The following is a 57,671-nucleotide window of genomic DNA, read 5'->3' on the forward strand; positions in this document are numbered from 1 at the left end:
TACCAATTCCCATTATGCGGGAAACAGATAGACAATAATGGAAGAAAAGCCATAATAAAATAAGCGAAATAGTTTAGGTAACAATGGCACTCAGATCAAAATTATTGGATGAAGAAGTAGTAAAATCAGCAAAAGAGATGCTGAAGAAAGTAAGGAATAATGCATATGTTTCAAAAAAACTAAATGCTGTAATTGCAGCAAGAAAGTACAGTATAACGGCTGTAGCAAAAATATATTGCATTTCAAGAAAGGCATTAACTTCGTGGATAAAACTCTTAAAATTTGGCAGAGAAGAAAAACTGTTCGCTCCTCCATCACGCCGTAGAAAAACTAAATTAAATCAGGCTCAACTACAGCAAATTGAAGCATGGATAGGAGAAAACCCTAAATATTACCATTAAAGAAATGAGAATAAGAATCCAGGAAAAGTTTGGACTAAATATCAGCAAATCTACAGTACACCGCAATATGCAAAAGATGAAATTTTCATATATTATACCAAGACCAGTACACAACGTACAAGATAAAAGTAAACAAGAGGAATTCAAAAAAAATCTCAATGAAGTTATTGGAAAGTATCCTGAAAAAGAGCTGTTTTTCTTTGATGAATCAAGGTTTGGCACACATTCGAAAGTCGGGCATGGATGGTTTAAAAAAGGTACTAGGACTCGGGTTAAAATAAAATTAGGTAGGCATAATTTTTATCTCTACAGTGCAGTTAATCCTAAAAATGGAGGGAGCTTTAGCTTATTTGCACCAAATGTTAACACTGATTGCATGAATATATTTCTTGAGCAAATGTTGCAATATCTAGGGACAAGAGAAGCTGTTCTTGTTATGGACTGTGCTAGTTGGCATAAGTCAAAAAATTTAAAGGTACCTAAAAACATTGAGATTATATACCTACCTCCATATTCACCTGAACTCAATCCTATTGAGAGGCTTTGGTTATACATAAAACAGAACATTTTGCGCAATAAAGTATACGATACTATTGCTTTGCTTGAGAGCGCTTTATGCAAATTTCTTACCTCTCTTGCTACCTCTACACTTAAACAACTCTGCTCTGTTCCCTATTTGACTCCACAACAATGAGAATTGGTATTAGGTGCTTAAAGGAAAGAATATCTGACCCAAATTTATTGTGGTTAGTAAAGAAATTCCTTAAAGCTGGAGTCATGGAAGCTGGATATTATAAAGCAACCACACAAGGAGCACCTCAAGGAGGAATAGTAAGTCCAGTATTAGCCAATATATATTTACACTATGTGCTAGATCTATGGTTTGAAAAGAAAGTAAAACCCAAATCTAAAGGATATATGGAGCTAGTCAGGTACGCAGATGATCTTGTGGTGAGCTGTGAAAATGAGGAAGATGCTAAGGAATTTCTAGAATCACTGAAACAGAGATTAGCCAAGTTTGGTTTGGAAATATCTGAAAACAAAACAAGGATAGTAAAGTTTGGCAAGAAAGGATGGTACCAAGCAAAGAGAGAAAAGAAGAAAATGGAAAGTTTCAACTTTCTAGGATTTACGCACTACTGTGCAAAAAGTCGTAATGGCAGGCTAATTATGGGACATAAAACCTCAAAAATAAACCTAGCTAGGAAACTTAAAGAAATCAAAGAATGGTTGAAAACGACACGTAACCGGATTTGTCTCAAAGATTGGTGGCAGATACTAAAAGCTAAACTAAGAGGGCACTATAACTACTTCGGGATTAGTGGAAATTACCGATGGCTCAGTAAGTTTGAGTGGGCGGTAAATAAGCTAACGTTTAAGTGGATAAACCGTCGTAGTCAGAAAAAGAGTATGACTTGGGAACAATTCATGAACTACAAACAAGTCAATCCACTACCAAAGCCAAAAATATGTTTTTCTTTATATATAGGAGGTATATCGTGAACGCTATTATTGTGGAGCCGTGTGCGGGAAAACTGCAAGCACGGTTCTTATGGGGGAGTCATAAAAATAAAACTCAAACAAGGGGGGTAGGACTATGACTTCTACCAACCTACGTTACAAAGGTAGATTTGTACCACTGATAGATGAGGCAGTAAGGAAAAGAAAGAAGCAGGTTGGTAGTAGTTGGAGAGACTTACATTGTTTTAAAAATTTTCATTCCACAAAGATTACTATTACAGGTATAGAAAATGTTCGCATGATTCAGAAAAAACAAATTATCGGAGCTAATGACAATGTTTCTACTTTTGAGAATTTTGCTATGTTAATGGCTTCATAACTCCTATATTTAATGATCTTCTTTCCTATGGTTTATAGATTCGACAGAACCCTTTAGGCTAGCTAATCTTCAAAGTATTTTCTGTGTTTTGTACTTTTATCTTATGCTGCTTAGCTCTATCGTTATAGTATAACTTGGTTATAAATTGTATATAATGATAAACTTACTTTAATTTTTCTTCTTTAAATAATACGTGTCTTCTGACCACTGGGTCATACTTCCTAAACTCGAGCTTCTTGGGAAGGTTCTTAGGATTACGTTTTTTTACACAAAAATAGCCTGTTAGTTTCTCTTCTCCAGTTTTTGTTGTTTTAGTTGCAGTGCTAACTAGCTTGACAAGCAAAGAAGCATTTTTTTTCGCCATAATTGTTAGTGATATAATAAACTCTATGCAAGTTTATTACGCAAAACACTGAAAGTCAACCCAATAATGCAGATCGCAAAATTCTTGACAATCAATAATATATTAAGTAGTATAAGGACATTTCAGAATGAAAAGCAGACGGTAAATAAGTGGCGAGTGATGGCAAAAGGTTATTGTTGATAGAAAGTACTACCTGTTCTAACGAGGTAAGGGTTGCCCTACTAGTTAATGGTAGGGTTGTAGAGTTTGAACAAGAATTCAAGGAAAAAAGACAATTAAGAGGTAATATATACGTTGCTTATATAAAGCGTATAGAGCCTGCTTTGCAGGCCGTGTTCATTGAGTATGGAAAAAATAAGCAAGGTTTTTTGTCTTTTTCTGAGATATCTCTAAATTACTTTAATATTCCAGAAAAAGAGAAGGAAATTTTCCCTGACGAAGGCTATTCGAGCGGTGTGGACTGTTCAAATGATAATTGCACAGAAGAAGGCCTAGATTCTACAGCTAGTAATGAATCCAGCAGTGGTTTTGTGAGGGAGGTACCTTTACATAGAAAATATAAGTTACAAGATGTGATTTCAGTAAATCAAAAGTTATTGGTTCAATTAACTAAAGAAGAACGAGGAAATAAAGGAGCTTCATTTACAACATACGTAACTTTGGTCGGTAGATATTGTGTTTTCATGCCAAATTCCATAAGTAAAGGTGGAGTATCTCGCAGAATTGAAGATAACGATATTAGAAAGCAGTTAAAGGATATATTAAATTCAATAAATTTGCCAAAAAGATCAGGTTTAATAGTAAGAACTGTTGGTGCAGGAAAAAGTAAGAAAGAAATTGAGCAAGATTACAAGAACTTGACTTTATTGTGGCAAAATATCCAGCAAAACTTCTCTTCTGTAAATGCTCCATCATTAATTTACAACGAAGCAGATGTAATTATGAGATCTGTACGTGACTTTTGTAGTAATGATACAGAAATTATAGTATCTGATAGAGAAGTTTGTGAAGCGGTAAGAAAATACACTAAAAATGTGTTACAAGGAAAATTGCGTCCTAGATTATATAGAGGCTCTGTTCCAATCTTTACTTACTATAGAGTCGAAGATCAAATTTCTGAATTATATAGCAATAGAGTAGAATTGCCATCTGGTGGGTCTTTGGTGATAACCTTAACCGAGGCATTTGTTTCAATAGACGTAAATTCAGGAAAAATGACAGGAGAAGATAACATAGAAGAAACTGCTTATAGAACTAATATGGAGGCAGTACCTGAAATATCAAGGCAAGCGAATCTCAGGGGCTTATCAGGGTTAATAGTTGTTGATTTTATTGACATGTTGAAACTTGAGTATTGTAAAAATGTTGAATTTGCTATCAAGCAGGCGTTTAAAGATGATAAAGCTAAAGTTCAATTTAGCTTTATAAATGACTTTGGTTTAATGGTCTTTTCAAGACAAAGAATTAAACCAAATATACAGGAAATTAATACTACAGAGTGCTTACGCTGTAAAGGTATTGGAAGAGTAAAATCAAACGAAGTGATTGTTGCATCGATACTAAGGGATTTGCAACATATTGCTAATAAAAATCAAAATAAGTCCTTTGATTTAATAGCACGCAGTGCAGTTATAGCGCACATTTTTAATAATAAGCGTGATATTGTTTCTACAATCGAAAAAGAGTTCAATATTACATTAAATGTTAGTATTGATAATAGTTTAGATGCAGATACATTTATTTTAAAGCAAGGAGACCATGTTAATTTTAATGATTATAAGCCATTGCAGAATTCTGGATGTCAAATTGTGAATAGCAGGGATAAAGAAGCTGGTAGTTCAGATAAACTACCGGGCAACTTTTGGTTAACTAAATGGCTTTCGCGCCTTTTGGGCTCTAACAACTAAACGGGACTTGTAATTAACGAATTTTATACTTATATATTTTACATCAGATAATATTTAAAAGGGAGTATTCATTATGGGAAGAGCGATAGGTATAGATCTTGGAACGACAAATTCTTGTGTTGCAATAATGCAAGGTAAGGATACAAAAGTAATTGAGAATAAAGAAGGAGCAAGAACTACTCCATCTATAGTTGCATTTACTTCATCTGGAGAAAGGTTGATTGGCGCTCCAGCAAAAAGGCAAGCAACTACCAATGCAAGTAATACTTTTTTTGCAACTAAGAGATTGATAGGTCGCCAATATAGTGATCCTGAAATGAAAAATCTACAAGCTCCATATAAAGTGTTTGCAGCAAAAAATGGGGATGCATGGGTTAAAACAACTGATAGTAAAGAATACTCTCCTAGTCAAATTGGTGCATTTATATTGCAAAACCTGAAAGAAGCAGCGGAAGCTTATCTTGGGGAGGAAGTAAAGGATGCTGTAATAACAGTGCCGGCGTACTTCAATGATTCTCAACGTCAAGCAACAAAAGATGCAGGAAAAATTGCTGGATTAAATGTCCTCAGAATAATTAACGAGCCAACTGCTGCAGCACTTGCTTATGGTCTTGATAAAAAGCACGGACACACAATAGTAGTTTATGATCTTGGTGGTGGTACATTTGATATTTCAGTTCTTGAAATAGGTGACGGAGTTTTTGAAGTAAAAGCTACAAATGGTGATACTCACCTTGGAGGTGAAGACTTCGATAATGCAGTAGTAAATTATTTACTGGGTGAATTCAAGAAAAGTAATGGTATTGATTTGAAAAACGATCCAATGGCTATGCAAAGAATCAAAGAAGCTGCAGAAAAAGCAAAGGTAGAATTGTCAAGTGCAATGGAAACAGAAGTAAATCTACCGTTTGTTACAGCTGATGCAAGTGGCCCAAAACACTTAAATATGAAGCTAACAAGAGCAAAGCTTGAAAGCTTAGTGAATGATTTAATTGAAAGGACTATAATTCCTTGCAAAAAAGCTCTTGAAGATGCTGGTTTGTCTGCTAGTCAAATTGGTGAAGTAGTTCTTGTTGGTGGCATGACTCGTATGCCAAAAGTCATAGAGAAAGTTAAAGAATTCTTTGGCAAAGATCCACACAGAGGGGTTAACCCTGATGAAGTTGTAGCAATTGGAGCTGCAATACAGGCGGGAATCATTCAAGGTGATGTAAGAGATGTGTTACTACTTGACGTAACTCCACTTTCTCTTGGTATTGAAACTCTAGGGGGAGTGTTCACTCCACTTATTGAACGTAATACTACTATTCCCACAAAAAAATCTCAGGTGTTTTCAACTGCAGAAGATAACCAAACAGCCGTTACAATTAAGGTACATCAAGGTGAAAGAAAATTGGCGATTGATAATAAACTGCTTGGTCAGTTTAGTTTAGAAGGAATACCACCTGCTCCTCGCGGGGTTCCTCAAATTGAGGTGACATTTGATATAGATGCAAATGGAATAGCGCATGTTTCTGCAAAGGATAAAGCTACTGGAAAAGAGCAAAAAATACGTATTCAGTCTTCAGGTGGTTTATCGGAGGATGAAATAAATCGGATGGTGAGAGAAGCTGAGGAAAAAGCACAAGAAGATGAAAAGCGTAAGAAATTTATTGAAGTGAAGAATCAAGCGGATAGTTTAGTTCATTCTACAGAAAAATCTCTGACAGAATATGGTGATAAAATTTCTCCAGAAGATAAATCTGCTATTGAAAATGCAGTTAATGAGTTAAAGGAAGTGAGTAAATCTGACAACATTGATGATGCTGATTCAATACAACAGAAAGTTACTAACCTCTCTCAGTTATCTATGAAACTTGGAGAAGCTATGTATAAGGAATCTCAACAACAACAAGGTGGAGAAAGCTCATCCACAACAAATAATGAGGAAGAAAAAGTAGTAGATTCTGATTATCAAGACATGGATAATAAAGAAGAGAATAAGTAATTCGATTGTCATCCCAGTGCCCAGATACTGTGGGATGACAAGAGGAGCGTATTGTTGCTTAAAGGAACTATTGTGGATATTATTAAGACAATAGAAGAAAAATTACGCGATTCAATAGGTGTAATTGATATTAATATTATCGATGAATCAGCAAAGCATGTAGATCATTATTTTGCTTCTTCTTCGACACTACCTTCACATATCAAATTAGTATTAATATCTAACGACTTTTCTGGAATGAGCTCTTTAAAGAGGCATAAATTGATCTATGAATTATTAAAGAGTGAAATAGAACGAGTACATGCGATTTCTCTTAACTTATATACGCACAGTGAATATAATTTAAAAAATAAATAGTAGAAACGTGAGAGAAGAGTCTTTATTAGTTAAAGCAGGAAGAAAATTTAATGATTATAAAGGATCGATGAACCCACCAGTTTATCATTCTTCTACCATATTATTTTCTACTTACAAGGATTACTTAAGTGCAGCGAATGGGGAGAGTATATATGATGTGATCAATGATGGTGTTGCAAGGGATTACAGCTATAGTAATGTTGGTACGCCTACTGTTCATTATTTTTCAAATGCACTGGCTGAAATTGAGGGTAGGGGACAAGCACTCATCTACCCTTCTGGATTATTTGCACTTACTTTTGCTATTTTGACTTTCACTAAAGCAGGTTCGCATGTTCTGATACAAGATAATAGTTATTATAGGCTAAAGAGATTTGCCGAAAATGAACTACCAAAAAGAGGAGTAGAAGTAACTTTTTATGATCCGACACGGGATATAACTGATTTAGTTCAGAGTAACACTTCACTCATCATGATTGAGACTCCTGGTTCTATAACGTTTGAGATTTCGAATGTAGAGCATATAGTAAAAGTTGCTAAAGAACGTGGAATTGTAACCGTTTGTGACAATTCATGGGCCACTCCTTTGTTGTTTAAGCCGCTTGATTATGGAATTGATATTGCACTATATGCGGTGACAAAGTATCTAGCCGGTCACTCAGATTTAGTGATGGGAGCTATGGTTGCTGAAGGTAAAATTTTTAAATTGCTTTATGAGAGCTATAAAAATTACGGAGTAACCATTCAATCGCACGACTGTTACCTTGCACATAGGGGACTTAGAACACTGCAAACACGCATGAGGAAACATCAAAGTACAGCAATGCAAGTGGCAAAGTGGCTGGAAAAACATTCAAAAATCAAAAAAGTCTTATACCCGGCACTTTTTTCCTATTCTCAGCATGATTTATGGAAAAGTTATTTCAAAGGGGCAAGTAGCGTATTTAGTATAGTACTCGATAGAGAATATTCATGTGAGGAACTAAGCTGCATGGTTGATCACATGAAAGTTTTCGGCATTGGTGCTTCTTGGGGAGGGTGCGACAGTTTGATATTACCAGTAGATCGTAGATCTATGTCAAGATCTGTAATGAATTCAGATTGTGGTGGAAGTTTCGTGCGAATATTTTGTGGACTGGAAGATCCTGAAGATTTAATCTTTGACCTTAATGACGCACTAAAAAGGTTACCATGTTTAGACTTTCAAAACGATGAAGTAGGACATGAAACTGAGAGAATTACTGCATGATATTGTTGATGTTAACTTTGACGTTGAAATCAAGGGCGTTACATGTAATCCCAAGAGAATCAGGGAAGGTTATCTTTTCGTTTGTGTGTCAGAAAGGAGTAAAGAATACGCAACATGCGATACTGGAATCCATATCCTTCCTACTGAATCACAGTGCTACGTACACAACTGTGTAGACGTTGTGATACAAGGGGCCAAGAAAGATGTCATCCCAGTGCCCAGACACTGGGATCCAGAAAATTTAATTGTAAACAAGCACACTAGGCAATTGTATAATAAAAACTGGATTTCAGTGTCCGCTACTCGAATGACAAGTACTCCAAGTTTTGCAGTGCTTTACCACTCGGACCCTCAAGGAATATACAGTGAAATAGTCAGCAGGTTTTATCAATTCAAACAACCTAAATATGTTGCTGCTGTAACTGGTACGAATGGTAAAACTTCAGTGGTGGAATTTTGTCGCCAGATTTGGCAAGATAATGCAGCGTCTATAGGAACACTGGGAACATGTGTCAATAATAATAGAAAAGATAATAGCCTTACAACGCCAAGTGCAGATGATCTTTATTCCACATTGCGTGACATAAATAATAAGAACGTAGAACACTTAGCATTAGAAGCTTCAAGCCATGGAATCGATCAATACAGAATCCATGGACTCAGGTTCAATGCTGCAGCTTTTACTAATTTCTCTCAAGATCATTTGGACTATCACAAAAGTATCGATGAGTATTTTGAGGCCAAGAAAAGGTTGTTTGATGAGGTATTGCCAAAAGAAAAAACAGCGATTTTAAATGCAGATATAGGCGAATATGGAGAGTTGCTCAACATAGCTGAAAAGCGTGGCAACAAAGTTATAACCTATGGAAAAAAAAACTCTGATATTACTTTATTAAAGCAGATACCCACTGCCAATGGTCAATACCTAACAATTCAAATCGGTGATGAAATTTATAACGCATTTTTTCCGATTTTTGGGCAATTTCAAGCATATAATTTGTTGTGTGCAATCGGTATAGTTATTTCATCTGGTATGGACTATCAAAGAATGTGTATAGATAAACTCGCTTCTCCACCTGGAAGAATGGAAAAAGTGAACACTTTTGCATTTGTCGATTACGCTCATACTCCAAGTGCACTCAAACAAGCTCTGTTGTCTTTAAAATGGCACTTCAATAAAAAGATAGTTCTAGTGTTCGGTTGTGGCGGGAATCGTGATCAAACAAAACGTGCAGAGATGGGTAAAATAGCACAAATGCTTGCAGGTAAAGTTATAGTCACAGATGACAATCCGCGTGATGAAGATCCAGGGAAAATTCGTTACGATATTTTGTTACATTGCCCTGATGCACTGGAGATAGGAGATAGAAAAAAAGCTATAGAGAAAGGTATAAATATAGCACATGATGAAAATATGATTCTGCTAGTTGCAGGAAAAGGACATGAAAGATTCCAAATAATAGAAGGCCAAGCCCTTGAATTCAGTGATGTTGAAGTTGTTAGAGAGGGCCAAAAATTTGCTACTGCTGTTTTGCTCTCTCCTTCATCCAACGCCTGAATGGCTTTTTTCCTTAAGTCATAACTGTACGCTGCTGGCATTTTTACCTTCTTGTTACACTAAATCACTATCTTATCTTGTTCCTACTATTATGAGAAGAGCTATACAAGGATATGAAAGTGGAGATTGTGGTTACAAGATTAGTGAGAGAATATAGAAAAATTGAGGATGAAATATTGCGTGATATAGTTCATTTAGTGATAAAGGCTCTTACAGGTATAGTAGCGCTTCATAAGTAAGAATATTTTTACAAAGAATTTAATAATCACAATTTAGGCAATGATGAAAGTTCTTTAAGAAAAAAGTTTAATACTATCAAGAAAAGTTTGCATAGGCATAGCAATATAATACATAATAATCAAAATACCTAAAATTCTGTCAATTTATTTGCACAGTCAATCACTTGAGAATTCGGAAATTGATTTTTAAACCAAGTGTACTGGCGTTTTGCATAATGCCTTGTGTTTGTTTGAGCAATCTGTATTGCTTCGTCTAAAGTAATCTCCCCTTTTAAGTATCTTATAATTTCTGGTACTCCATGTGCTTTCATAGCTGGCAAATGTGGAGATGGGTTCATGCTAAGTAGGTTTTTTACTTCATCAATTGCTCCATTTTCAACCATTTCAATAAAACGAGAATTTATTTTTCGGTATATATCCTCACGTTTAGGTAGAATTGTATATACCTTAAAATTATTGAACAAAGGAGGCTGTCTATTTTCTTGCCATACAAAGATTGTCTTGCCAGTTTCAGTGATAACTTCAAGTGCTCTTGAGAGGCGATGTGAGTCATTAATAAATATTTTACCTTGAATCCTTGGATCTTTGCTTAGCACTAATTTGTAGAATTCCTCTTTACTTAAATTTTTCCTAAGTTCATTTACGTTTTCTCTCACTTCCTGGCTTATTTGTGGAATCGATGATAATCCCTTGATTAAGCTGCTAATGTAAAGCCCACTTCCTCCAGTGATGATGGGTATTCGTGAATTTTTCAGCGCGTTATTAACTTCCCTCTTTAAATCCTCTAGCCATAAACCTACGGAATAATTTTCTCTTGCTGAAACATAACCGTATAGCCTATAAAATTCTTTCTGCTTTGGTGGTTGAGCAGTAATTACAGGAATCTCTTTGTATACCTGCTTTGAGTCACAGTTTATTATGCTAATGTTTTTATGCTTTTTTATCAAGTTATCGCATAATTCTGATTTACCTGAGGCTGTAATTCCTGTAATAATTACTATATTATCTTTCATTTATATTAATTTAACTGACCTATGATAGGGTGTAGTAAAAATTTGGATTCTACAATCTAAAATTTGGAGACTTTTATGGCAGAAAATGATAACGATAACTCGTTTACTAAGCGTTTTACAAATAGGACTTCTAATGAGACAAGAGGAGGTTTTTCCAGTAAGTATTCATCTCAAAATACCAAAGAACATGCACTAGGAGCAAAAGGAAAAATTTCTGAATTGGCAAACAAAAAAGCTGAAGCCAAGGAAGCTTTTTCTGAAAGTGGCGGCATAAAGAGTAAAAGCAGAACTATCAATGAAAGATCCTTTGCTGATGCAACAAGAAGAAGTAGATCAGATCTCATATACTTAGTCCGTGGTAAAGATCGAGGAAGATCAGCTTGGCACTATGTATTAGTTGATAAAGATAAAAGAGAAATGTTTCTGGCAAAAAGTAGAACTGGCTCTATAGATGTTGCAGATTATGGAGAGATTTTATATTCAGGATGGGGAGATGATCCACCACAGACGATAGTCGATAAAATCAATGAGGAGTTCGGATTGTAGTAAATCTGTTGTAAAAACGAGCAGTTGCTAATAAAATTTACTGTAAGTATACAACAGATGCGTGCTAGCCATTTCGGTATCTTAATTGCTACCATATAGCAAGATAACGGTAAACCCAGAGCTATTGTAGACATAAGTTTTATCTATATGGTATTTGAAGTAATAAATGCAATAAAAAATAATTTGTTAGCATGCTTTCCAACAGAGACAGTATATGCTCTTTCTTGTAATGCGCTAGGTAACGAATCTATAGAAAAAATATATCGAATAAAAAAGCGTTCTCAAAACAAGCCGCTCTCTGTATTTGTTAGTAATATTGATAGTTTGATAAATATAGCAAAGGTAAAGGAAGAGTATATCGATTTAATAAACTATTTTTCTCCTGGACCAATGACCTATATTTTACCACTTCAAGATAACAGTATATTACCAAATGAGTTCTTTAAAGATAGTATAGGCATAAGAATTCCTGATCATCCTATTGCGATTTCAATATTAAATGAACTGAAAACTCCAGTAGTTGCAACTAGTATTAACATTTCAGGAGAAAAAAGTATATGCAAAGCAAGAGATATACCTCAGTCTATTAAGCAACACTTATCTGCAGTAATTGAAGATGATGAATTAGTTTCTGGTATAGAATCTACTATTATTGACTTAACTGGAGACAAGATTAAGGTTTTAAGAAAAGGTAAAATTTCATTACAAACAATAAATAACGAATTTTCAAACTAAGATCTATAGGAGAAAGAATGAAAAAGGTGATAGGCCACAACCAAGCAAAAAAAAAGATAATGAACAACTTGTCTGTTCAATCTTGGCTGATCTGTGGTAAAAAAGGCATAGGAAAAGCAACACTTGCACAATCCTTTTCTAATTGGTTTCTTATCAAAAATTACGATGAAGTAGCATTAGACTTACACATTGTTGAAGGTGATACAATAGGAGTGGAAAAGGTGAGAGAAATGAAAAATTTTCTGTACCTAAGCCCCATTCAATCAGAATATAAGATAGCTATAATAGATAGCTTGGAGGCAATGACTAGCAATGCTAAAAATGCAATATTAAAGATATTAGAGGAGCCGCCACAAAATTCTAAAATATTTGTAATTAGCCATAAGCCATATGATGTACAAACCACCATCCGGTGTAGGTGTTTTCAGCTGAATTTACTTCCATTAACTTACGATGAAACAAAGCAGGTTGTTTCATCTCAGTGTAAATTCGACGATAAAATATTTAGTGAGATCATTACTTTGTTTCCTGGAACTCCGGGAGTAATAATAAATGCAATAAACAGTGGTGCTTATGAGTCACATAAGCATTTTTATACATTTTTCCGTAATCTAAATAATTCTGATATAGTTAATAAAATAATTAATAGTGAAATTGAGCTAGAACTAGCATCACATATCATTCAAACCTCCATTTTAGAAAGTATAAAGAAAGAAGTAAATAATGTTGAAATTTTGCTAAGTCAATGGAAAGAAATAGATGAACTTTTCGTTGCTGCAAAGCAATTTCGCTTAGATAAAAAGCATGTTTTAGCTAATGTAGTTAATATCATGACACAAAAATATAATACTTTTAACATAAATTCATGATAAAATTCTGCTAATTTAATACTTAAAGTATATAATTTGACTGATAATAAATTAACTGTATGGGAATCAATAGAAGTTTTGACAAAAACTATACTGAACATGCAGAGAGAATTGAGTTTAATCAAGAATACAGCTTCAGATCAAGACGTCACTTTAGAAAAAGGAAAGGAGCTGTCAAGTGGCATCTATGAGGCAAATTTTAAGCTAAACAAGGCAATCAATATAGCTACTTTGCCAAAAATTGGCTATCGCATGCTCAGTGGCGAGCTAGTCGTACTTAATCATATTACGAAAGAAGAAATAAAGATTCCTAGAGATTTTCATTATCTTAAAGTCATTAAATCCAATCATGATGACTATAAACTAACGTTTTGTAATTTTTTAGGTAATGAATTTTTTGAATACAAAAAGTATGATCCACAATATTCTGGTATCTCAGATGAATATAAATTCGTGGACTTTGGTAGTGTAAAAAAGACTCATAATCTAAAACCTAAGGGATATGTTGGTCATGCACCCAAATTTTTTGCTGCAGAAGGATCTATTGAGCCTGAATCTGAAAACCATGCAATTGATCTATTTGAGCTAGTCAGAGAGGGTAAAAGCAAAAAAGCGGGAACCCTTGCTGATGAATTTGGTTATTTTGATGATCAAAACACATTACACTATTATAATTATCACAAAAGTGCAGAAAGTAATACTTACGATCCTGAAAGCTTTAGTGTAAAAATGATAAATTTAGATGTGAAGAAAATTGATAAATTTCATCTTATTGCAGAACAAGGTGATATAATAATTCATCCTATTTTGGAAAATTTAGACATATTTTGAAGTTTTTTTAGAGTTATTGTTATGATAATTAGGTTATGGAAGTTGAATCAGTAAAAAACAAAAGTTATTTCAGGAAGGCAGTAGAATGGTATTGCCACAGATACCTATTCTGCGTTGTAGAAAGATCTTGGATGGCGTTAATAGCGTTACTTCTCTTAGTATGTTTATTTTCATCGCTACTAAACATATACCTATTACTTCCTATTAAAAAAGATTTAAATTTTGTGAAGTATATGAACCACACAGAAGATGAGTTCTCTGCAATACATAAACTTAGTTTTAGTAAAAAAGAAGATGAATACACTTCCATAGCAAGGTATTTAATAAGTAAATACATTGAAACATATGAATCCTTTCAGATCATTGAACAAAATTATCAAGAAAATTTTATAAGAAACAATTCTGTATACAAAACCTACCAAAATTTTCAGGAAAAAGTAAACAATGAAGCTGTTAACTTACCTTCATCTACAAAAAAAATTACCAACATAAACGTAATAACACTATCTATTGACCAATTGACCAAGAACTTAGTTACATTTGCTGGAAACGCTACTGTAACTTTTACAGCTGAGCAAAATAAGAAGATGAAAGACTATGCTGTGGAAATTAGCTTTACCTTGTCAAATATAAAAGCAACTCTAGCTGGTATAATACCATTTAAATTTATTGTTAATAGTTATAGATATAGATGATTACTGGTAGATAAAGAAAATAATTAAAGTACATGCAGCAGTAACAACTGGAGGTAAAACTAGAAACATTGGTGTTTTTTTAATAAAATAATTTTTAGAAGGTTTTAAGAAAAAGGAGTTGTAAATTATTGGTAAGAAGTATAGAGCATTGAGTATAGTACTAACAATTAACACAAAAGCTACAAACACAGAAAGTGTTACATTACTAGAGTTAAAAACAGCTTGAAAGATAAGAAGCTTGCTCCAAAAAGTCGAAGCAGGAGGCACTCCTATCATCGACAACACACCTATAGTAAATGCTACCATGCTAATTGGCATACTGCGTCCTATACCGTGAATTCTATCTATATATTTTTCACCCGTTTTCGTTATTATGCTACCTGCAACAAAAAATAAAGTAATTTTTGCAAATGCGTGGCAAATTAACTGAAAAACTGCAATCCTCATGCTGAGTTCACTAAAAATCGAAGCGAACAATATAATATATGACAACTGAGAAATAGTAGAGTAAGCAAGCAATTTCTTTAATTCCTTCTGCTTTAATGCAATCAATGATGCAGTAATAATAGTAAATCCAGCAGTGTACGGAAGCCACCCTCCAGCAAGCCAATTTTGCTGCGTAAAACGTTGCATATTATCGATGCCGAAAGTATATAATATAACTTTTATGATGATGAACACTCCTGATTTCACAACAGCAACAGCATGCAATAACGCACTTACAGGAGTTGGTGCAACCATTGCTTTTGACAACCAAAAATGCATCGGCATTAATGCAGCTTTTCCTATTCCGTAAATCAGCATAGCAAAACATACTGCAATAAAAGTGGTGAGTGAAGTATCAAATTTGAATATTCCACCATCCACAAAGTCTAAAGTATGAAATTCATTATATAAGAGGCCTATTGCAGGAAAAAATAACACTAAAGAAGAGAAAAATAGTACGCCAAAGTAATAGCGTCCTGCAATCACTGATTCATTTGTTGAGTTGTAAGTAACTAAAGGGTATGTACTAATAGTTAGAAGCTCATAAAAGACAAATGTAGTGAGCAAATCTCCAGAAAAAGCAATAAACATTGCACAGCTAATCGATATTGAAAAAAAGCATAGAAAACTTGAGTGATTGCTATCAGCATAGTTATCCTGCATATAACATATTGCATATATACTGGTTAGTACCCATAAAAACGATATTAATAAACTGAATATTACTCCAGTAGACTCTAGCTTTAAACTAATATGCAAATTATTACCAAAATCCATGAGAATAAATTGAGAATGATCACCATATACCCAATATAAAGTGCATAGAGATGTATATACAAACAGAAGCATAGAAGAAGCAACAGTAACGCTACTGTTCACTCTGGGCCATTTACTAGTAAAAAAAATAGCTAACGCACTTAAAAGTGGGATCAACACAGTAATTAATAAATAATTCTCAGTAATAAAAAGCGGTAAGGAAAGAGATGTAAAAACACAATCCATTAAGTAGTTCATCTTTCTGTTTAGGTAAAGCTTCAATTATATTCAAATGATAGAAAATTTGCTATTTTTTAGTTGTATACGGAAGTGTTAAATAAACCATACGCATCAAGTTAAGAAAAAGTGGCGTAAGGAAGAAAGGAAATAAGAAAAAACTATTTTATATATTAAGTGATAAAGTTAGTAATTTATAGATTTTTCTAAAAAAATATCTTATCCTGGATAAGAATTTCCTAAAAAAATAAATGTAACAAATAAAATGCCAATCTTAAATATTGCTATATTTCACGATAGCTACTTAATTTGGCACGTATGGTTTGTTAAACACTTCCAGAATTACTCAAAACCGCTACAGACTATATCTTTCTGTATAATCTTTAAATGCACCTCTATTGGAGTCAAAATGTAGTTTCACACTACCAATTGGCCCGTTTCTTTGTTTTGCAATGATCAGCTCTGCAATATTTCTAATTTTCTCCATTTTCTCTTGCCACTCTCGATGTTTATTACTTCCTTCATTTGGTTGCTTTCTTAATTCATAATATTCTTCTCTATAAAGGAACATTACTATATCCGCATCCTGCTCTATGCTTCCTGAATCACGTAAATCAGAAAGTTGTGGTTTTTTATCATCCCTTTGCTCAACAGAACGAGAGAGCTGTGATAGTGCAACAATGGGAATATTTAGTTCCTTTGCAATTGCTTTTAAACCCTGCGTCACTTCTGAGATTTCTTGCACTCTATTTTCACTACTCCTTTTTGTTGTTCCTCGAATTAACTGCAGATAATCGATAAAGACCACCTCTACATTATATAGTTGATAGAGAAGACGTATTCTGGTACGAAGAGCACTAATTGATAACGCAGGAGTGTCATCTATGATGAAAGGTAATTCGGATAGATCTGTACTAGCATTAATGAATTCGTGTAATTCAAAATCACTAATTCTCCCAGTCAGTGCCTTATAATAACCAATGCCTGAATCTATAGTAATCAATCTTGCAGTCAATTGCTCTGCTGACATTTCAAGTGAGAAAAACGCTACGTAGTGTTGTTTATCTGTTCTTTTTTGCAAAATCTTACAAGCATTAAGTGCGATGTTCAGCGCCAATGCTGTCTTTCCCATTGAGGGCCTTGCAGCTATAATTAACAGATCAGATTTCTGCAAACCACCAAGAAGCTGGTTTAGGTCTTGAAGTCCGGTTGTAATACCTAGAGCCTCTGGGTTATTCTTCAGCTTGCTGATCTTCTCAACCACATCTTTAATTGAACTTGCAAGCTTTATATATGTCTTATCACCTTGCTTTTTTACTGCTAAGTTGAACAACTTTGTCATTGCCTGCTCAATTTGTACCTGTGCAGGATTTTCAATGTCGTAGTTGTAACTATCGTCAACTATCTCCTGCGCGAGCTTGATTAAGCATCTCCTTAAATAAGTATCACGGATTATTCTGGTCAAGCTATAGATGTCAAGCGCAATGCTTGCCTTTGCTGCAAGTTTTGCTAGGTACTCAACTCCACCACATTCGGCAAATGCTTTATCATTTTCAAAAAACATCTTTAGGCTCAGTTCATTAGCAACTATACCGTGTTTTCTGGTTTTAGATATTTGGGTAAAAATGTTTTGATGTAGTGGATCATAGAAATTATCTGCTGCAATTATATCTTCGACTGCATCACAAATTCTATTATCACGAACCATTGCACCAATGAGCATTTGCTCGGCTTCTAAATTATGTGGTAATTTACATATTTCTTCTCTTGAATCAATAAGATTAGCTAATTCATTCATTTTAAGTTTTCAGAGTAATGATTGATTATTGTAGAATATTCAGTCCTTACTTGAAAGAGAAAAAATTTGACTAATCTTGTGTTGCTTATAGTATTAAAATAGGCCCCTGTGGTGGAATGGTAGACACGGCAGACTCAAAATCTGTTGCTTGCAAAAGCATGCTGGTTCAAGTCCGGCCAGGGGCACTCAAATATTGGAAAATGCTTTATGTTACACAAGTTTTCTGATCGCTTGTTTTCTATTTTTTCTTCTATAAATGCTATTCAAAAGATAAAGAAAGATGAAAATGGAATATGCTACGTAACAGGACTTAGGCGCTATTTGTCAGTGCTGCTTGATTTAATTATCATCGTTTTGTTCTTGCAGCTTTGCGGCCAAGCCTTAAGCCAACTCTTCATGAGCTCAGAGAGCAGTAAAATATTAGGCCAAATTGCCGCAAAATATCAAATGCAGGTGCCACTATCTGCAGAGGAAACAGCAATGCAGAGTAAACTAATCAAGTTACTAGTTCTAAATCAGATAGTTCAATTTATTATGCTTTTTAGTTATGTAGCATATATGTGGATAAGATTTGGCGCTACACCTGGAAAGTTATTACTTGGACTCAGAGTTGTAAATGCACAAACTTTTGAAAAATTGACTCTAAAACAAGCAATAAAGAGGTTTTTTTCCTTTATATTGTCAACTGCACCACTATTCTTAGGTTTCATATGGGCAAGCTTCGACAAACGTTGCCAAACTTGGCACGATAAGATTGCAGACACAGTGGTTGTCACAAATAAAAGCCTTAAGCGTGATAAAGTAAATTAAGAAAATTTTATTAAGTAAACGAATAATTTGACTAATTAACTAACTAATGATATACTAAGTTAATTAAGCTTGTAGTGGTAAGGAATATGCCAAGTATCATTTATGATCAAAATACGGACTCTCTTAGCGATAGCATGGTAAATATTGGTTATGGTGAAATAAAAGCAGGACTAATAGAAGCACTCGAGAGTAGAAAAAATCAGCATCAAGAAGATCTTGAAAAATTAAACTCAGCTCTAAATCAAAGAGATTATAGTGATCTAATTGAAATATGGAACAAGTTAGATTCAGATGATGAGTTAAGTGATGCTTCTACCCTTGCTGACTTGATAGCAGGAAAAATTGCAGGATTTGATAGAGAACAATTGTTAGAAATGCTTGATTTTAGTAAGATTTCCTATGGTGATAGAGATAGGAAGCTAAACAAAGATGGATACAAAACTAAAAGGCAGCTTGCAGAGGAAGGCTATCGAATTATACAATTTTTTGAAGATGAACGTACTGAAAATCAGTATTGCCCCAGACGAAGATTATAAGCTAGAACAACGCAACTACGGTTATGATTTGATATGTAGCAATTCATGGAATCGAGATGCTGGTTATGTTTTTATTAAAGATAGGGAAGTAACTATAGCTTATCATGGCACTCGTGATGGGAGTGATTTTAAGACAGATCTTTATGCATATTTAACTAAGTTGCCATTTTCACCTGAAGGTGATAGTGTTCATTCTGGTTTCTACTCCTTATTCAAACGCTCTTGGCCCAGTGTACATAAGATATTAAAAGGATATGCTAATGATCAAGGGGTAAAAATCAAAGGTTTGAAAATCAATGTTACAGGTCATAGCATGGGAGGTGCTCTTGCTAGTATAGCTGCTTTATGTCTTAATAAAACAGAAAATGCTGAAAATGTTCATGTTGCAACTTTTGGCTCCCCAAGAGTTTTCTACAAAGATGCTGCTAAAGTTTATAATGATGGGTGTCTTGGAAATAAAACTATTAGGGTAGCTTGTAGATCAGATAACATACCTTGTTTACCTCCTGGCGGTGGTCATGAGTATTATAAACATGTAGGTCAAGCATTAAAACTAGGAGTGAATGAAACTACATTTATTCCGGATGTAACGCTGCACTATCATAGATTGAACACCTACCGCAGTCTCATTAAGGATATCAAACAAGAAAACTTTAAATCAGACAATGTTTCATCTTGGTGGCGTTATCTTGCTTATCCTTTTGGTAAACTGTCATCTAATATTCCTGTAAAAATTTCTGAAGATAGTGACAAAGAATTCTTCAAAAAAGTCGAAGAAGAAAATGAAGACATAAAGCTTTCTGAAATATCAAAAGAATGTTCTCCAAGTTTAGAAGAGGAACTTAAACAAAAAGATCAAGAAGTATCTCATCTTAAAGAAAAGTTAAGTAGTATACAACAAAGCTTAAATGAAAAAACTGAGGAACTTAAGAATACACAAGCTCAATTAGAACAGGAGCGTAAAGGTGCAAGTGAAAAGTTAACACAAGAACAACAGAAGATTAGTCAACTTAATGATCAAGTAGAGAAACTTGCTGCAGAATTTAAAGGGACAAAAAATCAGCTTGCAGAAAAGAAAGCAGAGTTGGATGGACAGACTAAAAAAGTAACTAAGCTTAATGATACTATAAAGGAACTTAAGGAAACAAATGCTGAATTAGAAAGAAAGAATAGTAATCTGGCTAATCGACTGGAGAAACTTGAGGAAGCAAAAACTAAGCTAGAAGAGAAGGCAGAATTTGCAGAAGAAGAGCTGGTGGATGCTCAAACTCAACTTAAAGAGAGTGAGAGAGGGCTAGATGTTGCAAAGGAAAATATTTTACAATTGGAAAGAAACCTAAAACAAGTACAGCAAAACCTAGCTAAAGAAACTAGCAAAACTACACAACTTAGTAAGGAGTCTAGTAAAATAAAAGCTCAGCTTGAAGAGAAGAAAAAAGAGATTGGAAAGCTAAAAGGTGAGGTAGCTCAACTGACTACACAAAAGACTCAACTGGAAGGGCAGCTGAATTATGCAAGGCAAGGTCTAACTGATAAAACTGATGAAGTAACTCAATTAACACAGGTTGTTGATACGCTAAATAATCAGATAGCTCAACTAACTGTACAAAATACTCAATTAGAAGGACAATTGATTAATGCAAGGCAAGACTTCACTAACCAAATTGACGAAGTAACTCAAAAAGGTTGCTGATACACTAAATAATAATGAAGGGCTAAATGATAAAAATTTGGGAATAAATACTTATAGCAAAAAGCAAGGTAATTACGCCTCTGTTTCTTTTGTATTATCTGGAGCATCTGCTGTTGGTGCAAGTCTAACAATGCTTCATTTAGCGATATGTGTTTCACTTATTATAGCTGCATCAACTTTTCTTGCAGTAGGATGTTACTGTTCTTATAAGGCAAATACCGCGCTTAATAATATTGAAGTTAGTCAAATCGGGAATGATTCTCTGTCATTCTGTAGTTTAGTTGTAGAGTAGCTGCTTGAGTATTAATTTAAATATTCTTCATTGCTAGCTATTGTACCATCACTTTAATTTGGTTGTGTTTTACTAAAAAAACTTTAGATTTATTTTGTAATTGATACTTAAATATAATGACACAATCTTGGAATTCATTGCAGAAAGGCCAAAAGGAAGGCTATAAAATAGCGTATACCAATGCTCGTATTATTGATCCGGAAACTAAACTTGATATAAAAGGTTCATTATTGACTGAAGGGGATAAAATTGTTGATTTTGGTGAATCGTTATTTTCGACAAGTGGAGTTGATGAAACAATAGACTGTGAAGGACTTGTTCTAATGCCAGGCCTTATTGACATTCACGTGCATTTTCGTGAACCAGGTCAAGAGCATAAAGAAACTATACATACAGGCAGCAAATCTGCAGCTGCAGGAGGCGTTACAACTGTAGTTTGCCAGCCAAACACTGTTCCAGCGATTGATAATGTTGTCTTAGCTAAGTATTTGAAATATAGAGCATTTGAAACTTCGCATGTGAATGTGGAATTTTACGCTAAAATCACCACTTCGGAAGAAAAATTAACTGAAATGGTGCTTTTAAAGGAAGCAGGTGCAGTTGGGTTCACTGATGATGGTATGCCAGTTATGAATCCAATGATTATGAGACAGGCACTGCTTTATTCAAGTATGTTTGGTGTTCCTATTGCTCAACATGCAGAAGATTTAAATCTATCTGCTGGTGGCGCAATTAATGAGGGTAAGATTTCTGAAGAATTGGGAGTAAAGGGAATCTTGAGTGCATCGGAATCTGTTATAGTAACTCGTGATATACTACTAATGAAGGACATAGAAAATGTACACTACCATATTTTACATGTATCTTCAAAAGATTCACTTGATGCTATTAAACGTGCAAAAGATTTGGGATTAAATGTTACATGTGAAGTAACTCCTCATCACTTTACTTTAACTGAAGATATAGTAAAGCAACATGGAGCAATCGCAAAAATGAATCCGCCGCTTCGCACTGAAGAGGATCGTTTAGCTATGATTGAAGGTTTAAAGACAGGTGTGATTGATTGTATTGCAACCGATCATGCTCCGCATGATCTTAGTTCTAAAGATTTGCCACTTGAAAATGCTGCATTTGGTATTGTTGGCCTTGAAACAATGCTGCCCATTTCACTTGAACTATATCACAGTGGACAAATGAGTCTACTTGATGTGCTTGCAAAATTGACATATAAGCCTGCAGATATCATACATGTGCCACGTGGCCGCATACAGAAAAACCTTGCCGCGGACTTAATTTTAGTTGATTTGAATCATGAATGGGAAATTAAAGTTGATAACTTTGCTAGTAAATCAAAGAATTCTCCTTTCGATGGACGCAAAGTGAAAGGGCGCGTAATACGTACCGTTGTGTCTGGCAAAACTGTATATTTACAGAAGAATTAGTTATCATACAGTTGCGTTCTCAATTTCAATCAATTGTAAATATTCAATATAAGTGGTAAAATATAGCCACTGAATAAAAAATATATGCTAATTAGTACGACATCGGAGCTGGAGAATGCATGTGAAGAATTGATGGCAAAAGATCCAAAATTTATAGCAGTGGACACAGAGTTCATTAGAAACAATTTAACCTACTATCCTAGATTATCACTAATTCAAATTTCTTACGGAGAGAAGAGTTTTATTGTAGATGTGTTAGTACCGGAAATTGACTTATCGCTTATTAAGAAAATAATGCTGAATCGAGAAATAACCAAAGTTTTTCATAGTTGTCGGCAAGACATAGAATCCTTACTCACCGTGCTTAAATGTATTCCTACTCCCATTTTTGATACCCAAGTTGCTGCTATGTTTTGTCATTATTATCACGACTTTATTGGTTATTCAAAAGTAGTAGAGCAATATCAGGGAGTAGCGCTGGATAAAATTAAAGCTAAAAATTCAGACTGGTTAAAACGGCCATTATCTGAGGATCAATTAGATTATGCAGTAAATGACGTGATACACCTATATGACCTACACCAAATATTGTGCAATAAACTTGAAGAAAATAATAGGATGGGTTGGTTTCAAGAAGAGATGGAATCAGTGGCCGATATAAATAAGTATTTGCATAGTCCAAAAGATGCATGGAAAAGGATTAAATTTAACTATGAAGCAAATCCAAGGTTGATGTTAACTGTTAAAGCAGTTAGTGAGTGGCAAGAGACCTTAGCACAGCGTTACAATATAAATCGTAATAAGGTAGTCAATAATGCCGTAATAACTGGTTTAATTGAAAAAAACGTGGAACATATTGATGACATTTTAGATAACCTCAAGAGAAACACAAAAAATATAAAAGAGGAAGATTTATTAGAATTTATAGATATTTTTAATGAGAATGAGAAGGAATTTGTGCAGCAAAATTATACTCTGTCAGATAATTATGATAAATCTGTATTTGATATACTCTCGATTATTTTGGAGAGCAAATGTAAGGAAAATAACATATCAAGAAAGTTAATTTCATCAAAAGATGAGTTAGCTGGCTCAATATCTGGGCAGATAGATAAACTATTCAAGGGATGGAGATATGATTTTTTCGGCAGATCAGTAGAATCGTTTTTGAATGCAGGCTCAAGGTTTGAAATTTTAATGGTAAAATCTGCTGATAGTATAGCTAAAATTCGGAGTAATCTTGTGGAGAATAACCGTATCACGTGTTGAGGTCTAACGAGTTTATTATATCTTTCACTTGAGAAAGAACATTTGCGCTGGTATCGATGATAAAGTCGCTCATTTGCTTTTTTTCTTCAATAGGTAGCTGAATACTAGACATTAGATCCAGCTTTTTTTTACCCATATTACGCTCACTGATCCTTTGAGCTTGTACAGCGCTATCTGCATGGATAAAGACAATAAAATCGCAATATAAACGGAATCTAGTTTCCAGCAGGAGTGGAATGTCTAGAACTAGAAACTTTCCGTTGTTTTCTTTCTCCTGAGCAATAAAAATTTCCAATTCATTTCGCACAGCGGAATGCACTAAAGACTGAAATTGCTTCCAATTTTCATCATAAGCTAAAAAACATTTAGATAATACTGTTCTATCTATTTTTCCATTTACTATCACCCCAGGAAATTTTTCTTCTGCGTAACTTATTATGTTTTTGTTTACTTTATAGAGCTGGTGCACGACAGAGTCGGCATCAAACACAACGGCACCAAATTCTTTAAAGCAATTGGCTACAGAGCTCTTTCCAACTGCAATCCCACCTGTTAAACCTATGATCATATAGCAAATTTCTTATAAAACTATATTTATAGCATCTCCTATGCCTATTTAAAACTGAATGCATAGGTATAAAAAAGAAAAGCTATTATTTTTTTAGTAATTAAGTAAAATAGAGTGAAAGATTAAGAGGAAATTTTGAAAAATAAGATAAAAAAGATAGTGATTTCAGGAAAAGAAGTGTGGCCGATTATCGAAGGTGGCAAAGGCATTGCAATTAGTGACGGAAGATCAAGTGGAGCATTCGCTGCAGCAGATGCTGTTGGTACGTTTTCTGGTGCAAATGCTAAACTTATCGATGACAATGGCGAGCTGGTACCACTAATTTATAAAGGTAAAACAAGGAATGAAAAGCACGAAGAGCTAATTAAGTATAGTATTGAGGCTGGAGTTAGTCAAGCAAAAATAGCGAATGAAATATCAAAGGGTCGTGGAAGAATACATATGAACGTGCTTTGGGAAATGGGAGCAGCAGAACAAGTCCTTCATGGCATATTAGAAAAAGCAAAAGGCTTAGTTCATGGCATCACTTGCGGTGCTGGTATGCCTTACAGGCTTGGAGAAATTGCAGCTAAATATCAAGTTTATTACTACCCTATTATCTCATCGGCGCGCGCTTTTAAAGCGTTGTGGAAACGTGCTTACCAAAAAATATCTTCTTTTTTACTTGGTGGAGTAGTATATGAGGATCCGTGGCTTGCTGGTGGTCACAATGGGCTCAGTAATAGTGAAGACCCAGAATTACCGCAGGCTCCATTTGAAAGAGTTGCAGAGCTTAAATCTTTCATGAATGAAGTCGGTCTTGCTGAAACGCCAATTGTTATGGCGGGGGGAGTGTGGAATTTGAAGGATTGGGCACATTGGTTTGACAATTTACAAATCGGACCAATAGCTTTTCAGTTTGGCACTCGTCCACTTTTAACAAAAGAAAGTCCGATTTCTACGGAGTGGAAAAAGAGATTACTCACTTTAGAAGAAGGTGACGTATTTTTAAACAAATTTAGTCCAACAGGATTCTACTCATCTGCAGTAAGAAATAGCTTCATACATGAGCTACAGGAACGAAATTCACGTCAAATAAAATTTTCAGAAAGTGCGAGTGGAGAGTTTAATAATGAATTTGCAATAGGTAGCAGAGGTAGAAAGATTTACCTCACTGCAAAAGACAAAGAGCTAGCAAATGCATGGATTAAAGCAGGGTATATAGAGGTAATGAAAACTCCAGATGCAACTGTTATTTTTGTGACACCAGGCAAATTTGCGGAGATAAGACGAGATCAAATTAATTGCATGGGATGTTTGAGTCACTGCTTATTTAGCAATTGGAAAGATCATGGTAACCATTCAACAGGGCGAAAACCAGATCCACGAAGCTTCTGTATACAAAAGACACTGCAAAACATTATACATGACGGTGATATTGAAAATGAACTTATGTTTTCTGGACACAATGTTTACAGATTTAAGCAAGACCCATTTTATGAGAATGGCTACGTACCGACAGTAAAAGAACTGGTGGAAAGGATATTAACTGGGTATTAGGTTATGGTTGAATTGACAAGTAAACTTTACTTTGTTATAATAAATGTTTATTAATTTAATCTTAATTTAGGGGGAACTTTTATGCGTGATAGTGTTTTAGAAAGGTATGCACTTGCCTATATAAAAGAAAATGGCAATGACAAGAATGTTCAAAGATTTTTACAATCTCTTAGTTTGCAAGATGTCATTAAATGGAGTGATGGAAATTTTGAAAATAAGTATGAGAAATTTACACGTAGCATTCCAACTCGTAGGCACAGTATAGGAGGTGATAGTAGGCAACAACCTACAAGCCCTCAGGTTACACACATACATGTACACAATAATAGAGGTTTAGATTTTTGGGATTATTTTCTACTTCGTAGCCTGTTTAGTGGTAATACTGGTCATACTACAGTTATAAATAACCTTGGTTCCGGTAGCAGTAACCAGCCAAGCAGAGAAGATAAGAAAAAAGACGCAGAAGACAACAGGAAATTATTAGCTTTAGGGATAGTAGCTGTAGTTGCGTGTGTTGCTTTCCATGCTTTAATGTGTGTTTGGTACAATAGCAGCGAAAAAACGGCTAGAAAATCAGAAAAGGTAGATTACCTGGATAATAAACTTAAAATGTTCAGAAATATAGAATTTGCAGTTGGTGCAATTTCTTTAGCAGCTTTGATAGGTTGCGCTATTAACCCAGTCTTACCAGTTTGGGGTTTAGTCATTCTTGGCATTAATTCTCTTGTGTGTCTTGCTGGTGGTGTGGCTTTTCATATGAAGCATGAGAAAGAGTCAGAAAATATTGAGAAAGCTAAAGAGGCGGTAGTTAACTATCATAAATCAGGACCTGGATATGGTTTGGGAGATTCTTTTCATCGTGAGGCACCACCTCCTTACGATTTTAATACTGCTCCAACTGCTCCTCCTAAAAGTGAGTTTAGCAATCCTTATCAAGAACAGCATGTTGGAGGTTATGGACAACAATATAGTAGCTAGAGCATAAGTTACTAATGTAGGATACCGCTGCAAAACGCAGCGGTATAATGGCTTTTCAGATTGCTTGTACGATAGGATATGTATTGATTTTTATTACTAGTGCGGATACGATAAAGCTTTAAGCACTACAAAATGGAGCAATTTGAGAGCTTTTACATTACTACGCCAATATATTATGTAAACGACAAGCCACATATCGGCCACGCATATACTTCCCTTATCTGTGATGTTACAGCTAGATTTATGAAATTAGCTGGAAAGAACGTCAAATTTACTACTGGTACGGATGAACATGGACAGAAAATTGAAAAAGCGGCTAAGGTAAAGGGAATAGAGCCAAAAGAATTTACAGATGAAATAAGTGTTACATTCAAAAAATTAGCTGAGCTAATGAACTTTGATTATGATGATTTTATTCGCACCACAGAAGAGCGTCATGAAAAAGCAGTTATAGCTCTATGGAATAGACTTGAAGAGAGAGGACAAATATATCTTGATTCTTACTCAGGTTGGTATTCAGTTCGTGATGAAGCATTTTATCAGGAATCGGAGTTGATAGATGGCAGAGCACCAACGGGCGCTGAAGTTCAGTGGATAAAAGAAGAGAGCTACTTTTTTCGTTTATCAAATTGGCAAAATAAATTACTAGAGTTATACGAAAATCAGCCGAATTTCATCTTTCCTGAGAGCAGAAAAAACGAGGTGGTATCGTTTGTAAAATCAGGACTTACTGACCTTTCGATTTCTCGTACTAGTTTTAATTGGGGAATAAAAGTACCAGGGAATGACAAGCACGTAATTTATGTTTGGATAGATGCGCTCACTAACTATCTCACATCAATAGGCTTTCCTAATATAGAAGATGAGGAATATAAGAAATTTTGGACAAACTCTTTTAACGTTCATGTAATCGGTAAAGACATATTGCGTTTTCACGCTGTATACTGGCCAGCTATTCTTCTTGCAGCCGATTTATCACTGCCAAAGCAAGTTGCAGTTCACGGCTGGTGGCTAAATGAAGGAGAAAAAATATCCAAGTCTCTTGGTAATACCATAGATCCAATTGATCTTGCAGAAGAGTTTAGTGTTGATCAACTACGCTACTTTCTCCTTCGGGAGGCAAGTTTCGGTCAAGATGGTAATTTCAGTAAGAAGAACATGATCAGCCGAATAAATTCAGAATTGGCAAATAACATAGGCAATTTAGTGCAAAGAACAATTTCATTTTTGCACAAACAATGCTCTGGAGTTGTACCAACAATTGATCGAAATTTGCTTCAAGATGATAAGAGTCTACCAGATTGCAAAGCCATACTTGATCAAGTAATGGATCATCTATCAAAGTATGAATTTGACCAGATTATACTTCTGATTATCAATATCTCTTCCAAGGCCAATGCTTATATAGATAAAAGTGCACCCTGGACATTGAGCAAAACCGATAGAGAACGCATGAATTTAGTGATTTATAAATTACTCGAATATATCAGAATAATTGGCACTTTATTGCAGCCAATTGTTCCCAGATCAGCAGAAGCGATACTAGATCAATTGCAAATTCCAAAAGAACAACGTGATTTACAATCTCTGTGCAATGCGTGCGTAAGCTTAGGTGTTACATTACCTAAACCTACGCCGATTTTTTTGAGGATTGATGCCTAGAGAACTCTTGGTAAACCATTAGAGTAGGCTGAAGGAGGGGCTTCTCTGGTTAGCCTTTCTAATTCAACAGAATCAAAAAAAGTCCCTGGGCGTTTTGATGTGTTTATAACATTATCTACTTTAGGGTAAAATAAATTATCAAGGATACCACCATCTATAATTTTCTCCAGGTCTTCTGATTTATGCGAATCCTTATGCCATTTAGACTCAGAATTGTTATCGTTCTTCTTTGCACCATTAAAAAGACTGTTCCATGGATTACGAAGAACAGAGAATATTCTACTCATCACGCTCTGAGAAGCATCTTTATGATTTGTGCTATCTTCTGCAGGTATAACATACTTATCTTCATACCACTTGTTAGCATCAGTTAATTTCTTGGTTGCCTCATCAACCTTATTTTGCACAATCTGTTGATAAGTCGGGTTAGGATAAGTAAGTGGTAAGTTTGAGCTTAAGGTATGATTCCCTACACTATTAGCAGGCTGCATGAGACTGTTATTAGTAACACCAAATCCTCCATTGGCAGCAACATATGCTGCTGCTAATCCTGCTAATTTTACTGTTTTTACGCTGGGAATCAGATTACTTACTGAGCTAGTTGATGGTAGAACATCATTAACACTTTTCAAATCATTTCCAACACTGCTAAGCACCTCTTTTGTATACTTAACTGATGTACCATAAGCATTATTGAATGTTTCTGTTACTGAATCAGCTGATGGCAAATTTTTATAAGTATATTTGCTACAATGTAAAGCACCATTAACTACCCCTTTTGCAAGCAAAGCAGCGCCATTAACTGTTCCTCTTGCAATTTGAATAGTGCCATTGGCAATTACTACTTTTAATGCATCTTCTGCAATCTTTTTATCTTTTATTGCGATAAGTTCTGTTTTCTTAGCAAGCTCAGTATTTTTACCTTCTATCTCTCTTTTTTACTCAGCAATCACTTGCCCTAAATTTGTTACTTCATCTTTTAACGTGGAATTTTCTCGTTCTTTTTCAGCTAATTGATCCCTCAAGTTAGCAATCTCAGTGCCTTCACCCTCTATTTTTCTTTCTTGATTAGCCAGTTGAATATCTTTTTCAGAAATGGTTTTGTTTTTACTAATTACTGCAGCTGAAAGTGCAATAATTAGAGCAGAAAATACAGCAATAATAAATGGAAGGCCAACACTTAATGCTGCAACTGGAGCTAAGAAACTGACATAAGGAGCTGCAGCAAACACTCCTGATGCTAACAAAGTTGCTATAGCTAAAGTACCACTAACAAGATAAGGCGCATTGGCCTTATTAAACATATTTTTCATTATATACCTCACTAAAATTATTATCTAGTGTAGCATAAAATAAAAAACTATGTTAGTCCTATTTGAAAGTAAAGGTAACAACAGACCACTAAAAGCTACAAATCTATGTAGTCTTTAAATTCGCTCCTACTGGGACCTGAACCTAATCCACTACAACATATCGGAAAACATTATCTCTATTTTTTCTGGTTACACACTGAATTTTTTCTCAGCATAATGATTATGCTATTGCTTTTTATCTTGGTTTTACTCAACTAAAGCTAAGTTATTAGAAATTACCTGATTTATTTGAGCGTTAGCAATATGAGTATCTTGTTGTCTACATTGAGTATAATACATAATAGCTGCAGTTCCAACAGCAGCTCCAACACAAGCAGCTCCAGCAATTAAGGCAATTTGATTAAAGCTCTCGTTATAACCTGTGTTAAAGCCTTCACTGTAGCCTTTTTTATAGCCCTCCATATAACCATCTTGATAACTTTTTTGTTGTGCAAAAAAACCATAAGCGTATGTAAACAATACTCCTCCTGCAGCGTAAAATATACCCTGTATTCCAGGTTTGATTATGTCTGGAACAAGCCTAACGCCATTCTTTATTTCTTGTACTATAGAAATTGTTGTTAAGTTCTTTATGTTAAAATCATTGATATTCATTGCTCTTTTATAAAAAAAATTAAGCTATATGCTTTATATCTTAACATTAATTTAGTTTTAAAACAAATTAATATTTTAATATAAATTTTCTCTTTTGTAGAGAATCTGCTTTTTCTTGTTTTGTATGAACTTAGAAAATTTTTATTGATGAATGACTTTAAGTTTAAAATTGAGAAAGTAGTTGTTATATATACCAGCAAGTATGAGTTAAATTTGTATTATGGACTTGAATAAATTTACCGAAAAAGCAAAAAGCTTAATTCAGAGCGCTCAAATGAAAGCATTGGGAGCTGGGCATCAGATTTTTATGCCTGAACATTTACTCAAAGTAATGCTTGAAGATGAGTCAGGTTTAGTTCAGGATTTGATAGGCGCTTGTGGTGGAAATGTTCAGAATATTTCTGATGCTGTAGATAGTGCAATTAAAAAGTTTCCAGTGGTTGGAGGACCAGGTAGTGGTGGACTTCAGCTTTCAAGAGAGGTAGCAAAAGTTTTTGATGATTCAATTGGTATTGCGAGGAGAAATAAAGACACATTTGTTACTGTTGAGCGGTTACTGCAGGGCCTTGCTGCACAAAAAGATGAAATTGTAGGTAAAATTTTAGCAGAAGGTGGTGTAACACCGCAAAAATTAAATTCAGTTATTGCAGAAATGAGAAAAGGTGGCAGTGCAGACTCTCCAAATAGCGAGGAAAAATTAAATGCGGCAAAGAGGTATACAAAAGATATTACAGAGCTTGCTATGCAAGGTAAGCTTGATCCTGTAATTGGTCGTGATGAGGAAATCAGAAGAACTATGCAGGTATCGTTGAGGCGAACAAAAAATAATCCAGTACTGATAGGTGAACCTGGTGTTGGAAAAACTGCAATAGTTGAAGGTTTAGCAAACAGAATTGTTGCAAATGATGTACCACTTGGTTTGCGTGATGCAAAAGTTTTAGCTTTGGATCTTGGTGCGTTAATTGCTGGAACAAAATTCAGAGGAGAATTTGAAGAAAGGCTAAAAGCAGTGATCAATGATATTTCAAAAGCAGAGGGGAAAGTTATCTTATTTATAGATGAGCTTCATACTTTAGTTGGAGCAGGGGCAACAAGTGGTGCAATGGATGCTTCAAATCTACTGAAACCTGCTCTTGCACGCGGAGAAATTCGCTGTATAGGAGCTACAACTTTAGATGAGTATCGTCAGCATATAGAGAAAGACCCTGCGCTTGCGAGGCGTTTCCAGCCTGTGTTTATTTCTCAACCCACTGAAACTGATACTATTTCAATACTGAGGGGCTTGAAGGAAAGGTATGAGGTACATCATGGTATTAGGATTACAGATAGTGCAATAATCGCTGCTGCAACGCTTTCTAATAGATATATAACAGATAGATTTTTACCTGATAAAGCGATCGATTTAATTGATGAAGCAGCAAGTAGGGTTAGAATTGAAATGGACAGCAAGCCTGAGGTTGTTGATGAGCTTGAAAGAAAGATTATACAGCTGAAAATTGAGTCAGAGGCTTTGAAAAAAGAAAGTGATGAAAACTCTAGGCAACGTTTAAAAAAGATAAATGAGGAAATTGAGAGTCTAAACAGTAAATTTGCTGACTTAAGCAGTAAATGGCAGATGGAAAAGAATAAAATAGCTAAAATACAAGAAACTGCTGAAAAATTGGATAACGCGAGGAAAGAGCTAGAGTTGGCTCAGCGCAATGGAAATTTAGGAAGGGCAGGGGAGTTGATGTATGGTGTGATTCCTCAACTTGAAAATGAGTTAAAAAATCAGGAAAAAGTTACTGATAGTTTCCTAAAGAAAGAAGTTACTGAGAGTGATATTGCAAATATTGTTTCGAAATGGACAGGCATTCCTGTTGATAGCATGATGCACAGTGAAAAAGAAAAACTTCTTAACATGGAGAATGAAATAGGGAAAAGAGTAATAGGACAGAAAGATGCAATTGAAGCGATAAGTAATGCAGTAAGGCGCTCCCGTTCTGGTGTTCAGGATACTAATCGACCTTTTGGTTCATTCTTATTTTTAGGTCCAACTGGAGTTGGGAAAACGGAGTTGGCAAAATCCCTTGCCGAATTTTTATTTGATGACCAAGGAGCACTTCTGCGCTTTGATATGTCAGAGTATATGGAAAAACACTCCGTTTCAAAACTGATTGGTGCACCTCCAGGGTATGTTGGCTATGAACAAGGTGGAAGATTAACTGAGGCAGTGAGGAGAAGACCATATCAGGTAATTTTGTTTGATGAGATAGAAAAGGCAAATCCAGATATATTTAATATATTACTGCAGATTTTGGATGAAGGTAGACTCACCGATAGCCATGGCAAATTAATTGATTTTCGCAATACCATACTGATTTTAACTTCTAACCTTGGCGCTGAGATGATGCTCAGAGGAACTGCTGAATCTGTAAAAGATGAGGTGATGAAAATAGTTAAGTTAGCGTTTCGTCCAGAATTTTTAAATAGACTGGATGAAATTATTATATTCCACGGTTTAACCAAAGATGACATTTATAAAATTATAGATGTTCAATTCTCTTATTTACAAAAGATGCTTGCTAAGCGTAAACTGAGTATTAGTTTATCGCAAGAAGCTAAGGAGCTAATAGCACAAACTGGCTATGACCCTGAATATGGAGCGAGGCCTCTGAAAAGGGTAATACAAGAATGCATTCAAAATAATCTAGCTAAGTTAGTTTTATCGGGGGAAGTAGTAGAAGGAGATGAGCTAATAGTGTATACTTCTGGTAACGAAATCTTAGTTAAAAAGATCTAGATTCGCTGTGTATTTTTGTTTTGAAAAATGTGTATAAATCATAATGTTAATGTTGAGTCTTTATTTAAGCTGGTTGATCAAGGGAATAAAAAAGAGAAAGAAAAAATTAAAGAGTTTATAAAATACTTTTATAATTTTGTTTATAATAGCGACCTAAAAGTCAACGATAAATTTCTTTTATACATTGCAGAAGATGCATACAACTTCATTCTTAAAAAAGAAAAAGAAGAAAGTAAATTGGCAGTAAGTAATGTAAATGATATTTCAGGAATAGAAGGTAATTTCACTATAATTAAAATCACAAATGATGACATGCCCTTTTTAGTGGATTCTGTCATTTCCACTATTAAGTCACACGGTTTAACTATATGCTATTATAGTAACAGCATAATTAATATTCAAAGAAAAAATAGCCTAATAGATAAAATTCGTCTTTTGGAAGAAAGTAATGGAATCAAAGAGTCAGTAATATATGTAATTATTAAAGGTATAAGTGATAATTTTGTTAATACATTAGAAGAATCTCTACGAAAGACGCTAAAAGCAGTTAACTGCGTTGTACAAGACTGGCAATTGATGCTCAAAAAGCTTCTTGAGCATCCGGCATTGGATGCTGGAGGCAGAGATTTTTTAGCTTGGTTGAAAAATAACAATTTTGTATTTTTAGGTTATCAAGAATACATTACTAATAAAGAAGGAAAGCTTGCTCTAAGTGGTAAGGAGAGCCTCGGGTTAATGAGAGCAAGTGAAGAGTACCAAAATTCATCAATTTTTTCTGAAAGCTTGAATTCTTTATACATACTAAGATCAGACCTAATCTCAATAGTTCATCGGCGTACCTATATGAATTGTATAGGAGTGAAAGAATTTAATGATCAGGGTGATGTAATAAGGGAACAGCATTTTTTTGGGCTATTTACTTCTATAGCAGAAGTGCAAGATATTCGAACTATTCCGGTAATAAAGGATAAGGTTACAACAATAGAAAAAAAGGCAGGATTTGTTCCTGGTGGCCATAACAATAAAGCTTTAATTTCCATTTTACAGGCATTTTCTTGTGACGAATTATTCCAATCAAATGAAGACGAGTTATTTGAAATTTGCACCTCGATCATGTCTCTTGCGATTAGACCAAGAGTCAAATTATTTTTGAGAAAGGTAGGGAACTTTATTAGTTGCATAGTATTGATACCGATGCGTTATGCTAGTGCAAGACTAATGTTTAAGATACGCGATATATTGAAAGATGAAACGAATGCAGAAAGTTCAGATATTTATAACAATCACATTATCAATGAATATGATTTGATGAAATTACACGTGGTGCTAAGAACCAAAAGCGCTAGCGTTTTTAATGATGAAGTTTTGCGTATCGAAAACAAGTTAAGAAACATTACAGAAAAGTGGGAAGATCGTTTTATAGACAATTTATATAATACTTTTAGCACTGTTGAGGATATATTTATCCGCTATTGCAAGGCATTTCCGATAAGTTATCAAGAGAATTTTGAACCTCATGATGCGTATTATGATATGAAAAAATTGGAGATAGTGAGAAAGAAAAAAGTCAGTGAAGTTGATTTGAGGCTTACTCGTGACAATCTCAACTATCAATTGAAGGTTTACACTCCAAATAGCGGTGGTCTTGAATTGTCAAAGATATTAAAGGTTACTAAGAATTTAGGGGCTAAGATTCTATCTCATAATGGTTATTATATAGAAATCAACGGTGGAATATGGATACATCATTTTGTGTTGTCAAGAGTTGATGAATTAATAGACAACATTACTTTAAAAGAGCAGTTTGAGGTAACACTTGTAAAAGTGTTCAGCAAGGAAATAAAAAATGACTATTTTAACAGCTTGATCATTATTGCTGGGCTCGAGTGGAAGGAAGTGCTTCTGATTAGAGCGCTAAGCGCCTACCTAAAGCAGACATCATTTAGCTATAACCCAGAATATATCCAGAAAGTAGTATCAGAGTATCCAAAAATAATGAAACATCTAATACAGCTGTTTCATTCAAGATTTAATCCAAGTATAGATGTTGATAGAGCGGAAACTACTGATATTTTTAGAGAAAAAATTGAAGAACTACTAAAAGAGATCAGTAATGTTTCACATGATTACGTTTTACGTTCGATATTTAACTTGATAATGGCAATTTTAAGGACCAGTTATTATCAAGATGACAAGCCATACTTATCTATAAAATTTGATTCAAGTAAAATAAATGGGTTACCTGATCCTCGCTCGTATCGTGAATTATATGTCTATTCGAACCTTTTTGAGGGAATACATCTAAGAGGAGGGAAGTTGGCTCGTGGTGGTTTGAGATGGTCGGATAGAACGGAAGATTTTCGCACTGAAGTTTTGGGACTCATGAAAGCCCAGATGACAAAAAATGCGGTCATTGTACCTGTTGGCGCAAAGGGTGGGTTTGTAATAAAGCAAGTTTATAAAGACAAAAACATTTTAAGGGAGAAAGGTGTTGAATGCTATAAGAATTTCATCAGAGGAATGCTTGATATTACTGATAATGTAGTTGATGGCAAAATAACTCCACCAGAAAATGTGATTAGGTATGACGAAGATGATCCATATTTGGTAGTTGCAGCAGATAAAGGCACTGCTTCATTTTCTGATTATGCAAACGAAATATCCTCTGAATGTAACTTTTGGCTCGAAGATGCATTTGCATCTGGTGGATCAGCAGGTTATGACCACAAAAAGATGGGTATTACAGCAAGAGGTGCATGGATTGCAGCACAACGCCATTTTTGGAGAATGAATAAGGATATTTACCAGGATACAACTGTTATTGGAATTGGAGATATGGCTGGCGATCTATTTGGGAACGGCATGCTGCTTTCAAGAAATATGAGTTTAATTGGAGCATTTAATCATATGCATATTTTTGTTGATCCAAATCCTGATGCGGAAAAGAGTTTCGTGGAGCGTAAACGGCTCTTTGAATTACCGTTTTCCACTTGGATGGATTACAATAGAGATTTGATTTCTCATGGTGGCGGGGTATTTGAACGTAGTAGCAAACAAGTAGAAATTTCTCAAGAAATGAAAAAGTGCTTTGATATAACGGAAGATACATTATCTCCAAATGATTTGATTCGATATTTGCTCAAGGCAAAAGTGGATTTCATATGGAATGGAGGAATTGGCACCTTTGTTAAGGCAAAAAGTGAAAGCCATGGCATGGTTGGCGATAAAGCAAATGATGAATTAAGAGTAAACGGTCATGATATTAGAGCTTCTATGTTTATAGAGGGTGGCAACCTTGGTTGCACGCAGCTTGGAAGGGTAGAATACGCTAAAATAGGTGGGTATATCAATGCAGATTTTATTGATAATTCAGCAGGAGTAATATGTTCTGATCTTGAAGTTAACATCAAGATTGCTTTTGTTGCAATTATGAAAGAAGGGGGAATTTCCTTGGAAAAAAGGAATGAAATACTGGCTAGCATGATAGATGAAGTTGCATCTAAGGTACTTGAAAACCATAACAGGATTGAAACAAAAGCATTGCTTCTTGAGTGCTTGCAAGCTAAAGAAAAGTTGGAGCAGCACCATAAATTATTACTCAGTTTAGAGAAATTTGGGCTGCTAAACCGAGATGTAGAATTTCTTCCAGCTGAAGAAGAGGTAGCAAGAATGTTAACTGATGGAGAAGGTTTCTGTTCTCCTCAGCTTTCTGTTCTGATGTCTTATGCAAGAACAGCAATAAAAAATGAAGTTATACACTCTGAGCTACCTGAAAAAGATTTTTTGTGCCGTGATTACTTACTAAATTACTTTCCACAAAGGATGGTAACAGAGTTCAAGGATTCCATATTGAAACACCAACTTTGTAGGGAAATTATTTCTACTTGCATTACAAACGATGTAGTAAATAGGATGGGCTGTATATTTATTAATAATTTGGTTGAGAGTACTGGAATTAAAGTACATGAAGCAGTTAACATATATATCGTTGTTAATCACCTATATAATTTAAGTAGCCTTTGGCAGAAAATTGATGAATTGGATGGAAAAATTGATGTTGATTCATATTTGCAAGTAGTGAGAAGTGTGCAAAAATTTATTGGTAGGGTATCATTTTGGTTAGTAAAAAATCTTGGTAAGCTTAATCTTGTAGAACTAGATGGTGTTACAAAATTTAGGGGTGCAATTGAAACTTTAGGCCATGATATTTTAGATGAGCACCTATTAGAGATCTATAATCATGGATTAGCTTCTTTGTTAGAGCTTAACATAAATAAAGATCTAGCAAAAAGGGTTGCTGATCTACGTATTCTTATTTATGCGCTGGACGTTATATCTATTGCTGAACAGACATCTTTATCAATCTTTGAAGCTGGTAGAATATACTTTAAATTAAAGTCGCTGCTAAGGTTTGATATGATTAGAACAATTGCTGTCAAGATTAAAAGCCATTCTTCTTATTGGGATCGCAGCTTAGTTAATGATTTATTGGACGATTTAAGCAATTACCATCACAAGCTAGCTGTTAAAGTCATAAAAGCTACTGATAATCATGTAGATAAGGTTCAAACTTGGGTTCTTAATGATAAGGATGATATAGAACGTTACAATAGCTTTTTGAATGAGATGGTTGCTTCTAAACTTGATTTAAGTAAATTAATACTCATAATCAGGAGAGTTAAAGTACTTGCTTCATAGGAAATGTTTAATATAGGTCTTTCAGAAATTTTAGTTGTAGCTTTAGTGAGTATAATTGTTCTTGATAAAAGTAAAGTACCTGTATTTCTTAATCTTATTAAAAATATATATAGGTATTTCTGGGTTGTAAAATCAAGAGTTAGGAAATTGTTGAAGGATACCGGAATTAAAGAATTATATGAAGAGCATAACGTTGAAAAAGTCAATTACATAATTGGTGAAGATGGCAAGCTTTATCCTACTTACAATGTAGATAGTACAAAAAATGACAGCAAAAATCCTAGTAGTAGATGATATACCATCTAATGTTAAGCTTTTGGAGGCTCAGCTAAAAGCAGAGTACTATACAGTTATTGTAGCTTATGATGGTAAGGAGGCGATAGATTTAGTAGCGGAACAGCAGCCAGATATTATCTTACTTGATGTCATGATGCCAAAAATGAATGGTTTTGAGGTTTGTAAGAAGCTAAAGAATGATCCCTTAACGACTTATATTCCAATAATTATGGTAACTGCGCTGCATGATACTCATGATAGAGTGGAAGGAATTAATGCTGGTGCGGATGACTTTCTAACTAAGCCGATAGATGAAACTGCTTTATCTGCAAGAATTAAGTCTCTTGTGCGCTTAAAGATGATAATAGATGAGTTGTGCTTGAGAGGAGAAACTAATGCTGAGATTGGTGGAGTAGCAAAAAGCAGTATTATGGATTATTCTAATCAGATTTTTGATGCTAACATACTTGTTGTAGATGAGGACACCTTTCAAGCAGAGCAGATACACAATGTTCTAAAGCAACGCTTCAGATCAATTAAAATACTGCACGATCCAAAAGAAGCATTAAAGGTTGGTATTAAGGATAATTACGACCTGATTATTTCTGACATGCAGTTTTCAAAAACTGACGGCCTACGGTTGTGTTCTAAGTTTCGTAGTAAAGTAGAAACACGTTATACACCAATTCTGATCCTTTCTGAAGATTATGATAAAAGCAATTTAGTAAAGGCACTTGATGTAGGTGCTAATGATTATTTAACAGTACCTTTAGATGAGAGTGAATTAATAGCTAGGGTTAATTTGCAAGTGAAACGCAAAAGGTATCAAGATGCCTTGAGAATGAATTTATTTAATAATGTGGAAATGTCTATAAAGGATCCATTAACTAACTGTTATAATAGAAGGTATTTTGATGCACACTTAAGAAATATTGTTAAGGATTCTGTGGAAAAAGATAGAAGTTTATCTCTTATGATACTTGATATAGATTATTTTAAGATGGTGAATGATAACTTTGGGCATAATGCTGGAGATGAACTTTTAAAGGAAATACAGAAAAGAATTTCTGAAAATATCAGAGTGACAGATTTATTAGCTAGGTTTGGTGGTGAGGAATTTGTTGTTGTAATGCCAGATACCAATGTATCAGATGCGTATACTATTGCAGAGAGAATAAGGAAAATTATTGCCAAAGAACCTTTTATACTTGTGGGTAAAAATACAACCCATAATGTAACTGTGAGCATTGGAATTTCAGCAATGCAAAGATCTGACCTTGATGATGTTAAAAAATTTATAGTACGTGCTGACAAATATTTATATAAAGCAAAAAACAGTGGTAGAAATAGAGTGTTTACTGGTTGAAGTTCTTTCAAATAAGTAGTAACTAAGATTCAAATGATAGCATAAAATTTCTCAACTCCGGAAATTTCGCATTTAACTGCAGAAATAGATATTTATTTAAAAAATGCCCTGTAATTTTTAACCCTAGTCTGAATTCTTGATATGAGTAGCTATTTTGTAGGTTGTTATTGTATACATCATGCAACATCTGTGGAAAAGGTAGTAATTTATCTGCATAACAGTCACCTACTTTTTTTGACACTGCTCTACCAGTTTTTGGAGAAATAAATTGTAGATTTTCTTTCACACCTGTTACAGCACATTTTGATAGGTCTAACTTAAATCCAAGTTGCGTAAGAAGCAGAAGCTCTAAGTTAAGGTAATGACTTTGCCAAAACTGGCTATTATGTTTTATTACATCGATGAAGTGTCTAAAATTATCATACAACTTGATGCAGGATTCACTTTCTGGAAGCACTTTTTCTAATATAGACGAGAAAGAAACAATGGCAATGCTTTTTAACCTATCTTGAAAGAAATGATGAAATGGAGATTCAATCAATTCGCACTTTAAAAAACCTAGATTTTCAGGTAGCTTAGCACTCCATTCTGCATGTAATAGATTACTTATTTGAAACTTATAATTGCTATTGTTTGTTAACCTAGTTAATCCTCTGCACTTTCCATGATTTTTTGTAAATAGAGAAAGAATTAAATTTTTATCACCGTATTTTTTAACAGCTATAATAACACCTTCATCTTTCCATCTCATTTAGAGTATATTGACCATATGATATTATAGAGATAATAAAATTAGTGTAGCAAATTTGAGTTTAAGTCAACTGAAATATATTGACTTTATGTGCAATATTAGCTTTAAACCAGTAAAACAAGCTGCTTAACATATGCGCCCTCTCTATTTTAATTATATTCTTCTTTTGTCTTTATGTTGTTTTTTGCTTTTTTCAATGAAAGCCCAAACGGATGGTTCGTCAGTTATTCCTATACCACAAAGAAAAAAAGAATTAGTTGAGTTAGTACAACCGAGGCAAATTATTGAAATACAGGAAATTGATGAGGGTATTCCAATTCCCAAAAGAAAAAAGGGTGTAGAAAGAAAACTAAGAGAAGACATCAAAGAGGTGAAAAATGAAATAAGAGATAGGAAAAATATTGAGAACAAAGATGATGAATTGGCTGTAACAGAAATTATTAATTCTATAAGGGATAAACTGACAGAATGTTGGAGCATTCCTGAGGGCATAGTTTATAAAGAAAATTTTAGTATAAAAATTAACTTATTATTATCCAGTAAAGGTGAGATCGTTGTAGCCAACGTAGCAGATAGTAGTTCTTATCAAAATAATCCTCTTTTTAGATCAGCAGCAGATAATGCAATGCGTGCAGTGTATAAATGTAGCCCGTTAATTGGCTTACCTGCTGAGCATCATCACATTTGGCGCGAAGTCACATTAGATTTTATTCTAAATAGGTGAATTTACGTTACCTAAATTAGTTACTTGTGATGAAAAATAGATCAGCAAATTTTCAATCAACAACAGCTAAAGACCTTTCTGCAACATTGATTTCTCTTATATCTGTAACTTCGTCATTCTGATTAAACGAAATTTGCAGAGACTTACTACTGTACTTCCTTTTTCCCAAGAAGTTAGCTTGTTTAATTTTATATGAGACATAGTACCAAACATTTTCGTCGAACTTTGATACTAATGTTGGCAATCCTAAAGTATGAACCACTTTTTCTCTATCATCACCTACTTTTATTTTGCTCCACAGTTCAACATTAATGCCAGGAACTCCGTGATTATAGATAGTGTGCATGCAGCCTACTGAAAACAGTAAAACAGAAAATATTAATACTCGCATTTTGTCAATTAATTATTTGAAATCATAATACACTGATAAACTATCTGTCGTCAAATTTCAAAAAAGTTAAATTGACTGATTCTCAATATCATTTAATATAATATTTACTTCAAAATAATTAGGTACCTTATGTCATTGCTACAAGCAGATCCAATATACAAGCCTTTTAATTATCCTTGGGCATATGATGCATGGTTGCAGCAACAAAGGATACACTGGATACCTGAAGAAGTTCCGCTTGCTGATGATGTGAAAGATTGGAAAACTAAACTTTCGAATGTAGAGAAAAATTTATTGACCCAGATTTTTAGGTTTTTTACTCAAGCAGATATTGAAGTAAATAACTGCTATATGAGGCATTATTCAAATATATTTAAGCCAACAGAAATATGTATGATGCTTGCAAGCTTTTCTAATATGGAGACTATACACATTGCAGCCTATTCATACCTTCTAGATACGATTGGCATGCCAGAAAGTGAATATCAAGCATTCTTAAAATATGATGCTATGAGAAAGAAATATGAATACATGTTAGAATTTGAGGAAAGTAAAAAGCACGATAAAAAACATGTTGCTAAAACTTTAGCAGTATTTGGTGCCTTCACTGAAGGATTGCAGTTATTTGCATCATTTGCAATTTTGCTCAATTTTCAACGGTTTGGAAAAATGAAAGGTATGGGGCAAATAATTGCTTGGTCAGCACGTGACGAAACCTTGCACACCAATTCAATTATCAATTTGTTCAATACGTTTATTAAAGAGAATAATGAAATTTGGAATGACGAGTTCAAAGAAGAATTATATTCTGCGTGTCGCACTATTGTTGAACTTGAAGATGAATTTATAAGTCTTGCTTTTGATTTAGGAGATGTTGAAGGGCTATCTGCAGAGGAAGTGCGTAATTATATACGTTACATAGCAAACAGAAGGTTAACGCAATTAGGTCTTAAATCTATATATAATGTTAAAGATAACCCTATTCCGTGGCTTGATGAAATACTAAATGGCGTGGAACATACAAATTTCTTTGAAAATAGAGTAACAGAGTATAGCCGTGCAGCAACTCAAGGCACTTGGGAGGAAGCTTTTGCTAAAAACGATACAAAAAGTGAATAGCAGTAACTTCACCCTTTTTTATCGTTTCAACGGAAGCTTGCGATACATATCAAAGGTGGAAGGAGGAAGAATTTGATATAAATCATCTATTTAGCTTAGAGAAAAGAGAGTATAGATATAAAGTTACATTATTGCATGTAATAGTTGGAGATTTTTATTGCTTAGAGGAGGAGAAGAAGAAGTTAATACGATATCTTACTCAATTGATAAATATCTTAACGCTTTTTAAGAAAAGACAAATAGAGGGTCGTATTGGAGCTAAAGGTTGAAATTTTAAGTGCTTCTTAATACTTAAAGAGGTACTTTAATAGTTCCTTTTAAGTACTAGTCCAGAGGTTCGATAGGTTGTTGTTTAAAAGCCTGAACAGACGAAATCTGTAAAACCAAAAAGAAACTCTTTCTCTTTACTTTATGTTTTTTGGATATAGTCTTACGAAGAAGCGCTTCTGCAGCTATAACCGAAACAATTAATGGTGCTATAAATGCCCGTTTGAAAGCATGGTTTTTGGGGAAACGGTAAAGCCATTGATGGAGTTCTTTCTGGACTACCTCGTTTAGCATCGAACAAAATGAATCTGTCAAACCAGGAAGAAACTCATCAATTTAAGTTTCTAGTAGTTTTAAGTATAGTTGTGAAGGAAGCGCCTCATGCAGTTATAACCGGAATCTTCACTGGTGCCATAAGTGCCCGTCGTTTAGCATGGTTTTGGAGGAACGGTCAAATCATTGATGGAGTCCTTAGACTACCTCGGTTAGGAGATTGTATTATATCAACCGTCCCAAGCTGAAGCGTTTCCCTGCTATAAATTATATGAAGGAGTTACCATGAAAAAAACAAAAAGTAAATTAGAAATAATGAACCCTAACGCAGCAGGAATAGATGTTGGTTCAGCTATACATTATGTGTGTGTGCCAGAAGGAAGTGATGAACAGCATATACAAAAATTTAGCTGTTTTACAGAGGATCTTCATAACATAGCAAAATGGCTAAAAAAGTGTGAAGTTACTACAGTAGCCATGGAGTCAACCGGAGTGTACTGGATTCCTTTGTTTCAAGTACTTGAATCATATGGACTTGAAGTAAAACTTGCAAATGCAAGACATGTAAAAAATGTACCTGGAAGAAAGTCAGATGTCCAGGACTGCCAATGGCTTCAACAACTACACAGTTATGGGTTAATCGAAGGATCATTTAGGCCAGATAATCAAATGTGTGTATTGCGTAGTTATGTGCGGCAACGTAAAAACTTAATTGAAAATGCTGCTACACATATTAATCGTATGCAAAAGGTGTTGGTACAAATGAATATTCATTTACATAAAGTAATAAGCGATATCACTGGCGTCACAGGAATGCAAATTATTAAAGCAATAGTAGAAGGTGAAAAGAATCCCGAGAAGCTAGCTGAATTCAGAAGTGTGAATATGAAGAACGATAAAGCTACTATAGCAAAAGCATTAACAGGCGATTATAGAGAAGAACATTTATTTGTACTGAAACAAGAATATACAGCATATACTTTTTTTCAAGAGCAAATAACTGAATGTGATAAAAGCATAGAAAATTACTATAAAACATTTGAAACAAAGTCCGATGAGAGTAAAGAGTTAGGTAAGGAAAAAAACAAGTCTAGAAGAGGCAGACCAAACTTCACCTTGCGTGAGAAATTGTATAGGATAACCGGAATAGATTTTACTAAAATTCCTGGATTTGATATACTAACTGTACAAACTATTATTTCAGAAGTTGGCATTAACCATAATAAGTGGCAATCAGAAAAGCACTTTACTTCATGGTTAGGACTTAGCCCTGCTAACAAGATCACAGGAGAAAAAGTATTTGGGACAAAAACTCGTAAAGTCATTAATCGCGCTACAAATGCCCTGCGAATGGCTGCTTATGCTGTGGGAAATAGCAAAAGTGCATTAGGTGCATATTGTAGGAGATTAAAAAGACGGCTAGGAGCAATAAAAGCAATTACTGCCACAGCAAGAAAATTAGCATGTATTTTTTACCAAATGTTGAAATATGGACAAGAGTATGTGGAAAAAGGAATGAGTTATTATGAAACACGCTACAAAGAGAAAATTGTGAAAAATTTGATCAAAAAAGCGCAGGAGTTTGGCTACACATTAGTTCAACAAGAAGAGTTAATTAATGGAGTTTCTTAGGAGAAGATTGTATAACCTAACCGTCCCAAGCTGAAGTGCTTCTTATCATAATAATATAGGAGGAATTTTATATGGCAGAAGCAAAAAGTAAATTAAAAATAATAAACCCTGACGCATCAGGGATTGATATTGGCTCGACTGTACATTATGTATGTGTACCTGAAGGAAGAGATGAACAACATATCCAAAAATTTGGGTGCTTTACAGTAGATCTACACAACTTAGCAAAGTGGTTAAAAAAGTGTCAGGTTAGAACTGTGGCCATGGAGTCAACTGGAGTATATTGGATTCCCTTATTTCAAATATTAGAATCATATAAATTTGAGGTAAAATTAGTAAATGCGTGACATGTCAAAAATGTGCCTGTAGAAAGTCTGATGTTCAAGATTGTCAATGGCTGCAACAATTGCACAGCTATGGACTGCTTCAAGGATCATTTAGACCGGATAATCAAATGTGTGTATTGCGTAGTTACGTTAGACAACGTGCTAATCTAATTGAAAATGCAGCTAAACATACTCAACGTATGCAAAAAGCGCTAATTCAAATGAATATTCAATTATACAAGGTTATTAGTGATATCAACGGTGTAACAGGTATGAAAATTATTAAAGCAATAATTGAAGGAGAAAGAGACCCCCAAAAACTAGCTGAATTTAGAAATTCAAACATGAAGAATGATAAGCCTACTATAGCAAAAGCATTAACAGGAGACTATAGAGAAGAACACTTATTTGCACTAAAACAAGAATATGCAGCATATACTTTTTCTCAAGAGCAAATAACGGAATGTGATAAAAGTATAGAGAATTACTATAAAACATTTGAGGCAAAGTCAAATGAGAACAGGATGTTGAATAAAATACGAAAGCGGAAGCAGAAGAATGGTCCAGATTTTGCTGTGGATGAAGATTTAAATCGAATAACCGGGATAGATTTTACTAAAGTCCCAGGATTTGATGTATTAAGTGTACAAACTATCATTTCGGAAACAGGTATAAACCACAATAAATGGCCAACAGAAAAACATTTTTCTTCCTGGCTTGGATTAAGCCCTGCTAATAAAATTACAGGAGAAAAAATTGTTGGAACAGGAACTCGTAAAGTTATTAACCGCGCTGCGAATGCATTTCGAATGGCTGCCCATTGTGTGTTGAGAAGCAAAAGTGCAATAGGTGCATATAGTAGAAGGCTGAAAAAAAGGCTAGGAGCACCAAAAGCAATAACTGCGACAGCAAGGAAATTAGCATGTATCTTTTATCAAATGTTGAAATATGGACAAGAGTATGTAGAAAAAGGAATGAACTATTATGAAACACTTTACAAAGAGAGAGTAGTCAAAAATTTGCTTAAAAAAGCAAAGGAATTTGGTTATATACTAATGAAAGAGGAGCCGATAGATGAAGGAGGTTCTTAGGAGTTTATTAGAAGATTGGTAAATAGTTTTATTAGTATTGAAAATTACATAATGTGTATTATGGAAAATATAAGAAACACAAGGGAGTGTTAAATAAACTGTGTCAAACCACATTTTTAGCTCAACTGAATTTTCAATCTGTTGGGAAAGAAAATATCGAGCTGAGATATAGTTAATGCCCAATTAGGCAAAGCCATTACCCATTTTTGCTCTACTTTTTTTATAGCACAATATACCTGTTTGTACAAGGCGTTTGTGTTGGTAAATGAGCCCTTGGTTTTGGTGAATTTCCTAATTTGCCTATGTAGCCCCTCTATGGGATTAGTAGTATAGATTATCCTCCTAACTGGATCGGAATACTTAAAATAACCAGATAGGTTTTCCCAATTATTCTGCCAAGATTTTATAACCATAGGGTACTTTGTGCCCCATTTTTCATCTAATTCCAACAGATAATTCTCGGCAATTTCCTTACTTGAAGCTTGATATACCTTCTTTAAATCACTCAAAAAACTCTTTGCATCTTTACTAGCTACATACTTCAGTGAGTTACGTATCTGATGCACTATACACATCTGCACTTCTGCATTAGGGAACACACCGTTTATTGCTGCAGGAAAGCTTTTTAGCCCATCTACACATGCAATTAGAATATCTTCCACTCCTCTCTCTTTGAGATCATTTAGTACTCCCAACCAGAAGTTAGCTCCTTCACTTTCAGCTAAATAAAAACCTAATACTTCTTTTCTGCCATTTTGATCTATACCTAATATATTATACATACATTTACTTACACAATGCCCGTCCTCCTTGACTTTAAAAAATATTCCGTCCATGAAAACTATCGGATATACAGACTGCAGCGGACGACTACGCCATTCGTTGATTACTGGTAGCAGTTTGTCAGTAATACTTGATATCTCTGCCGCCGATATTTTGTGATCGTAAATTTCCTCAATATGTGACGCTATATCTCTGTATCCCATGCCACTGGCAAATGTGCTTAAGACCTTTGCTTCAAGTTCTGGATGTAGGCTTGTTTGTCTTTTTCTAACTATTTGGGGTTCAAAGCTTCCTTCCCTGTCTCTAGGTGTTAACAACTCAAATGAGCCTCCACTCGTGCGTAAAGTTTTTGCGTTTCTCCCATTTCTTCGGTTATTTTCTTCACTTTTAGCTGACATGTGGCTTTCTATTTCACCTTCCAGACTTGCCTCTAGCAACCTTTTTATAAACGGTGTTAATGCTCCATCTCTTCCCGTCAGCGGCCTTCCTTCTCTTATCGATGATAGAATATTTGCTTCCAGTTCTTTATAGTCTACCAAACCGGTAGTTCTGTTTACTTGACTCATGTCAAACCTCCATTTTTTTATATCAATTATATTTTTATTTCTTGGTTTGACACAGTTTATTTAACACTCCCTCATTTAGTACTCCCAACCAGAAGTTAGCTCCTTCACTTTCAGCTAAATAAAAACCTAATACTTCTTTTCTGCCATTTTGATCTATACCTAATATATTATACATACATTTACTTACACAATGCCCGTCCTCCTTGACTTTAAAAAATATTCCGTCCATGAAAACTATCGGATATACAGACTGCAGCGGACGACTACGCCATTCGTTGATTACTGGTAGCAGTTTGTCAGTAATACTTGATATCTCTGCCGCCGATATTTTGTGATCGTAAATTTCCTCAATATGTGACGCTATATCTCTGTATCCCATGCCACTGGCAAATGTGCTTAAGACCTTTGCTTCAAGTTCTGGATGTAGGCTTGTTTGTCTTTTTCTAACTATTTGGGGTTCAAAGCTTCCTTCCCTGTCTCTAGGTGTTAACAACTCAAATGAGCCTCCACTCGTGCGTAAAGTTTTTGCGTTTCTCCCATTTCTTCGGTTATTTTCTTCACTTTTAGCTGACATGTGGCTTTCTATTTCACCTTCCAGACTTGCCTCTAGCAACCTTTTTATAAACGGTGTTAATGCTCCATCTCTTCCCGTCAGCGGCCTTCCTTCTCTTATCGATGATAGAATATTTGCTTCCAGTTCTTTATAGTCTACCAAACCGGTAGTTCTGTTTACTTGACTCATGTCAAACCTCCATTTTTTTATATCAATTATATTTTTATTTCTTGGTTTGACACAGTTTATTTAACACTCCCGTATGAGGCGCAAAGTCTCACGTACGGTTTTGCAGTCGAGTGAGGAGGGGCAACCTTCTTCACTTAGACAACTACTATCTACTAGAGTTTTAAGCTTCTCATCTAGGTTTTCTCCGTAAGCTTCTACTGTCACCTGGTCTATACCGCAAGCCTTGTTGCGCTTTAGTTCCTTATAACACTCCGCCAGATTTTCTGCATTAATTAGATGCACCAGCGATGTAAATTTTAACCGCTTGTCTCGCTTTGTTCTTATCGCTATCTGGTTTAGTTTCTTTTGCATATTCCTCCAATCTCTGTTGTATTAGTCTTGCAATCCCTATCCCAGTTGCTATATTGCTGATCGCTTCCCCTTGTATGTGGCTTTCCCACACTCTGAGTATTATCAATCAGTCCGACTTCCTTTGTATCTTTCGCCAGTCCTCGCCTTTGTTGGCTTGTTCTAACGTACCTAAATAGGAATACAAAGGATCTCCCAAGTTCATTTAGAACCCATCTCAATACATGATACGGCCTTAGATCCCGATAGAGTGAGTGATAACTTGCCTTATCGTTATCCTTCATGCTGTCTTCCACTAAAATGCACAATGTCGACCTCTATGATGTCGGAAATTTCGGGACTCAATACCTTCACTTTCGTTGCACCCTGTATTGTCCGTTCCATTAGCTTTACTACGTTCGTTACCTTACGCAGCATAATGGTTCGTTTTAGGCTGTTGGCTAGACTTTGCCTAAGTTGGATTTTCACCAACTGTTCTCTAAACGCTTCTCTTGGCGCACGCATTTTGCTCCCCTTATACTCATCCAAATCTCGATAGCTCAAAGAGAATCATGTATACAGATAACATCCGCTGAAAAGCTAAATCCTTTGAAATATGGCAACAATTTTTGATTGATACGAAACATCTTTGCTTTTTTTTAGACAATTATATCTTTCTTCTTTCTACTTCCCTACAAATGCGACAGAACCGTTTTCTATAGCTTCATCGATAAAATGAAAGACATTTCCTCTTTTTTCTAAAAATTGATTACACTCTTTATGATTACTGACTTTCATCTTCTATGGCATATACTCTACAAAATGTTCATTTCTTAATAGAGTAACCACTTTCTTTAGATTTTCTCTCCCATCTCTACTCGCTATGCAACAAAGCCCCCCGGGTGTTGTAAAACTGGGGTAACACCTTCCGCTACGCAAATCACCTACAAAACACAATCTTTTTATTTCCCCAAATAATTAGTTGTGAATTTAGGCAATCATATTAATATAGTAAATATCTACTTAATATACTAGTATTTACCTTGACTAAACAATTATAGTGCTGTATCATTAGCACTTAAGCTTTAATAGTGAGGTAGTGATGGACGCACAAGAATTAGAAAACTTACAGAAAAGTTCATCGACAAAATCCCAAGATGCTGGGAAAAAAACATCAGAAGAATTGGAAAGAAATTTAAACCTGAATGAAGCCAATAATGAAGGTCTAAGAGAAGTTGAGTTGAGAAGACAGAGAGTAGTTGAAACAAGTAAATTGGTTGGATTAATGATTGGAGCATTCTTAGGCACAATGATATATTCTAAAATCCATCAAGAATACGAGGGAGAAACATGGACAGAGCCATTAATGAATGGTTTTATAGCCGCTGTTTCTTTGGGATTTGGCTTCCTTCTAGGAAAAATAATTACTCCTACAAACGAAGTTGTTTCTACAAATCTAGAAAACGCTGCCGTTGAACAAACCAACGTGCAACAAACCCTACCCTTCTGTACACAAAACGACAAATTTTGTAACTAAAAAAGTACTTCCCCATTTTCAAAGCACTGCATACAATAGAATTATATTGTAGTGCCTTATACTCATCCTGAGATATAGGAAAACAATCTGTACGACATTTTAAGCTGGCTCAGAGCGCTGGCAAACCCAATACCATAATTTACAAGTAGGACTTATGAATAAGAAATTTCTCTATTCACCATTATCAATAAAAAGCATAGAAGAAAGCGGAGTATTTTCTGGCTATGCGAGCGTTTTTAATATAGTTGATAAGCAAAATGATCTGATATTACCAGGAGCATTTAAGAACAACTTAAATAAAAACCAGATAAAACTTCTTTGGCAGCACAACCCAAGTGAGCCTATAGGTAATATTACAGATATTTGCCAAAATGATATTGGCCTATATATAACTGCACATTTGCTTTTGGGTATTCAAAAAGCAGAGGAAGCATATTTAATGCTCAAAACTGGAACTATTAACGGGCTTTCGATTGGCTATATACCAATAGAGTATGATGTTGATCATGAAAGCGGAGCTCGAGTGTTAAAACAAGTGGAGCTATGGGAAGTTAGTTTGGTCACTTTCCCTGCAAATTTGGCAGCTCAGGTAATCAACGTGAAAAATCAGCACAATGAACAAGAAATGTTAGCAAGAGCAATAGAAAAAGCAAATTCTGTGCTTACGAACATGTGTATTTCTACTTAAAATCTATAAAAATTTTCACACAATTTAACATTTATATTATTATTTATTTAATAATTATATTAATATATATAACTTCAATACTTTGAAAATTAGATAATTTTATGCTAAATGCTAACAATAAGGTTAATTACGAATCTAGTATTAAACAAAAGGAAAAAAAATACAGCTTATCCACTGTGTTTGCTTGGCTATATCTAAAAACAATCGGACAAATGTTGCCAGGGAGATGGAATAAATGGGCAGAGAATATCCTACACCACAATCAAGTTATTGTGGTTAATGGAGTGCAGACTGATAATCTTTTCAACTCTGACAGAGAAAAGGAATTGAAGGATGAAAATGAGAAATTACAAGAAAAATTGAAAGAAATGAACGAACTTACAGAACAAGTGAAATCATTAGGAGAGGAAAAAGAAATATTTGCTAAATTTTTTGCAGCACAAGCACAGCAGATTGAAGACTTAGAATTAGAAAATGAAGAGTTAAAGTCTAAACTTGAAGAAATTAAAAAGAGTTATAAAGAATTAGAAGCAATTACACAAAAACGAGGAGAAGAATTTTTAGCACAGTTCAAGGAGAAGTCTAAGGAGATATTAGATTCGCAGAAAGAATTAATTGAGCGCAGTAAAGAATTTGCAAATAAAATAGAAATGCTCACAGTAGAGATAGAAAAAAAAGATGGGAAAATACGTAGTTTAACGCAATTAAATGAAGTATTAGAACAAGAAAAAAAGGAAATGGAGGATAAAAATAACGCACAACAGCAAATCATACTTGATCAAGAGGAAAAAATAGAAAAACAAAGCGCTTTAATTACTTCACTTACTGATAAAAATAAAGACATAAATGAAACTGTGAAGAAAGATAATGAAAGCCTAAGAGCGCAAAACACAGATTTAGAAAGTAAAGTTAGTCAGTTAAAAAACGAATCTGATACTAAAATAAAGGAATTAAAAAATCAACTTGAGGAGAAACAAGCAGAATTAGAACAAGCTAAGAAAAAAAATACTGAAGTAGAGGACCTTACAAGAGGATTGAAAGGTGCTCAGAAACAATTAGAGCAAGAAAAGACTAATCTAAAAGATGAATTAAAGGATTCAAGTAGTAAACTAAATGCTACTAAAGAGGAGAAAAAAGAATTAGAAAGTAAGATTACTAGTCTACAAGAACAAGTACAGACATTAGAAAAAGTTACAACAGAACTTGTAAAGAAAGATAAGCAGATTGAGCAGTTACAAGAGGAACGTAAGCAAGCAGAAGATCAAGCAAAAGCTGATATTACAAAACTACAGGAAAAAAAAGAAGCTCTACTCGATGAAATAGATAACTTAAAGAGAGATTTGTCAATTGTGAAAGAGCAGTCACAAAAACAACTACTGTTAAATAATCAAGAACAACAAAAGTCAAAAAATGAGCTAAAAGATGTTGATAAAAAATTAGAAGGGATTGATGAAAAAACTAAAGTGCTAGATACAATGAGTACAATACCTACTGTACAATCAACTACTGGCTCTAGTAAATCAACCTTTTTAAAATTTCAGAACTTGACCAATAAGCTTCTTGGAAATGAGGATCTCAAGAACCTTTTATCTAAGAAAAATGAGGAGTTAAAAAAAGGTTTTCCTGAATTTAAAGGAGAACACTTTTGCCATAAAGTTCTTGAGAAAACTATACAATCTCTACTATATCAAAATGATTATAAATTTAAAAGTGATCAGTTACTTGAGTTGTTGGAAAGTAATTTGATGAAATCTGCAAGGACGATCATAGAAACTAAGGTTAACAAAGTTGTTGAAGAACTTGCTAAAGATTTTGTTAAAAAACATGATCTCAAACAGGTAATTCTTGTTGAAAGGTGCGCAGAAAAGTTGTACTTAAATGAAGAAGATAGTAAAGCAATACTAAATTCTTTCACAGGTTTTTTGGCTAACAGAAATGATAGCAATAATGATTCAGTCAAAAAATTTGTTGTGCAGAAGTTAACGGAAGCTGAAATGAAATGTTTTTCAGATAAGATTCAGGGATTACAACTGGCATCAAGTATAAGAGATAAATTTTTATCCCCAGATCAGGGAATGTGTAATCAGACTCAAGGAGGAGTAAACGAGTATCAATTAACAGAAAAAGCCAAAAAAGAATACAAATTAACACCTAATCCTTCCATGAGTCACACTAATAGCACTCCGGTAAGTGTGAAGCAAGAAGCAACGTCTAGATAAAACTTTTAGCATAAAGTATCAGCTCCTCCTTTGTTAAAGTGTAGGAGCTGTCTTCCCAGTGTTGTCGTAGCAATTCCAAGTTTCTACCTAAATTTTTTCCTGGTTGATGACCTATAGTTATTAAATCATCACCAGATAAAGGAAATTTTGGAATGTTAAACATCTTAGCAAATGAAATATACTCATCAACATTTATTCCAGACTCAATACCACAAATCTTCATTAAGTCACAATATAATTCCTTACCAAATAAAGATATGTATTTCTTTTGCTCTTTTCCTGAAAGCTCTGTTTTGATATTGCTTGATAATAAAAATAATAGCTTTTTCTTTTGCTTATTTGAAAGACGTAAAAACTTGCTCACTTCTTCCCCAAGACTCGCTCTATCTTCAGCAGTCCTAATAAGCAACGCTAATTTTGTTAGTGCATCGATTGGATCCAAACTGGGATCTAGGAAAGGCGTATGGACATACGCTGAGGGTTCTATAGGAGGTTTAGTGTTGATAAGAAGTGGTGAAGATAAAATTTCGCATTTTACTTCTTTTGGAATAATTTTTTGTAAAACATCAGATTTTTGCATGCTCTCAAGTGTTGGAGCAGGATCATTGCATTCCAACAACTTAAATATTTCTTCTCTTATTCTCTCTCCAGAGAGGTTTTGAATCATGTGTGAATGCTTTTTGCACACATCCAATATTCCATCACTTAAATCTCCTATGCATATTTTAGCGTGAAAACGAAACGCTCTTAAAATACGTAGATAGTCTTCCTTAATCCTATCTTCAGCGTTACCTATAAAGTTTAACTTTCGTGCTTTTAAGTCCTGAATGCCACCAAAGTAGTCGTATATATGGCCATGCTTGTCTGCATAAAGAGCATTAAATGTAAAATCGCGCCTTGAAGCATCAGCTTGCCAATCATTAGTAAACTCTACCTTCGCATGTCTACCGTCACACTTTATATCATGCCTTAGCGTTGTAATCTCAAAGGACCTCTTGTGTAAAATTGCAGTGATAGTTCCATGTTTCAGACCAGTTGGAATACTCTTTATATTGCAAAGCTTGAGCGCTTTAATTGTTTGATTAGGCAGCAGATTAGTAGCAAGATCAATGTCGTGAATTTCACGCTGCAAAATTGAATCTCTAACACATCCACCAACAAGCCTTGCCTCACCACCTAATTTCTCTATTGCCTCAATAATTATACTAACTTCGTGACCAATTTTCATATATATCATATTACACAAAATGCAAAATTTTCGCAAAAAGCCTCATATAAAAATATATAGGCAGGAGAGTGGTAAAATAAGAAGGTAAAGTGATAGAGTAAATAGTAAGTCTACAACAAATCCAGTGCCTAGAAACTTATAAGTATAAAAGTAATGTTAAAATACAATGTTTTCGATGATTATAAAAAATCTGGATGCCAGTGTCAGCTACTTGCATGACACCTTTGTAGCCTTCTCTTGTCATCCCAGTACCTGCTGCTGCCATTCAAGTAACTGACACTGGTTCCCTTTATGATGGTGTTATCCGAGTAGCTCATCCAGATTTTTATCAGGAACGTTGATTACTCCTTATTCTTCGCCCTTCCTGCACGCTTACGTTCATTCGGATCAAGTGTACTTTCATTGTCTATATACGCTCTCTAAAAAACCCTTTAATATTATTCTAGCGTATATTGACACATTAATTTTAATAATTAAACTACATTGACTTTAAAGCGAGGTTACAAAAATATGCTAAATCATCAAAATTTAACACGAAAACAAAAAGATTTGTATTTTCAGTTAAAAAGGGCCATATGGAATAGAAAGAGCATTAATAATATTTTAGAAGCAGCCTCAGAGAATGATTTACTAAAAGTTCTTACAGTTGGATATACTACACGATTTCCAAGAGGTGGGGGACGCACTCTAACACTGCTGAACCTTGCTATATATAAAGATAATAATGAATCTGTTGATCTTATTTTAACACACTCTAACAACAAAGGTATACTGCAAGAAATTCTTAAGACTTCAAGTACTATGAACTATACAATAAGAGGTTATACTTACACTTTGACACCACTTGCGTTTGCTATACATAGAAGTAATAACGAATGTATCAATTCTATTTTAATGCAGGCTCAATATAGTGGTATACTGCACAATATCCTTGCTTCTAAAGATATTGTGCAGTTTCCAGGTCTGACGTATATCATCACACCACTTAACTTTGCTATACATAGAAGTAATAACGAATGTATCAATTCTATTTTAATGCAGGCTCAATATAGTGGTATACTGCACAATATCCTTGCTTCTAAAGATATTGTGCAGTTTCCAGGCCTGACGTATGTCATCAAACCACTTGCCTTTGCTATATATAAAGGTAATAACGAATGTATCAATTCTATTTTGATACAAGCTCGAAATAGTGGTATACTACAAGAAGTCTTTATTGCAGTAAGTACTGTACTGTCTCCATATGTTGAATATACTTTAAATGCTTTTGAGCTATCTGTAGTTATTCATCAGAACGGTACTAATGTTAGAACTGCATTAGATAATGTATCTATTTCTCATAGACTACAAGAAAATAGAAGAACTTAATCAGTGTCCGTTCAACAGAGTGCAAAAAAGCCCAGTATCAATAATGTCGTGACAGTACTTCTTCTCCTATCATGCAAGTAGTTACACTGGGATTCAGATTTTTATCAGGAACGTTGATCACTCTTTATTCTTCGCCCTTCCTGCACGTTTACGTTCATTTGGATCGAGGAATCTCTTGCGCAGACGTATAGACTTTGGAGTTACTTCTACCAATTCATCATCATCTATATACGCTATCATGTCCTCCAATGTCATTATCTTTGGTGGAGTGAGTTTTATCGCTTCATCACTACCTGAAGCTCTTACGTTGGTTAATTGTTTACCTTTCAGCACGTTTATCTCTAAATCATTGTCACGGCTATGCTGACCGACAATCATGCCACAATATACTTTATCCTGCGGCTTAACAAACATAATTCCCCTATCTTGCAGATTGAAAATTGCATACGCTACTGCTTCGCCTTTGTCTGTTGAAATTAAAACCCCATTACGCCTTCCGGAAATTGAACCTTTATGTGGAACATAACTGTGAAATAAACGGTTGATTATACCAGTGCCGCGAGAATCAGTTAAAAATTCTCCTTGATAGCCAATTAATCCCCTTGATGGCACTAAAAATGTCAACCTAGTTCTGCCACTACCAGAAGGTCTCATGTCAGTTACTTCACCTTTTCGAAAGCTAAGTTTTTCCATGACGATTCCACTATACTCATCATCTACATCAATTACTACTTCCTCTATAGGTTCAAGTTTTTTGCCATCTTCTTCTTTAAACAGCACTCGAGGCCGTGAAACTGAAAGTTCAAAACCTTCTCTTCTCATATTTTCAATCAGTACCCCAAGCTGCAACTCACCACGTCCACCCACTTCAAATGCTTCACCACTTGGAGCCAAAGTTACAGTAATTGCAACATTTGTTTCTGCTTCTGCATATAAACGATCTTTTATAACCGTTGAGGTAAGTTTTGTTCCCTCTTGCCCAGCAAAAGGTGAATCATTAACGCTTATAGTAATCGCCATTGTTGGCGGGTCAACTGGAGTTGAGCTGATCGCAGTTGTAACTTCTGATGCTGCTATAGTGTCTGAAACTGAAGCTTTCTCAAGTCCTGCAATGGCAATGATATCACCAGCTACAGCTTGCTCTACTGGAACGCGTTTTAAGCCAGAAAATGAGAGTAACTTAGTTAATCTCCCTCGCTCAACCACTTGACCATCAAGATCAATTACCTTAAGATCTGAGTTAACTTGTGCGATTCCTTGGTAAATCTTTCCTGTCAATATTCTGCCAAGAAATTTATCAGATTCAAGTAAAGTAACTAGCATAGCAAAAGGTGCATTTTGATCATAAACGGAAGGTTTTATGTAATCTATCACCGTTGAAAATAATGGGCTTAAATCTTTTCTCTCATCAGATAGCTCCTTAGCACACCAACCATTTCTACCTGAAGCATAGAGTACTGGAAAATCTAGTTGCTCGTTGGTTGCATCAAGGTTAAAAAATAACTCATATATTTCATTTAGTACTTCATCAATTCTGCTGTCTGGTCGATCAACCTTATTGATTATCACAATCGGTTTTAAATTTGCCTTTAGTGCTTTTGACAACACAAACTTAGTCTGTGGCATTGGACCTTCTGCAGCATCAACCAGTAGTAATACACCATCTGCCATGCAGAGCACCCTTTCCACTTCTCCACCAAAATCCGCATGTCCTGGTGTATCAATGATATTGATTTTCTCATCACCCCACATTATTGACGTACATTTTGCAAGTATTGTAATTCCACGTTCACGTTCTTGATCACCACTATCCATCACTCGTTCTTGAACTTCTTGATTCTCACGAAACGTGCCACTTTGTTTTAACATGTTATCAAGTAAAGTAGTTTTTCC

At 34.7% G+C, this 57,671-nt stretch carries 50 protein-coding genes, 1 tRNA gene and 2 pseudogenes (1 of these 53 running past the window's edge); 36 read left to right on the forward strand and 17 right to left on the reverse strand.

Annotation, left to right across the window (positions count from 1 at the left end):
• Positions 1–83 precede the first annotated feature (83 nt).
• From LEM02_RS05350 to LEM02_RS06850, 3 genes are all read left to right on the forward strand, one after another.
• Positions 84–1,095 (forward strand): IS630 family transposase gene (locus tag LEM02_RS05350; protein ID WP_226080376.1). Its coding sequence is split into 2 segments (ribosomal slippage): positions 84–386 and positions 388–1,095, totalling 1,011 coding nucleotides; the frame shifts between segments, so codons are not numbered across the junction.
• Positions 1,092–1,904 (forward strand): reverse transcriptase domain-containing protein, encoded by an 813-nt coding sequence (locus tag LEM02_RS05355; RefSeq protein WP_255586172.1) that lies wholly within the window; start codon positions 1,092–1,094, stop codon positions 1,902–1,904. Before LEM02_RS05350 ends, LEM02_RS05355 begins: the two co-directional genes overlap by 4 nt.
• A 94-nt stretch (positions 1,905–1,998) precedes the next feature.
• Positions 1,999–2,241 carry a hypothetical protein gene (locus tag LEM02_RS06850; RefSeq protein ID WP_410543383.1) on the forward strand — a complete coding sequence of 81 codons (243 nt, stop codon included), beginning with the start codon at positions 1,999–2,001 and terminating at the stop codon, positions 2,239–2,241.
• Between the two features lie 163 nt (positions 2,242–2,404).
• On the opposite strand, the gene rpmG is transcribed toward LEM02_RS06850, so the two are convergent.
• Entirely contained in the window at positions 2,405–2,605 is a 201-nt protein-coding gene (gene rpmG, locus LEM02_RS05365; protein WP_012481745.1) for a 50S ribosomal protein L33, read from the reverse strand.
• A 149-nt stretch (positions 2,606–2,754) separates the two neighbouring features.
• Between rpmG and LEM02_RS05370 the strand changes: the two genes are divergently transcribed.
• From LEM02_RS05370 to murE, 5 genes are all read left to right on the forward strand, one after another.
• A complete protein-coding gene (locus LEM02_RS05370; RefSeq protein ID WP_226080378.1) occupies positions 2,755–4,512 on the forward strand; it encodes an Rne/Rng family ribonuclease in 1,758 nt (585 codons plus the stop codon).
• Positions 4,513–4,585: 73 nt separating this feature from the next.
• On the forward strand, positions 4,586–6,499 hold the full coding sequence (dnaK, locus tag LEM02_RS05375) for a molecular chaperone DnaK (protein ID WP_226080381.1): 1,914 nt from the start codon (positions 4,586–4,588) through the stop codon (positions 6,497–6,499).
• A 72-nt stretch (positions 6,500–6,571) separates the two neighbouring features.
• The gene (locus LEM02_RS05380) at positions 6,572–6,856 is read left to right on the forward strand and encodes a BolA family protein (RefSeq protein WP_226080382.1); all 285 of its coding nucleotides are present in this window, start codon (positions 6,572–6,574) and stop codon (positions 6,854–6,856) included.
• Between the two features lie 7 nt (positions 6,857–6,863).
• Positions 6,864–8,105, forward strand: a complete 1,242-nt coding sequence (metC, locus tag LEM02_RS05385) for a cystathionine beta-lyase (RefSeq protein ID WP_226080383.1) — start codon at positions 6,864–6,866, stop codon at positions 8,103–8,105.
• Positions 8,080–9,663 carry a UDP-N-acetylmuramoyl-L-alanyl-D-glutamate--2,6-diaminopimelate ligase gene (gene murE, locus LEM02_RS05390; RefSeq protein ID WP_226080385.1) on the forward strand — a complete coding sequence of 528 codons (1,584 nt, stop codon included), beginning with the start codon at positions 8,080–8,082 and terminating at the stop codon, positions 9,661–9,663. The genes metC and murE overlap by 26 nt, the downstream gene beginning before the upstream one ends.
• Before the next feature lie 367 nt (positions 9,664–10,030).
• Here murE and miaA read toward each other — a convergent pair whose 3' ends face one another.
• Entirely contained in the window at positions 10,031–10,915 is an 885-nt protein-coding gene (gene miaA, locus LEM02_RS05395; RefSeq protein ID WP_226080387.1) for a tRNA (adenosine(37)-N6)-dimethylallyltransferase MiaA, read from the reverse strand.
• A gap of 75 nt (positions 10,916–10,990) precedes the next feature.
• On the opposite strand from miaA, the gene LEM02_RS05400 reads away from it, so the two are divergent.
• The 5 genes from LEM02_RS05400 (at position 10,991) to LEM02_RS05420 (ending at position 14,591) form a co-directional block, all read left to right on the forward strand.
• Positions 10,991–11,461: a hypothetical protein gene (locus LEM02_RS05400; RefSeq protein ID WP_019236353.1), complete on the forward strand. Its 471-nt coding sequence runs from the start codon at positions 10,991–10,993 to the stop codon at positions 11,459–11,461.
• Between the two features lie 147 nt (positions 11,462–11,608).
• Entirely contained in the window at positions 11,609–12,196 is a 588-nt protein-coding gene (locus LEM02_RS05405) for an L-threonylcarbamoyladenylate synthase (protein ID WP_006013379.1), read from the forward strand.
• Between the two features lie 17 nt (positions 12,197–12,213).
• Complete coding sequence (locus LEM02_RS05410; protein ID WP_226080389.1) at positions 12,214–13,065, forward strand: DNA polymerase III subunit delta'; 852 nt, start codon at positions 12,214–12,216, stop codon at positions 13,063–13,065.
• 36 nt (positions 13,066–13,101) lie between these two features.
• On the forward strand, positions 13,102–13,896 hold the full coding sequence (locus LEM02_RS05415; protein WP_226080391.1) for a hypothetical protein: 795 nt from the start codon (positions 13,102–13,104) through the stop codon (positions 13,894–13,896).
• A gap of 35 nt (positions 13,897–13,931) precedes the next feature.
• Positions 13,932–14,591, forward strand: a complete 660-nt coding sequence (locus LEM02_RS05420) for a VirB8/TrbF family protein (RefSeq protein ID WP_226080393.1) — start codon at positions 13,932–13,934, stop codon at positions 14,589–14,591.
• Here the strand turns inward: LEM02_RS05420 and LEM02_RS05425 are convergent, their stop codons facing one another.
• Together LEM02_RS05425 and LEM02_RS05430 are read right to left on the reverse strand one after the other, a co-directional pair.
• On the reverse strand, positions 14,592–16,079 hold the full coding sequence (locus LEM02_RS05425) for a proton-conducting transporter transmembrane domain-containing protein (protein WP_226080494.1): 1,488 nt from the start codon (positions 16,077–16,079) through the stop codon (positions 14,592–14,594).
• A 346-nt stretch (positions 16,080–16,425) separates the two neighbouring features.
• A complete protein-coding gene (locus LEM02_RS05430; protein WP_226080398.1) occupies positions 16,426–17,868 on the reverse strand; it encodes a replicative DNA helicase in 1,443 nt (480 codons plus the stop codon).
• 102 nt (positions 17,869–17,970) lie between these two features.
• On the opposite strand from LEM02_RS05430, the gene LEM02_RS05435 reads away from it, so the two are divergent.
• The 7 genes from LEM02_RS05435 (at position 17,971) to LEM02_RS05465 (ending at position 23,910) form a co-directional block, all read left to right on the forward strand.
• Positions 17,971–18,053 (forward strand) — tRNA-Leu (locus LEM02_RS05435).
• Positions 18,054–18,075: 22 nt separating this feature from the next.
• Positions 18,076–18,678, forward strand: coding sequence for an RDD family protein (locus LEM02_RS05440; protein ID WP_226080400.1), 603 nt, complete (start codon positions 18,076–18,078; stop codon positions 18,676–18,678).
• Positions 18,679–18,764: 86 nt separating this feature from the next.
• Positions 18,765–19,214, forward strand: coding sequence for a hypothetical protein (locus LEM02_RS05445; protein WP_226080402.1), 450 nt, complete (start codon positions 18,765–18,767; stop codon positions 19,212–19,214).
• Positions 19,171–20,907 carry a lipase family protein gene (locus tag LEM02_RS05450; RefSeq protein WP_226080404.1) on the forward strand — a complete coding sequence of 579 codons (1,737 nt, stop codon included), beginning with the start codon at positions 19,171–19,173 and terminating at the stop codon, positions 20,905–20,907. The genes LEM02_RS05445 and LEM02_RS05450 overlap by 44 nt, the downstream gene beginning before the upstream one ends.
• 37 nt (positions 20,908–20,944) lie before the next feature.
• Positions 20,945–21,199, forward strand: coding sequence for a TomO hydrophobic C-terminal domain-containing protein (locus tag LEM02_RS05455; RefSeq protein WP_226080406.1), 255 nt, complete (start codon positions 20,945–20,947; stop codon positions 21,197–21,199).
• A gap of 116 nt (positions 21,200–21,315) precedes the next feature.
• Complete coding sequence (locus LEM02_RS05460; RefSeq protein WP_226080408.1) at positions 21,316–22,641, forward strand: dihydroorotase; 1,326 nt, start codon at positions 21,316–21,318, stop codon at positions 22,639–22,641.
• 84 nt (positions 22,642–22,725) lie between these two features.
• Positions 22,726–23,910 carry a ribonuclease D gene (locus LEM02_RS05465; RefSeq protein ID WP_226080410.1) on the forward strand — a complete coding sequence of 395 codons (1,185 nt, stop codon included), beginning with the start codon at positions 22,726–22,728 and terminating at the stop codon, positions 23,908–23,910.
• Here LEM02_RS05465 and coaE read toward each other — a convergent pair.
• Positions 23,900–24,478: a dephospho-CoA kinase gene (coaE, locus tag LEM02_RS05470; RefSeq protein WP_226080412.1), complete on the reverse strand. Its 579-nt coding sequence runs from the start codon at positions 24,476–24,478 to the stop codon at positions 23,900–23,902. The genes LEM02_RS05465 and coaE overlap by 11 nt on opposite strands.
• Before the next feature lie 135 nt (positions 24,479–24,613).
• Between coaE and LEM02_RS05475 the strand changes: the two genes are divergently transcribed.
• The 3 genes from LEM02_RS05475 to metG all read left to right on the forward strand — a co-directional run bounded on the left by LEM02_RS05475 (position 24,614) and on the right by metG (position 28,657).
• Entirely contained in the window at positions 24,614–26,017 is a 1,404-nt protein-coding gene (locus tag LEM02_RS05475) for an NAD(P)H-dependent flavin oxidoreductase (RefSeq protein ID WP_226080420.1), read from the forward strand.
• Positions 26,018–26,098: 81 nt separating this feature from the next.
• A complete protein-coding gene (locus tag LEM02_RS05480) occupies positions 26,099–26,995 on the forward strand; it encodes a hypothetical protein (protein ID WP_226080421.1) in 897 nt (298 codons plus the stop codon).
• A 132-nt stretch (positions 26,996–27,127) separates the two neighbouring features.
• Complete coding sequence (gene metG / locus LEM02_RS05485) at positions 27,128–28,657, forward strand: methionine--tRNA ligase (RefSeq protein WP_226080423.1); 1,530 nt, start codon at positions 27,128–27,130, stop codon at positions 28,655–28,657.
• Here metG and LEM02_RS05490 read toward each other — a convergent pair.
• The 3 genes from LEM02_RS05490 to LEM02_RS05500 all read right to left on the reverse strand — a co-directional run bounded on the left by LEM02_RS05490 (position 28,654) and on the right by LEM02_RS05500 (position 30,624).
• Positions 28,654–29,445 carry a hypothetical protein gene (locus LEM02_RS05490; RefSeq protein WP_226080425.1) on the reverse strand — a complete coding sequence of 264 codons (792 nt, stop codon included), beginning with the start codon at positions 29,443–29,445 and terminating at the stop codon, positions 28,654–28,656. The genes metG and LEM02_RS05490 overlap by 4 nt on opposite strands.
• Positions 29,446–29,595: 150 nt before the next feature.
• Positions 29,596–29,970: a hypothetical protein gene (locus LEM02_RS05495; RefSeq protein WP_226080427.1), complete on the reverse strand. Its 375-nt coding sequence runs from the start codon at positions 29,968–29,970 to the stop codon at positions 29,596–29,598.
• Between the two features lie 246 nt (positions 29,971–30,216).
• A complete protein-coding gene (locus LEM02_RS05500) occupies positions 30,217–30,624 on the reverse strand; it encodes a hypothetical protein (RefSeq protein ID WP_226080428.1) in 408 nt (135 codons plus the stop codon).
• A 220-nt stretch (positions 30,625–30,844) separates the two neighbouring features.
• Between LEM02_RS05500 and clpB the strand changes: the two genes are divergently transcribed.
• The 4 genes from clpB to LEM02_RS05520 are packed head-to-tail and all read left to right on the forward strand — an operon-like array spanning position 30,845 to position 39,746.
• Positions 30,845–33,406 (forward strand): ATP-dependent chaperone ClpB, encoded by a 2,562-nt coding sequence (gene clpB, locus LEM02_RS05505; protein ID WP_226080430.1) that lies wholly within the window; start codon positions 30,845–30,847, stop codon positions 33,404–33,406.
• Positions 33,407–33,433: 27 nt separating this feature from the next.
• Positions 33,434–38,104 (forward strand): NAD-glutamate dehydrogenase, encoded by a 4,671-nt coding sequence (locus LEM02_RS05510; RefSeq protein WP_226080431.1) that lies wholly within the window; start codon positions 33,434–33,436, stop codon positions 38,102–38,104.
• A 3-nt stretch (positions 38,105–38,107) separates the two neighbouring features.
• On the forward strand, positions 38,108–38,398 hold the full coding sequence (gene tatB / locus LEM02_RS05515; RefSeq protein ID WP_006012003.1) for a Sec-independent protein translocase subunit TatB: 291 nt from the start codon (positions 38,108–38,110) through the stop codon (positions 38,396–38,398).
• Positions 38,370–39,746 carry a PleD family two-component system response regulator gene (locus tag LEM02_RS05520; RefSeq protein WP_226080432.1) on the forward strand — a complete coding sequence of 459 codons (1,377 nt, stop codon included), beginning with the start codon at positions 38,370–38,372 and terminating at the stop codon, positions 39,744–39,746. Before tatB ends, LEM02_RS05520 begins: the two co-directional genes overlap by 29 nt.
• Positions 39,747–39,768: 22 nt before the next feature.
• Here the strand turns inward: LEM02_RS05520 and recO are convergent, their stop codons facing one another.
• On the reverse strand, positions 39,769–40,497 hold the full coding sequence (gene recO / locus LEM02_RS05525; protein WP_226080436.1) for a DNA repair protein RecO: 729 nt from the start codon (positions 40,495–40,497) through the stop codon (positions 39,769–39,771).
• 196 nt (positions 40,498–40,693) lie between these two features.
• On the opposite strand from recO, the gene LEM02_RS05530 reads away from it, so the two are divergent.
• A complete protein-coding gene (locus tag LEM02_RS05530) occupies positions 40,694–41,221 on the forward strand; it encodes a hypothetical protein (protein ID WP_226080438.1) in 528 nt (175 codons plus the stop codon).
• Between the two features lie 52 nt (positions 41,222–41,273).
• Here LEM02_RS05530 and LEM02_RS05535 read toward each other — a convergent pair whose 3' ends face one another.
• On the reverse strand, positions 41,274–41,612 hold the full coding sequence (locus LEM02_RS05535; RefSeq protein ID WP_029237605.1) for an outer membrane protein assembly factor BamE: 339 nt from the start codon (positions 41,610–41,612) through the stop codon (positions 41,274–41,276).
• Between the two features lie 129 nt (positions 41,613–41,741).
• Between LEM02_RS05535 and LEM02_RS05540 the strand changes: the two genes are divergently transcribed.
• Complete coding sequence (locus LEM02_RS05540; RefSeq protein ID WP_226080440.1) at positions 41,742–42,731, forward strand: ribonucleotide-diphosphate reductase subunit beta; 990 nt, start codon at positions 41,742–41,744, stop codon at positions 42,729–42,731.
• A gap of 324 nt (positions 42,732–43,055) precedes the next feature.
• Here the strand turns inward: LEM02_RS05540 and LEM02_RS05545 are convergent, their stop codons facing one another.
• Positions 43,056–43,292: a hypothetical protein gene (locus tag LEM02_RS05545; protein ID WP_226080442.1), complete on the reverse strand. Its 237-nt coding sequence runs from the start codon at positions 43,290–43,292 to the stop codon at positions 43,056–43,058.
• 8 nt (positions 43,293–43,300) lie between these two features.
• Here LEM02_RS05545 and LEM02_RS05550 point away from each other — a divergent pair, with 8 nt between their 5' ends.
• The 3 genes and pseudogenes from LEM02_RS05550 to LEM02_RS05560 all read left to right on the forward strand — a co-directional run bounded on the left by LEM02_RS05550 (position 43,301) and on the right by LEM02_RS05560 (position 46,320).
• Complete coding sequence (locus tag LEM02_RS05550) at positions 43,301–43,519, forward strand: hypothetical protein (protein ID WP_143688855.1); 219 nt, start codon at positions 43,301–43,303, stop codon at positions 43,517–43,519.
• 37 nt (positions 43,520–43,556) lie between these two features.
• A complete protein-coding gene (locus LEM02_RS05555) occupies positions 43,557–44,903 on the forward strand; it encodes an IS110 family RNA-guided transposase (protein ID WP_226079207.1) in 1,347 nt (448 codons plus the stop codon).
• 71 nt (positions 44,904–44,974) lie between these two features.
• Positions 44,975–46,320, forward strand: a pseudogene (locus tag LEM02_RS05560) (IS110 family RNA-guided transposase).
• Positions 46,321–46,436: 116 nt separating this feature from the next.
• Here the strand turns inward: LEM02_RS05560 and LEM02_RS05565 are convergent.
• The 4 genes and pseudogenes from LEM02_RS05565 to LEM02_RS05580 form a co-directional block, all read right to left on the reverse strand.
• A complete protein-coding gene (locus LEM02_RS05565) occupies positions 46,437–47,669 on the reverse strand; it encodes an IS256 family transposase (protein WP_226079221.1) in 1,233 nt (410 codons plus the stop codon).
• A 70-nt stretch (positions 47,670–47,739) separates the two neighbouring features.
• Positions 47,740–48,411, reverse strand: a pseudogene (locus tag LEM02_RS05570) (IS256 family transposase); the annotation flags it as partial.
• 268 nt (positions 48,412–48,679) lie between these two features.
• Positions 48,680–48,868 carry a hypothetical protein gene (locus LEM02_RS05575; protein WP_226080281.1) on the reverse strand — a complete coding sequence of 63 codons (189 nt, stop codon included), beginning with the start codon at positions 48,866–48,868 and terminating at the stop codon, positions 48,680–48,682.
• Positions 48,869–49,032: 164 nt separating this feature from the next.
• Positions 49,033–49,176, reverse strand: a complete 144-nt coding sequence (locus tag LEM02_RS05580; RefSeq protein ID WP_226080279.1) for a hypothetical protein — start codon at positions 49,174–49,176, stop codon at positions 49,033–49,035.
• Between the two features lie 664 nt (positions 49,177–49,840).
• Here LEM02_RS05580 and LEM02_RS05585 point away from each other — a divergent pair.
• From LEM02_RS05585 to LEM02_RS05595, 3 genes are all read left to right on the forward strand, one after another.
• Positions 49,841–50,275, forward strand: coding sequence for a hypothetical protein (locus LEM02_RS05585; RefSeq protein ID WP_226080444.1), 435 nt, complete (start codon positions 49,841–49,843; stop codon positions 50,273–50,275).
• Positions 50,276–50,429: 154 nt separating this feature from the next.
• Positions 50,430–50,963, forward strand: coding sequence for an HK97 family phage prohead protease (locus LEM02_RS05590; protein ID WP_226080446.1), 534 nt, complete (start codon positions 50,430–50,432; stop codon positions 50,961–50,963).
• Between the two features lie 101 nt (positions 50,964–51,064).
• Complete coding sequence (locus LEM02_RS05595; protein ID WP_226080448.1) at positions 51,065–53,182, forward strand: coiled-coil domain-containing protein; 2,118 nt, start codon at positions 51,065–51,067, stop codon at positions 53,180–53,182.
• On the opposite strand, the gene LEM02_RS05600 is transcribed toward LEM02_RS05595, so the two are convergent.
• A complete protein-coding gene (locus tag LEM02_RS05600; protein WP_226080451.1) occupies positions 53,175–54,410 on the reverse strand; it encodes a CCA tRNA nucleotidyltransferase in 1,236 nt (411 codons plus the stop codon). The genes LEM02_RS05595 and LEM02_RS05600 overlap by 8 nt on opposite strands.
• Before the next feature lie 510 nt (positions 54,411–54,920).
• Between LEM02_RS05600 and LEM02_RS05605 the strand changes: the two genes are divergently transcribed.
• The gene (locus tag LEM02_RS05605; protein WP_226080452.1) at positions 54,921–55,778 is read left to right on the forward strand and encodes a WD_0033/WD_0034 family tandem repeat-containing protein; all 858 of its coding nucleotides are present in this window, start codon (positions 54,921–54,923) and stop codon (positions 55,776–55,778) included.
• A gap of 117 nt (positions 55,779–55,895) precedes the next feature.
• Here the strand turns inward: LEM02_RS05605 and typA are convergent, their stop codons facing one another.
• Positions 55,896–57,671, reverse strand: the 3' portion of a protein-coding gene (gene typA / locus LEM02_RS05610; RefSeq protein WP_226080454.1) for a translational GTPase TypA. The gene runs 54 nt beyond the window's last position; the window shows 1,776 of its 1,830 coding nt (coding positions 55–1,830); the start codon falls outside the window, past its right edge; its stop codon occupies positions 55,896–55,898.

The sequence above is a fragment of the Wolbachia endosymbiont of Tribolium confusum genome (assembly GCF_020405475.1).
Classification (GTDB): domain Bacteria; phylum Pseudomonadota; class Alphaproteobacteria; order Rickettsiales; family Anaplasmataceae; genus Wolbachia.

Bases quoted from the DNA above. Each gene is read 5' to 3' on its own strand.
- recO (WP_226080436.1), bottom strand. From the start codon at position 40,497: ATGAGATGGAAAGATGAAGGTGTTATTATAGCTGTTAAAAAATACGGT.
- LEM02_RS05420 (WP_226080393.1), top strand. From the start codon at position 13,932: ATGGAAGTTGAATCAGTAAAAAACAAAAGTTATTTCAGGAAGGCAGTA.
- rpmG (WP_012481745.1), bottom strand. From the start codon at position 2,605: ATGGCGAAAAAAAATGCTTCTTTGCTTGTCAAGCTAGTTAGCACTGCA.
- LEM02_RS05410 (WP_226080389.1), top strand. From the start codon at position 12,214: ATGAAAAAGGTGATAGGCCACAACCAAGCAAAAAAAAAGATAATGAAC.
- LEM02_RS05430 (WP_226080398.1), bottom strand. From the start codon at position 17,868: ATGAATGAATTAGCTAATCTTATTGATTCAAGAGAAGAAATATGTAAA.
- LEM02_RS05425 (WP_226080494.1), bottom strand. From the start codon at position 16,079: ATGGATTGTGTTTTTACATCTCTTTCCTTACCGCTTTTTATTACTGAG.
- LEM02_RS05550 (WP_143688855.1), top strand. From the start codon at position 43,301: ATGAATCTGTCAAACCAGGAAGAAACTCATCAATTTAAGTTTCTAGTA.
- tatB (WP_006012003.1), top strand. From the start codon at position 38,108: ATGTTTAATATAGGTCTTTCAGAAATTTTAGTTGTAGCTTTAGTGAGT.
- dnaK (WP_226080381.1), top strand. From the start codon at position 4,586: ATGGGAAGAGCGATAGGTATAGATCTTGGAACGACAAATTCTTGTGTT.
- LEM02_RS05585 (WP_226080444.1), top strand. From the start codon at position 49,841: ATGGACGCACAAGAATTAGAAAACTTACAGAAAAGTTCATCGACAAAA.
- LEM02_RS05605 (WP_226080452.1), top strand. From the start codon at position 54,921: ATGCTAAATCATCAAAATTTAACACGAAAACAAAAAGATTTGTATTTT.
- LEM02_RS05445 (WP_226080402.1), top strand. From the start codon at position 18,765: ATGCCAAGTATCATTTATGATCAAAATACGGACTCTCTTAGCGATAGC.
- LEM02_RS05530 (WP_226080438.1), top strand. From the start codon at position 40,694: ATGAAAGCCCAAACGGATGGTTCGTCAGTTATTCCTATACCACAAAGA.
- LEM02_RS06850 (WP_410543383.1), top strand. From the start codon at position 1,999: ATGACTTCTACCAACCTACGTTACAAAGGTAGATTTGTACCACTGATA.
- LEM02_RS05440 (WP_226080400.1), top strand. From the start codon at position 18,076: ATGTTACACAAGTTTTCTGATCGCTTGTTTTCTATTTTTTCTTCTATA.
- LEM02_RS05460 (WP_226080408.1), top strand. From the start codon at position 21,316: ATGACACAATCTTGGAATTCATTGCAGAAAGGCCAAAAGGAAGGCTAT.
- LEM02_RS05510 (WP_226080431.1), top strand. From the start codon at position 33,434: ATGTGTATAAATCATAATGTTAATGTTGAGTCTTTATTTAAGCTGGTT.
- coaE (WP_226080412.1), bottom strand. From the start codon at position 24,478: ATGATCATAGGTTTAACAGGTGGGATTGCAGTTGGAAAGAGCTCTGTA.
- LEM02_RS05400 (WP_019236353.1), top strand. From the start codon at position 10,991: ATGGCAGAAAATGATAACGATAACTCGTTTACTAAGCGTTTTACAAAT.
- LEM02_RS05520 (WP_226080432.1), top strand. From the start codon at position 38,370: ATGACAGCAAAAATCCTAGTAGTAGATGATATACCATCTAATGTTAAG.
- LEM02_RS05480 (WP_226080421.1), top strand. From the start codon at position 26,099: ATGCGTGATAGTGTTTTAGAAAGGTATGCACTTGCCTATATAAAAGAA.
- miaA (WP_226080387.1), bottom strand. From the start codon at position 10,915: ATGAAAGATAATATAGTAATTATTACAGGAATTACAGCCTCAGGTAAA.
- LEM02_RS05405 (WP_006013379.1), top strand. From the start codon at position 11,609: ATGGTATTTGAAGTAATAAATGCAATAAAAAATAATTTGTTAGCATGC.
- LEM02_RS05600 (WP_226080451.1), bottom strand. From the start codon at position 54,410: ATGAAAATTGGTCACGAAGTTAGTATAATTATTGAGGCAATAGAGAAA.
- LEM02_RS05580 (WP_226080279.1), bottom strand. From the start codon at position 49,176: ATGCTGCGTAAGGTAACGAACGTAGTAAAGCTAATGGAACGGACAATA.
- LEM02_RS05595 (WP_226080448.1), top strand. From the start codon at position 51,065: ATGCTAAATGCTAACAATAAGGTTAATTACGAATCTAGTATTAAACAA.
- LEM02_RS05535 (WP_029237605.1), bottom strand. From the start codon at position 41,612: ATGCGAGTATTAATATTTTCTGTTTTACTGTTTTCAGTAGGCTGCATG.
- LEM02_RS05500 (WP_226080428.1), bottom strand. From the start codon at position 30,624: ATGAATATCAATGATTTTAACATAAAGAACTTAACAACAATTTCTATA.
- LEM02_RS05355 (WP_255586172.1), top strand. From the start codon at position 1,092: ATGAGAATTGGTATTAGGTGCTTAAAGGAAAGAATATCTGACCCAAAT.
- LEM02_RS05540 (WP_226080440.1), top strand. From the start codon at position 41,742: ATGTCATTGCTACAAGCAGATCCAATATACAAGCCTTTTAATTATCCT.
- LEM02_RS05545 (WP_226080442.1), bottom strand. From the start codon at position 43,292: ATGCTAAACGAGGTAGTCCAGAAAGAACTCCATCAATGGCTTTACCGT.
- LEM02_RS05450 (WP_226080404.1), top strand. From the start codon at position 19,171: ATGAACGTACTGAAAATCAGTATTGCCCCAGACGAAGATTATAAGCTA.
- LEM02_RS05555 (WP_226079207.1), top strand. From the start codon at position 43,557: ATGAAAAAAACAAAAAGTAAATTAGAAATAATGAACCCTAACGCAGCA.
- clpB (WP_226080430.1), top strand. From the start codon at position 30,845: ATGGACTTGAATAAATTTACCGAAAAAGCAAAAAGCTTAATTCAGAGC.
- murE (WP_226080385.1), top strand. From the start codon at position 8,080: ATGAAACTGAGAGAATTACTGCATGATATTGTTGATGTTAACTTTGAC.
- LEM02_RS05465 (WP_226080410.1), top strand. From the start codon at position 22,726: ATGCTAATTAGTACGACATCGGAGCTGGAGAATGCATGTGAAGAATTG.
- metG (WP_226080423.1), top strand. From the start codon at position 27,128: ATGGAGCAATTTGAGAGCTTTTACATTACTACGCCAATATATTATGTA.
- LEM02_RS05495 (WP_226080427.1), bottom strand. From the start codon at position 29,970: ATGAAAAATATGTTTAATAAGGCCAATGCGCCTTATCTTGTTAGTGGT.
- LEM02_RS05565 (WP_226079221.1), bottom strand. From the start codon at position 47,669: ATGAGTCAAGTAAACAGAACTACCGGTTTGGTAGACTATAAAGAACTG.
- LEM02_RS05590 (WP_226080446.1), top strand. From the start codon at position 50,430: ATGAATAAGAAATTTCTCTATTCACCATTATCAATAAAAAGCATAGAA.